This is a genomic window from Campylobacter concisus (assembly GCF_902460675.1).
GTDB classification, from domain to species: domain Bacteria; phylum Campylobacterota; class Campylobacteria; order Campylobacterales; family Campylobacteraceae; genus Campylobacter_A; species Campylobacter_A concisus_AJ.
Genome location: NZ_CABPUQ010000001.1, coordinates 1,551,082 through 1,608,752 on the forward strand (window position 1 = coordinate 1,551,082; position 57,671 = coordinate 1,608,752).

47 protein-coding genes, 2 tRNA genes and 1 pseudogene (1 of these 50 running past the window's edge) are annotated in these 57,671 nt (G+C 39.4%); 22 read left to right on the forward strand and 28 right to left on the reverse strand.

Annotated elements, in window-relative coordinates; all coding sequences use genetic code 11:
- Both F3G88_RS07615 and F3G88_RS07620 read right to left on the reverse strand, forming a co-directional pair.
- A protein-coding gene (locus F3G88_RS07615) for a PepSY-associated TM helix domain-containing protein (RefSeq protein WP_149715799.1) crosses the window boundary here: on the reverse strand, window positions 1-822 show its 5' portion. Its footprint begins 270 nt before the window's first position; only the first 822 of its 1,092 coding nucleotides appear in the window; it begins with the start codon at window positions 820-822; the stop codon falls past the left edge of the window.
- Window position 823: 1 nt separating this feature from the next.
- Window positions 824-2,780, reverse strand: a pseudogene (locus tag F3G88_RS07620) (TonB-dependent receptor domain-containing protein).
- Between the two features lie 107 nt (window positions 2,781-2,887).
- Between F3G88_RS07620 and F3G88_RS07625 the strand changes: the two are divergent.
- From F3G88_RS07625 to F3G88_RS07655, 6 genes are all read left to right on the forward strand, one after another.
- Window positions 2,888-3,772, forward strand: a complete 885-nt coding sequence (locus tag F3G88_RS07625) for a helix-turn-helix domain-containing protein (protein ID WP_149715800.1) — start codon at window positions 2,888-2,890, stop codon at window positions 3,770-3,772.
- A gap of 55 nt (window positions 3,773-3,827) precedes the next feature.
- The gene (hemW, locus tag F3G88_RS07630; RefSeq protein WP_149715801.1) at window positions 3,828-4,874 is read left to right on the forward strand and encodes a radical SAM family heme chaperone HemW; all 1,047 of its coding nucleotides are present in this window, start codon (window positions 3,828-3,830) and stop codon (window positions 4,872-4,874) included.
- A 67-nt stretch (window positions 4,875-4,941) separates the two neighbouring features.
- A complete protein-coding gene (tatB, locus tag F3G88_RS07640; protein ID WP_012140063.1) occupies window positions 4,942-5,340 on the forward strand; it encodes a Sec-independent protein translocase protein TatB in 399 nt (132 codons plus the stop codon).
- Entirely contained in the window at window positions 5,340-6,095 is a 756-nt protein-coding gene (gene tatC, locus F3G88_RS07645; protein ID WP_021092305.1) for a twin-arginine translocase subunit TatC, read from the forward strand. The genes tatB and tatC overlap by 1 nt, the downstream gene beginning before the upstream one ends.
- Entirely contained in the window at window positions 6,088-7,110 is a 1,023-nt protein-coding gene (queA, locus tag F3G88_RS07650) for a tRNA preQ1(34) S-adenosylmethionine ribosyltransferase-isomerase QueA (protein ID WP_103647737.1), read from the forward strand. The genes tatC and queA overlap by 8 nt, the downstream gene beginning before the upstream one ends.
- Window positions 7,107-7,901 (forward strand): hypothetical protein, encoded by a 795-nt coding sequence (locus F3G88_RS07655; protein WP_149715803.1) that lies wholly within the window; start codon window positions 7,107-7,109, stop codon window positions 7,899-7,901. The genes queA and F3G88_RS07655 overlap by 4 nt, the downstream gene beginning before the upstream one ends.
- Here F3G88_RS07655 and ruvX read toward each other — a convergent pair.
- From ruvX to ilvC, 4 genes are read right to left on the reverse strand one after another with little or no spacing between them, the layout of a single operon-like run.
- Entirely contained in the window at window positions 7,896-8,279 is a 384-nt protein-coding gene (gene ruvX, locus F3G88_RS07660; protein WP_149715804.1) for a Holliday junction resolvase RuvX, read from the reverse strand. The two genes, F3G88_RS07655 and ruvX, sit on opposite strands and share 6 nt — an antisense overlap.
- The gene (dprA, locus tag F3G88_RS07665; protein ID WP_149715805.1) at window positions 8,276-9,046 is read right to left on the reverse strand and encodes a DNA-processing protein DprA; all 771 of its coding nucleotides are present in this window, start codon (window positions 9,044-9,046) and stop codon (window positions 8,276-8,278) included. The genes ruvX and dprA overlap by 4 nt, the downstream gene beginning before the upstream one ends.
- Window positions 9,043-10,491: a divergent polysaccharide deacetylase family protein gene (locus F3G88_RS07670; protein ID WP_149715806.1), complete on the reverse strand. Its 1,449-nt coding sequence runs from the start codon at window positions 10,489-10,491 to the stop codon at window positions 9,043-9,045. Before F3G88_RS07670 ends, dprA begins: the two co-directional genes overlap by 4 nt.
- A gap of 3 nt (window positions 10,492-10,494) precedes the next feature.
- Window positions 10,495-11,517: a ketol-acid reductoisomerase gene (gene ilvC / locus F3G88_RS07675; RefSeq protein ID WP_012140067.1), complete on the reverse strand. Its 1,023-nt coding sequence runs from the start codon at window positions 11,515-11,517 to the stop codon at window positions 10,495-10,497.
- A 147-nt stretch (window positions 11,518-11,664) separates the two neighbouring features.
- Between ilvC and F3G88_RS07680 the strand changes: the two genes are divergently transcribed.
- The 6 genes from F3G88_RS07680 (at window position 11,665) to rpsR (ending at window position 16,705) form a co-directional block, all read left to right on the forward strand.
- On the forward strand, window positions 11,665-12,483 hold the full coding sequence (locus tag F3G88_RS07680) for an HDOD domain-containing protein (protein WP_012140069.1): 819 nt from the start codon (window positions 11,665-11,667) through the stop codon (window positions 12,481-12,483).
- A complete protein-coding gene (locus tag F3G88_RS07685; RefSeq protein ID WP_149715807.1) occupies window positions 12,480-14,399 on the forward strand; it encodes an RNB domain-containing ribonuclease in 1,920 nt (639 codons plus the stop codon). Before F3G88_RS07680 ends, F3G88_RS07685 begins: the two co-directional genes overlap by 4 nt.
- Window positions 14,392-15,390, forward strand: coding sequence for a DNA polymerase III subunit delta (holA, locus tag F3G88_RS07690; protein WP_149715808.1), 999 nt, complete (start codon window positions 14,392-14,394; stop codon window positions 15,388-15,390). The genes F3G88_RS07685 and holA overlap by 8 nt, the downstream gene beginning before the upstream one ends.
- Window positions 15,391-15,467: 77 nt before the next feature.
- Complete coding sequence (gene rpsF, locus F3G88_RS07695) at window positions 15,468-15,887, forward strand: 30S ribosomal protein S6 (protein ID WP_103573239.1); 420 nt, start codon at window positions 15,468-15,470, stop codon at window positions 15,885-15,887.
- A 13-nt stretch (window positions 15,888-15,900) separates the two neighbouring features.
- Complete coding sequence (locus F3G88_RS07700; protein ID WP_021087759.1) at window positions 15,901-16,428, forward strand: single-stranded DNA-binding protein; 528 nt, start codon at window positions 15,901-15,903, stop codon at window positions 16,426-16,428.
- A 16-nt stretch (window positions 16,429-16,444) separates the two neighbouring features.
- Window positions 16,445-16,705, forward strand: a complete 261-nt coding sequence (rpsR, locus tag F3G88_RS07705; RefSeq protein ID WP_021089765.1) for a 30S ribosomal protein S18 — start codon at window positions 16,445-16,447, stop codon at window positions 16,703-16,705.
- Between the two features lie 439 nt (window positions 16,706-17,144).
- Here the strand turns inward: rpsR and hpf are convergent, their stop codons facing one another.
- From hpf to fliW, 6 genes are all read right to left on the reverse strand, one after another.
- Window positions 17,145-17,672: a ribosome hibernation-promoting factor, HPF/YfiA family gene (gene hpf, locus F3G88_RS07710; protein ID WP_012140099.1), complete on the reverse strand. Its 528-nt coding sequence runs from the start codon at window positions 17,670-17,672 to the stop codon at window positions 17,145-17,147.
- An 80-nt stretch (window positions 17,673-17,752) separates the two neighbouring features.
- A complete protein-coding gene (locus F3G88_RS07715) occupies window positions 17,753-18,187 on the reverse strand; it encodes a hypothetical protein (protein WP_103573547.1) in 435 nt (144 codons plus the stop codon).
- Window positions 18,187-19,164 carry a prepilin-type N-terminal cleavage/methylation domain-containing protein gene (locus tag F3G88_RS07720; RefSeq protein WP_149715809.1) on the reverse strand — a complete coding sequence of 326 codons (978 nt, stop codon included), beginning with the start codon at window positions 19,162-19,164 and terminating at the stop codon, window positions 18,187-18,189. Before F3G88_RS07720 ends, F3G88_RS07715 begins: the two co-directional genes overlap by 1 nt.
- Window positions 19,161-19,805: a type II secretion system protein gene (locus F3G88_RS07725; RefSeq protein ID WP_149715810.1), complete on the reverse strand. Its 645-nt coding sequence runs from the start codon at window positions 19,803-19,805 to the stop codon at window positions 19,161-19,163. Before F3G88_RS07725 ends, F3G88_RS07720 begins: the two co-directional genes overlap by 4 nt.
- The gene (locus tag F3G88_RS07730) at window positions 19,799-24,043 is read right to left on the reverse strand and encodes a hypothetical protein (protein ID WP_149715811.1); all 4,245 of its coding nucleotides are present in this window, start codon (window positions 24,041-24,043) and stop codon (window positions 19,799-19,801) included. The genes F3G88_RS07725 and F3G88_RS07730 overlap by 7 nt, the downstream gene beginning before the upstream one ends.
- A 53-nt stretch (window positions 24,044-24,096) precedes the next feature.
- Complete coding sequence (gene fliW, locus F3G88_RS07735; RefSeq protein ID WP_012140104.1) at window positions 24,097-24,480, reverse strand: flagellar assembly protein FliW; 384 nt, start codon at window positions 24,478-24,480, stop codon at window positions 24,097-24,099.
- A gap of 112 nt (window positions 24,481-24,592) precedes the next feature.
- Here fliW and F3G88_RS07740 point away from each other — a divergent pair, with 112 nt between their 5' ends.
- Both F3G88_RS07740 and lon read left to right on the forward strand, forming a co-directional pair.
- The gene (locus tag F3G88_RS07740) at window positions 24,593-25,240 is read left to right on the forward strand and encodes an outer membrane protein assembly factor BamD (protein ID WP_009294177.1); all 648 of its coding nucleotides are present in this window, start codon (window positions 24,593-24,595) and stop codon (window positions 25,238-25,240) included.
- 8 nt (window positions 25,241-25,248) lie between these two features.
- Complete coding sequence (lon, locus tag F3G88_RS07745; protein ID WP_103573543.1) at window positions 25,249-27,666, forward strand: endopeptidase La; 2,418 nt, start codon at window positions 25,249-25,251, stop codon at window positions 27,664-27,666.
- A 949-nt stretch (window positions 27,667-28,615) separates the two neighbouring features.
- Here the strand turns inward: lon and mrdA are convergent.
- The 13 genes from mrdA to F3G88_RS07810 all read right to left on the reverse strand — a co-directional run bounded on the left by mrdA (window position 28,616) and on the right by F3G88_RS07810 (window position 40,216).
- Window positions 28,616-30,436, reverse strand: a complete 1,821-nt coding sequence (mrdA, locus tag F3G88_RS07750; protein ID WP_148803411.1) for a penicillin-binding protein 2 — start codon at window positions 30,434-30,436, stop codon at window positions 28,616-28,618.
- The gene (locus F3G88_RS07755) at window positions 30,433-30,924 is read right to left on the reverse strand and encodes a hypothetical protein (protein WP_103621256.1); all 492 of its coding nucleotides are present in this window, start codon (window positions 30,922-30,924) and stop codon (window positions 30,433-30,435) included. The genes mrdA and F3G88_RS07755 overlap by 4 nt, the downstream gene beginning before the upstream one ends.
- A gap of 1 nt (window position 30,925) precedes the next feature.
- The gene (gene yihA, locus F3G88_RS07760; protein WP_021089754.1) at window positions 30,926-31,537 is read right to left on the reverse strand and encodes a ribosome biogenesis GTP-binding protein YihA/YsxC; all 612 of its coding nucleotides are present in this window, start codon (window positions 31,535-31,537) and stop codon (window positions 30,926-30,928) included.
- The gene (lptA, locus tag F3G88_RS07765) at window positions 31,534-32,010 is read right to left on the reverse strand and encodes a lipopolysaccharide transport periplasmic protein LptA (RefSeq protein ID WP_004317502.1); all 477 of its coding nucleotides are present in this window, start codon (window positions 32,008-32,010) and stop codon (window positions 31,534-31,536) included. Before lptA ends, yihA begins: the two co-directional genes overlap by 4 nt.
- Complete coding sequence (lptC, locus tag F3G88_RS07770) at window positions 31,983-32,510, reverse strand: LPS export ABC transporter periplasmic protein LptC (protein ID WP_021086384.1); 528 nt, start codon at window positions 32,508-32,510, stop codon at window positions 31,983-31,985. The genes lptA and lptC overlap by 28 nt, the downstream gene beginning before the upstream one ends.
- Window positions 32,501-32,989 carry a KdsC family phosphatase gene (locus tag F3G88_RS07775; RefSeq protein ID WP_149715812.1) on the reverse strand — a complete coding sequence of 163 codons (489 nt, stop codon included), beginning with the start codon at window positions 32,987-32,989 and terminating at the stop codon, window positions 32,501-32,503. The genes lptC and F3G88_RS07775 overlap by 10 nt, the downstream gene beginning before the upstream one ends.
- On the reverse strand, window positions 32,986-33,519 hold the full coding sequence (gene hisB, locus F3G88_RS07780) for an imidazoleglycerol-phosphate dehydratase HisB (protein WP_411160874.1): 534 nt from the start codon (window positions 33,517-33,519) through the stop codon (window positions 32,986-32,988). The genes F3G88_RS07775 and hisB overlap by 4 nt, the downstream gene beginning before the upstream one ends.
- Before the next feature lie 57 nt (window positions 33,520-33,576).
- Window positions 33,577-34,437, reverse strand: a complete 861-nt coding sequence (locus F3G88_RS07785; RefSeq protein ID WP_009294185.1) for a septal ring lytic transglycosylase RlpA family protein — start codon at window positions 34,435-34,437, stop codon at window positions 33,577-33,579.
- Window positions 34,424-35,635, reverse strand: coding sequence for a lytic transglycosylase domain-containing protein (locus F3G88_RS07790; RefSeq protein ID WP_012140081.1), 1,212 nt, complete (start codon window positions 35,633-35,635; stop codon window positions 34,424-34,426). The genes F3G88_RS07785 and F3G88_RS07790 overlap by 14 nt, the downstream gene beginning before the upstream one ends.
- 65 nt (window positions 35,636-35,700) lie before the next feature.
- On the reverse strand, window positions 35,701-36,486 hold the full coding sequence (locus F3G88_RS07795; protein ID WP_149715814.1) for a TatD family hydrolase: 786 nt from the start codon (window positions 36,484-36,486) through the stop codon (window positions 35,701-35,703).
- A complete protein-coding gene (locus F3G88_RS07800; RefSeq protein ID WP_149715815.1) occupies window positions 36,483-37,739 on the reverse strand; it encodes a GGDEF domain-containing response regulator in 1,257 nt (418 codons plus the stop codon). Before F3G88_RS07800 ends, F3G88_RS07795 begins: the two co-directional genes overlap by 4 nt.
- An 88-nt stretch (window positions 37,740-37,827) precedes the next feature.
- Window positions 37,828-39,348 carry an AAA family ATPase gene (locus F3G88_RS07805; RefSeq protein ID WP_188117467.1) on the reverse strand — a complete coding sequence of 507 codons (1,521 nt, stop codon included), beginning with the start codon at window positions 39,346-39,348 and terminating at the stop codon, window positions 37,828-37,830.
- Window positions 39,341-40,216, reverse strand: coding sequence for an NAD(+) kinase (locus F3G88_RS07810; RefSeq protein ID WP_149715816.1), 876 nt, complete (start codon window positions 40,214-40,216; stop codon window positions 39,341-39,343). The genes F3G88_RS07805 and F3G88_RS07810 overlap by 8 nt, the downstream gene beginning before the upstream one ends.
- A 92-nt stretch (window positions 40,217-40,308) precedes the next feature.
- Between F3G88_RS07810 and aspS the strand changes: the two genes are divergently transcribed.
- From aspS to F3G88_RS07835, 5 genes are all read left to right on the forward strand, one after another.
- Window positions 40,309-42,066, forward strand: a complete 1,758-nt coding sequence (gene aspS / locus F3G88_RS07815; RefSeq protein WP_149715817.1) for an aspartate--tRNA ligase — start codon at window positions 40,309-40,311, stop codon at window positions 42,064-42,066.
- A 254-nt stretch (window positions 42,067-42,320) separates the two neighbouring features.
- On the forward strand, window positions 42,321-42,890 hold the full coding sequence (locus F3G88_RS07820) for an adenylate kinase (protein ID WP_004317610.1): 570 nt from the start codon (window positions 42,321-42,323) through the stop codon (window positions 42,888-42,890).
- Window positions 42,891-42,996: 106 nt separating this feature from the next.
- Window positions 42,997-43,332, forward strand: coding sequence for a NirD/YgiW/YdeI family stress tolerance protein (locus F3G88_RS07825; RefSeq protein ID WP_149715818.1), 336 nt, complete (start codon window positions 42,997-42,999; stop codon window positions 43,330-43,332).
- 69 nt (window positions 43,333-43,401) lie between these two features.
- Window positions 43,402-43,920 (forward strand): inorganic diphosphatase, encoded by a 519-nt coding sequence (gene ppa, locus F3G88_RS07830; protein WP_103639594.1) that lies wholly within the window; start codon window positions 43,402-43,404, stop codon window positions 43,918-43,920.
- A gap of 124 nt (window positions 43,921-44,044) precedes the next feature.
- Window positions 44,045-44,121: transfer RNA gene (locus F3G88_RS07835), tRNA-Ile, on the forward strand.
- A gap of 109 nt (window positions 44,122-44,230) precedes the next feature.
- Here F3G88_RS07835 and F3G88_RS07840 read toward each other — a convergent pair.
- The gene (locus tag F3G88_RS07840; RefSeq protein ID WP_149715819.1) at window positions 44,231-47,872 is read right to left on the reverse strand and encodes a S6 family peptidase; all 3,642 of its coding nucleotides are present in this window, start codon (window positions 47,870-47,872) and stop codon (window positions 44,231-44,233) included.
- Between the two features lie 296 nt (window positions 47,873-48,168).
- Between F3G88_RS07840 and F3G88_RS07845 the strand changes: the two genes are divergently transcribed.
- The 3 genes from F3G88_RS07845 to F3G88_RS07855 all read left to right on the forward strand — a co-directional run bounded on the left by F3G88_RS07845 (window position 48,169) and on the right by F3G88_RS07855 (window position 55,607).
- A complete protein-coding gene (locus F3G88_RS07845; protein ID WP_149715820.1) occupies window positions 48,169-50,037 on the forward strand; it encodes a hypothetical protein in 1,869 nt (622 codons plus the stop codon).
- Between the two features lie 67 nt (window positions 50,038-50,104).
- Complete coding sequence (locus F3G88_RS07850) at window positions 50,105-55,405, forward strand: hypothetical protein (RefSeq protein ID WP_149715821.1); 5,301 nt, start codon at window positions 50,105-50,107, stop codon at window positions 55,403-55,405.
- Window positions 55,406-55,531: 126 nt separating this feature from the next.
- Window positions 55,532-55,607: transfer RNA gene (locus F3G88_RS07855), tRNA-Phe, on the forward strand.
- 73 nt (window positions 55,608-55,680) lie between these two features.
- Here the strand turns inward: F3G88_RS07855 and F3G88_RS07860 are convergent.
- Together F3G88_RS07860 and F3G88_RS07865 are read right to left on the reverse strand one after the other, a co-directional pair.
- Complete coding sequence (locus F3G88_RS07860) at window positions 55,681-57,024, reverse strand: HAMP domain-containing sensor histidine kinase (RefSeq protein WP_149715822.1); 1,344 nt, start codon at window positions 57,022-57,024, stop codon at window positions 55,681-55,683.
- Window positions 57,008-57,667 carry a response regulator transcription factor gene (locus F3G88_RS07865; RefSeq protein WP_149715823.1) on the reverse strand — a complete coding sequence of 220 codons (660 nt, stop codon included), beginning with the start codon at window positions 57,665-57,667 and terminating at the stop codon, window positions 57,008-57,010. The genes F3G88_RS07860 and F3G88_RS07865 overlap by 17 nt, the downstream gene beginning before the upstream one ends.
- Window positions 57,668-57,671: the final 4 nt, after the last annotated feature.

The following is a 57,671-nucleotide window of genomic DNA, read 5'->3' on the forward strand; positions in this document are numbered from 1 at the left end:
TGCTATAAAATTTAAAGCCTCAAACTCATCTCCAAATTTAGAGATGAAAATTTCATAAGCTTTTTTAAGGTTTGCCACCTTTTGCTCGTCGCTTAAGCTAAAGCCATTTTTGTTTGTAAAATTTGGCTTTTTAAAGACCTTTTCTTCGCCACAAATTTGATTTATAACCTTAGCAAAGCTCTCGTAAGAAAAGTAAAGCCCACTAATGCAAATCACGCTTAAAACGGCGCCAAGATAGATACCCAAAAAGCCGTGTAATGAATACAAAAACGCAAATTTTCTTGCTTTTAAATTTAGCTTAAAAGCATCCCCCACCCTGCTTCTAAATCTCCAAAAATATATCACCGCCCCGCTTATCAAGATAAAAAGCAACGCAAGCGTAGAGAGTGCTACTAGCTCGCTTGCAAATTTACTCAAATTTTCATTTTTAAAAAGCGAAAGGGCTAAGTTTTTATGCAAATTTAAAACCAGCCCTATAAATTTCTCTGCGCTATTTTTGCCAGAAATTTCTCCAGTATAAGGATCTACAAAAAACGACTCAAACTCGCCGTTTTCACTAGTTCCGCTTATGACGTAAGCCTTGTTTGCCTCTGATTTTATCTTTAGGTAGCTAAGATTAAAATTTGGCTCGCTCTTGCTAAAAATTTTTAAAATTTCATCTATGTCTAAAGGCTTTTTACCAGCCACAACCTCATCTTTGCTAAAGATATCAATTATCTCATCGTGATACGAGATGATCGCCCCGCTAATGCCAAGCACAAGAAGCGGCAAGGCAAAGATAAAAGCCAAGATAAGATGAAATTTTTTCAAAATTTTTATCATTTTAAAACTTTAGATTAAAACCAAGCTCGATCTTTTGTCCGTCAGCTATCAAGATGTCGTATCTGCCAGATCTTGTCGTAAAGTACTCATTAAAGAGGTTATAAACGCTCAAATTTAGGCTGAAATTCTTTGTTACGTTGTAGTTTATGCCAAGATCGGCGATCACGTAAGGTCTGATGTCATCAGCATAGCTAAATGAGTTTTTAGTCCTACCATAATAATTTATCTGAGACCAGAAATTTAGCCATCTGTTTAGCTCGTAGTTCGCTCCAAATTTAAATGTATGAAGCGGATAGTTGTTTAAACTTTTGCCTATCTCCGCTCCATCTTTTTGTTTTGATTTTGTATAAACATAGCTTTGATTTAGCCTAAGAGCGTTTGTGACTTGCCATTCATTTGTTAGCTCAACTCCGTAAATTTCAGCCTTACCGACATTTACACTCTCCCAAATCCCACGGCGATAAATTTTGCCTTTATGCGCGCAAGGGTTGCCAGGTCTTGGAGTGCAGATACGCTCTGTGCCTAGCATATCTTTAAAGCTTGTGTAAAAGCCAGTTAGCGATGCTTCAAAGCCTTCATTGTCATTATAAACACCGCCAAATTCATAGCTCACGCTTGTCTCTGGCTTAAGATCACTTCTGCCAAGCTGTGCTCCAAGCCCTCCAGCAAATGGCATAGCAAGATCTTGCGTGCGTTGTTTGATGTCAGGTGTCGCATATCCTGTGCTAACTCCGCCTTTTAGGGCAAAAAAGTCGTTAAAGCTGTAGATACCATAAATTCTTGGCGAAACGTGCGAGCCATAGTTCTCGTCGTAGTTATAGCGAATGCCAGTGCTTAAGATAAACTCTTTTGTAAGGTGGTAGTCATCCTCGCCGTAAAGCGAAATGTCATATCTTTTTACATTTGCAGCGTCTGCTGTGGTAGCCTTTTCGTCAAGTTTTTCTTTTTTGGCGTTTAACCCTAAAGTAAAGGCGTTGTTATCAGTAAAATATGAACCTTTTGTATCAAAATTTAGTGTTTTTAGCGTCAAATTTTGTTGAGCGATCTCTTTTATCTTGCCGTAATAGAGGTAGCTTTGAAGCAAGATATCATCAAGCCTTGCTTCGTGGCTTAAATTTATCATATCGCCTTTTATGCGCTCAAGATCGACTGAGCTATTATTTGTGCCAGATGCTAAAGTTTTGCCTTTGCTTCTTTTATATTTCACGTCGCTTCTTGCAAGCTCGAGCGTGATGTCATTGTTTTCATTTGGCCTAAAAAAGAGCTTCGTGCCAAAATTTCTATCTTTTTGCTCTCTGTTTGCGTATGAGATTTTATCCTCTGACTTGTTCAAATTTTTGCCATAAACAGAAACACTTAAAACATCGTCTATTAGCCCAGAGTGTAGATAGAGACTGTTGTAAAACTCGCCGCTTATATTTTTATTTCTAGCAAATTTATAGCTTGAGCCAAGATTTGCACTAAATTCATTACTAAACTCATCTGTTATGATGTTTATCACACCGCCCAGTGCGTCACTGCCATAAAGCGAGCATAGGACCGCGTATCACTTCGATACGGCTTATCGCACTTGCTGGCGGGATGAAACTATATGAGCCTCCAACACTTCTTAGCCCCTTATAAGCGTTATCTCCTGGCACTGGCATGCCATTTACTAAAATTTTAGTAAATCTTGGAGAGAATCCGCGTATAGAAATTCCTCGTCTATTTGCCGCTTCGGGAGTCGTTCCAAAAAGGCTTGGCACGTCTTTTACCATGCTCTCAACGTCCTTGTGATTTCTCTTTTCTAGCGCATCTTGAGTGATGACGCTAAGCGTTGCAGGGGCGTCTTTTATGTTTTGCTCAAAGCCAGTTGCACTCACTACTTTAACCTCTGGCAGAACTTTATCTTCATTTGCAAAAAGCGGTAAATTTATAAAAACTGCCGTACAAATAGAAATTTTTAATATACTTCTCACAAAAAACTCCTTATTAAAATTTAAATCACATTTTACTAAAATAAAATAATCGTTATCAATATCAGACATAACGCTAGAGGGATTAAATTTAACGCTCAAGGGATAAAATGATAAATTTAGATAAAAGATATGGCATAAGTAAAATCTCACAAAGCAACAAGCGGATAAATGTAGAATTTTTTAAACAAAATAATGGCATCAGCTACCTAAAAAGCGAGATTTTATGCAACGATATCATAAAAAGAGAGAGCGAGGGAGATAGAAAATATCTATTTTTGATGTTTAATGAAGCAAAAGATAATCTTTGCTTCAAGCTTGATAAAAAAGAGTATCTTTTAAGCAGGGATGAGTTTTGCATAGGACTGGTAAATGACAGTTTAAAAGGCGTTTTTGAATATCAAAATAAATTTTATAAAACCAAAACCTTGCTTTTTGAAGAAAACTATGCAAATAAGCTTGAAATTTTTAGTGAGCTTAGACTTGAAGAGAAATTTGATCTTATAAAATACAAAAAAGATAAGGCTCAAATTTGCGTTTTAAATGAGCTTGAGACGACAAATTTATATGATGGCATGATGAGAGAAATTTTTATAGAGTCAAAAATTTTAGAGCTTATCTACAAGAGCAAAGCTTTAAAAGATGAGAAAATTTATTTTAGCAGTGACGAAGAAAAAGTGCTTTTAAAGGCTAAGAAAATCTTACTTACTCGCATGCAAAATCCCCCAAGCATCAAGGAGCTAGCGCATCTTTGCGGCACTAATGACTTTTGGCTTAAGAAAAATTTTAAACTCTTTTTCAAAGATACGATCTATCAGCTTTTAGCAAAAGAGCGGCTAAAGCTGGCATTTGCCCTTTTAAAGCAAAATGATATCAGCATAAAAGAGGCTGCCAGCATCGTTGGCTACACAAATGCAGCGCATTTTGCAAAAATTTTTAAAGGCACTTTTGGCTTTTTACCAAGCGAGCTAATAAGGCAAAAAAGCTACTTTTAAACTGCGCTAAATGCCAAATTTCTTATAATCGCCAAAATTTAAAAAAGAGAGAAATTTGCAAGTTTATATCCACGTGCCATTTTGCGAGAGCAAGTGTCCTTACTGCGCCTTTGGCTCAAGCGATGACGAATTTAGCAAGACTAGCGCCTACTTTAAAGCGCTTTGCCTTGATCTAAATTTCCAGCTAAAAAGCCAAAATGTAAAAGAAATTTCAACCATTTTTTTTGGAGGCGGCACACCAAGTGCGGTAAGTGCTAGGCTTTATGATGAAATTTTTAGCATTTTAGCTCCACTTTGCACGCCCAAAACTGAGATCACACTTGAAGCAAATCCAAATTCAGCAAATTTAGCCTGGCTAAAGCATGTAAAAAATTTAGGCGCAAACCGCATAAGCTTTGGCGCTCAAAGCTTTTTTGAAGATAAGCTTAAATTTCTAGGGCGCATACACAGCAGGGAGCAAATTTTTAAAGCAGTTGAAAATGCCCATGCAGCTGGCTTTAAGAGCATAAATTTAGACCTCATCTATGACACTAAATTTGATACCAAAAAGCGCCTTTTAGCTGAGACTGAAAATCTAAAAAGCCTTGCTATCACGCATCTAAGTGCCTACTCGCTCACACTTGAAGAAAATACCCCATTTGCTGGCAAAAAAAGCTATAAAAAGGGTAGCGACACTTTGTCTAAATTTATGATAGAGCAAATAGAGCAAGCTGGCTTTGGGCAATATGAAATTTCAAATTTTGGAGAAATTTGCAGGCACAATCTTGGCTACTGGCAAGGCAAAAACTACCTTGGCGTGGGGGCTTTTAGCGTGGGCTTTGTTGATGGCACCAGATACTACGCCAAAAACAGCATAGACGCCTATATCACGCAGCCAACACATAGAGAAAGAGAAATTTTAAGCCCAAGCGAGCTAGTAAGAGAGCATATATTTTTAGGGCTTAGAAGCATCGTAGGTGTAGAGGCTGGACGCTTAAATGAGGCACAGAAAAAAAGAGCAAATTTGCTTGTAGAAAATAAAAAACTACTCTTTAAAAATGGCAAATTTTACAACCCAAATTTCTTACTAAGCGATGAGATCGCACTCTTTATCGAGAGCTAAATTTATAAAAATTTGAGCAAAGTCAAGATAAAATACAAAGCTTAAATAAAATTTAACAGAGGCAAAAATGTTTGGAATGAGTTTTTCTGAGATCTTGGTCATCGCCGTGATCGCAGTGCTAGTTTTGGGCCCTGACAAGCTGCCAAGCGCTATGGTGCAGATCGCCAAATTTCTAAAGATGTTTAAAAAAGGCATAAACGACGCAAAATCAACATTTGATCAAGAGATGAAGATAGCCGAGCTAAAAGAGGACGCTCAAAAATATAAAGAGAGCATAACCCAAAGCGCTCAAAGCGTACGTAAAAAACTCACTTTTGAAGAGCTTGACGAGATCAAGAAAAGCGCAAGCGACGTCACTGAGAGCATACAAAACGTCGTGAGCGACACGAAAAAAACGGTAGAAAATATACAAAATCCAACAAATTTAGTTAAAGATGCGATCTTAAACGATAAAAAAGAGGCGTGATGTTTGAAGAGCTAAGACCCCATTTGATCGAACTTAGAAAGAGGCTTTTTATAAGCATAGTAAGCGTTTTTGTCTGTTTTGGCATCTGTTTTACATTTTGGAATCCACTGCTTGCATGGATGAGCGAGCCGCTAAAGCAGGTCTTGCCAGCTGGCTCAAACATCATCTTTACACAGATCCAAGAGCCATTTTTCACTGCGATGAAGGTCGCATTTTTTGCTGGCCTGGTGCTTGCTTTGCCTATCATTTTTTGGCAGTTTTGGCTATTTGTCGCACCTGGACTTTATGATAATGAAAAAAAATATGTGATCCCATTTGTCCTCTCTGCTTCATTTATGTTTGCGTGCGGGGCGGCGTTTTGCTACTATGTGGTCATCCCGCTTGGTTTTACATTTTTGGTAAATTTTGGCGGTCAGCTCTTTACGGCACTGCCAAGCATCGGCGAATACGTTGGCTTTTTTACAAAACTACTGATCGGCTTTGGAATTTCATTTGAGCTGCCAGTCATTACATTTTTCTTAGCAAAGATAGGACTTGTCGATGACAAGATGCTAAAAGATTATTTCAGATACGCAGTAGTCGTCATCTTTATCTTTGCAGCCATCGTCACACCGCCAGATGTTATAAGTCAAATTTTAATGGCACTGCCACTCATCGGACTTTATGGAATTTCAATAATAGTCGCCAAAAGAGCCGGCAAAAGCGACGACGATGAGCAAGATAGCGACACAAATAGCGACGCAGACGATGAGTGATATAAACGACATCTCAAGTTATGATTATTTTTTGCCTAGTGAGCTCATAGCAAAAGAGCCAGTTTTACCCAAAGAAGAGGCAAGATTGCTTGTTTATTTTAAAAAAACAAAAGAGATAAAACACTATAAATTTAAAGATCTAGCCAGCCTCATCCCAGAGGACGCGGCGGTCATTTTTAACAATACAAAGGTAGTTAAGGCCCGCATTTTAGGACATAAACAAAGTGGCGGAGCCTGCGAAGTGATGCTAAATCAACCGCTTAATTATAATAAATTTAGCGTCTATATAAGGGGCAGAGTAAGCGTTGGTAGCGTTTTAAATTTTGCTGATGATATAAAGGTAAATGTGCTTGAGCTAAACGATGATGGCTCAAGAGTGGTAAATTTCACCAAAAATGACGTTATTTTAGATACGGCGCAACTTTTTAGCGAGCTTGAAAAGATCGGTCATGTCCCGCTTCCGCCATATATCAAAAGGGCTGATACAAAGGACGATGAGAGCTGGTATCAAAGCATATTTGCCAAAAATAGCGGCGCAGTGGCAGCCCCAACAGCTAGTCTGCACTTTAGCGAGCAGATGCTAGAGAGAATAAAGGTAAAACACGAGGTCGCCTATATCACGCTTCACGTGGGCGCTGGGACATTTAAGGGCGTGGAGTGCCAAAATATAAATGACCACAAGATGCACTCAGAATTCTACGAGTTAAGCGAAAAAGCTCAAGAGATCATAAGCTCAAATAAGCCCATCCTTGGCGTTGGCACGACTGTGACTAGATGCGTTGAAGAGTTTGCTAGAAGCAAGCAGCCAAGCGGCTTTTGCAAGCTATTTTTAAATCTGAACAATAAACCTATCAGACAAAACTACCTTTTAACAAATTTTCACCTACCAAAATCAACACTGATAATGCTAGTTACTAGCTTCATAGGGCTTGAAGAGACGATGAGGGTTTATGAAACGGCGGTTAGCGAAAAGTATAGATTTTACTCATATGGCGATGGGATGCTTGTGATATGAAAAATGTCGATTTTGTCGCGCAAATGGAGCTTTTTTTAGAGGCACTTTTTAAGGACGCAACCACTAGAGATAACGCCATCGTCTTTAACTACAATCCAAACTACCCACGCTATCTAAGCTTTGAAGCACACAAGCTAATAGGCGCGATCAAAAATTTAAGCAAATTTTACCTAAATAGCGTTAGCAGCTCAAAATTGCTCATATCCTTTACTCTAGTAAGCTACAGCCTAAGTTTGGTGCATTTTGACATACATATAAGATGCACTTCATGCCCGCAAAAGCCAAATGAGAGGCTAGTAAAAGAAGCTGGCGAGCTACTAAAAGAGCTAAATGCCAAGATGAGCAAAGCAGAGGACGGCTTTAATATAAGCATAAGCGTGCCACTACCAAAAAGCGGGACATTTAAAAGGCAAAGCGTCGAGATAGCAAGCCTCTTAGGCAAAAATGCGATAATAGCTTGCGATGATGAAAATTTATTTTTAACGCTAAGTCATGAGCTAAGCTTTACAGGGCTAAAGCTCAGCAAGCAAAAGAGCTTTGAGAGTTTAAATTTACACATAAAAGATGCCATTTTTAAGCCAGACATCATCTTCGTGCAAAAGGAGTATCTAAGCGACAAAACAAGGCTTGATGAGATGCTAACTTATCAAAAGCTTAAGAATTTCTACATCGTCATCATCAGCAAGGATGAAGCCAAAAGCATCAAAAGCGAGAAGATGACTACGCTTAGACAGCCATTTACTAGCGATAGTTTGCACGAGACTTTAGGGGTAGTGGCTAGAAATTTATAAAATTTTTAGGTATCTCTTTAAGATAATGGCGGCTGAGACGCTATCAAGCCTGCCATCTCGCTTTGTGTTTGTGTAAATTTCACTTGCCTCGCTGCTGCTAAAGGCCTCATCTTGATAGACGATATTAGCCTGCACGTCAAGAAGCGAAACAAAATGCTCTATGCGCCTTCTCATCTCGTCTTCGCTACTACCACCGATTGGCACGCCTACCACTAACGTGTTTGGAGCGTATTCATTTACTTTTTGGCTCACATCTCTTGCGGCTTGGTTTCTGTTTTTTCTAAGAACTGGCTCAAGGGGCGTCACGACCTCGCCAAAGCCAAAAGCAAGCCCTATGCGCTTTAGTCCAACATCGATCGCCATAAATTTCTCTCTCATAGCGCGCTTTTTACTCTTAAATTTGAAATTTCAACTAGCCCATCAAGCTCGTACTCGTAGATGATCTCACCAAATTTAGACAATGCTTCATCAAGGCTAACTCCGTTTTTGCAAAATTTCAAGATCTCATCGCTTGTTTTTTCTTGCTCTTTTACCTCACCAAAAAGCGAGGCAAATTTAACGTAATCATCGATAAGCTCGGCCTTTTTGCTAGCTAGCAAGGCATTTGTCCCATTGCTCTCATTTATGCGCTGAGGCAGGACAAAGAGAGGGATTTTAAGCTCATTTGCAAGCCTTGCACTTTGCATAGAGCCACTTCTTAGATCAGCTTGTGCGACCACAAGAGCTTGCGCAAGCCCCACAACTATGCGGTTTCGCTCTAAAAATCTATAAGCGATCGGCGGCTCGCCCTCGTCATACTCGCTTAGAGCCAAGCCTTTTTCATAAATTTCTTTTATCGCTGCTTTATTTTGCGCTGGATAGATGATGTCAAGTCCATTTGCAAAAACACCGATAGTTCGTGGCATGGCAGCCTTGTGCGCCGTGATATCCACGCCGATAGCTCCACCACTTACCACGCAGACATTTGCACTTTTTAGCGCTGCACAAAGTGCCGTGACACACTCTTTTGTATAAACGCTTGCCTTTCTTGAGCCAACGACTGCTACTTTTGGCATGCTAAGAAGCGAGGTGTCACCTATGAAATTTAGCTCTTTTGGGGGATTTTTTAGCCTATTTAGCGCCTCTGGGATGATTTCAAGCTTCATAAAATATCTTTTAGATAAACAACTTCTACATCTTTTAAGATATTGTTTTTGCTAGCTTTTATCACTGCGATCGTGTTTTTCTTTGGATGCCCAATGGCGATCGCGTAGCCCCTCTTTTTGGCTAAATTTACAGCAGCCACAAGCTCACGCCTAACCGCATTAGCCGATGGATCATCATCTAAAAATATATCTCTTGAAATGTAAGGCTGATTATACTTTTTAGCAGCCCTTGCCACCGCAGTTTGAGCGATCGTCTTACTATCAACAAAGATGAATCCCTGCTCTATCAGCGCTCTATACGCCTTATCCATCGCGTCATAATCACTAGTAAATCGTGATCCCGTGTGGTTGTTTGTATATTTTGCGCGCGGGAAGTCTCTTCGTATCTTTTTTATCTTTTCATGCATACTCTCAAAGCTCTCATTTACCGTGAGCGTGCCTATCTCTGGACTATCAAAGTGCTTTGCTTGCATTGGCAGATGTATCATATAAAACTCAAACGTTCTAGCGATGTTTGGCGTATCTGGATGAGTTTTTGTCGCTGGGAAAATGGACGGTGTTATCTTTAGACCGATTGACTTCACCATGCTAGCGTGCTCAAATGTCGCCACATCATCGATTATTAGCACCAGCTTTGCACGCCCTTTTACGCTGCTATTTGGAGTAAATGGCACCACAGCGAAGTCATCTTTTTTCGCACTCTCTTTTTGCGGTTTTTCGCTGTAAATTTGCTTTTTATCTTTTTTACCAGGCTCGGTCTCGCTTTTTTTAACAGGTTCTGGTTTTAAATTTTCACTATGCTTTAAATTTTCTTTTATGCTTAAATTTGCTTCAGCGCTTTTGTTTTGTTCTGTCTTTGTCTCTGTTTTTGCCTCATTTTTGCCTGCATAAAATGGCTCGATTACTTGTTCGACCTTTTGCTCAGGCTTTTCTTCACTCTTTGCTTCAGAGCTTGCATCTACACTACTTTGCATATTTTTATATAAATTTGCAAGCAAATTTTTAGTATCGTTTTGCTCTTTTTTTGGCTCTTCTTTTTTAGTTTCTACTTTTACTTCAGTTTTTATCTCAGGAGTTATCTTTTTTTGCTCTTTTGGCTCAGTTTTTGGCTTTAGAGCAAGCTCACTTTTATGTTTAGGGTCGGTAAAAATTTTACTTAAATTTTCATCTTCATCAAATTTTAGAGGATATTTTCTCTTCTCATACTCTTGTTTTTTGTCTTTGCTAGCAACTTTTTGCTCAGCTTTTTTTGAAATTTGCTTCTCACTTTTTGGCTCATTTACCTTGCTTATCTGCTCAATATCTTTGTTTTTGATGCTAAGAGCTGCGATGAGTGCCACTATCAAAATAGCAGCGATGACGCCGATACCAAGTAAAATTTTATTATGAGAGCGACCTGCACTCTTTTTCGCAGGACGCTTCTTTGTAGTCTTTTTTTCGCTCAAGGCTTAGTTTTTGCTTTGATCTATAAGTTTGCCGTTAGTTATCCAAGGCATCATTGCGCGAAGTTTTTTACCAGTTTTATTTAACAAGCTTCTCTCGGCTATACCGCGCTCAGCATTCATTCTAACATATCCTGCTTTTCTCTCTAGGATGAAGTCTTTTGCAAATTTGCCATTTTGAATTTCTTTTAAAACTTCTTTCATGGCTTTTCTGCTCTCTTCGCCAACTACTCTTACGCCGCTTACGTAGTCGCCGTATTCAGCTGTGTTTGAGATAGAGTAGCGCATATCAGCCATGCCACCTTGATACATTAGATCAACGATTAGTTTTAGCTCGTGTAAGCACTCAAAATACGCCATCTCAGGCTCATATCCAGCCTCTACAAGTGTATCAAAGCCAGCATTTACAAGTGCGCAAAGACCACCGCAAAGCACAGCTTGCTCACCAAATAAATCTGTTTCAGTTTCATCTTTAAATGTTGTCTCAATGATGCCAGTTCTACCGCCACCTATGCCGCAAGCATAGCTTAGAGCGATCTCTTTAGCCTTTCCACTTGCATTTTGCTCAACAGCGATAAGATCAGGTATGCCGCCACCTCTTAAAAATTCGCTTCTAACTGTGTGTCCTGGAGCTTTTGGAGCGATCATGATGACATCTATGTTTGCTGGAGCTTTGATCTGTCCAAAATGAACGTTAAAACCATGTCCAAATGCGATAGCAGCGTGATCTTTTAAATTTGGCTCGATCTCATTTTTATAAATTTCAGCTTGAAGCTCGTCCGGTGTTAGGATCATAATCACGTCAGCACCTTTTGTAGCTTCACTTACAGTTTTTACTTCAAAGCCCTTTGCCTCAGCTTTTGCCCAGCTTTTGCCGCCTTTTACAAGACCGATTACGACACTTACACCATTGTCTCTTAAATTTTCAGCGTGTGCGTGACCTTGTGAGCCAAAGCCGATGATTGCTACTTTTCTACTCTGAATGAGGCTTAAATCGCAGTCTTTATCATAATAAACATTTATAGCCATTGTTTCTCCTATTGTTAAAATTTGGCGAAATTATACATTTTAGCAACAAAAACGTTGCTGAAAAAGAGCAAAAAAGTATCTTTAAGTTTTATGCTGCAGCTTTTTGCTATAATGTGACAAAATTTTTAACCAAAAGAGTCACTTTACATGAATGAATCAATTTTTAAAAAAATCAAAGCGCTTCCGCCACTAGACGACACTGTCATACAGATCCAGCGCCTACATGCTGACGAAAATAGCTCGATAAATGACCTCACAAAAGTGGTCGAAAAAGACCCTATGCTAACAGCAAATATTTTGCGTTCAGCAAACTCACCACTTTACGGATTTTCTCAAGAGATCACAACTATCGCAAGAGCCATTTCACTTTTTGGTATGGCTACTATCCGCGGTTTTGCGCTATCAAGTGCCATTAAAAAGACCTTTTCTATAAATTTAGAGCCATATGACATTACCGCACAAGATTTTTTAAATATCTCAATCATGCAAAATGCTTTGATGTACCACTGGTACTCTAAGATAAAACCTAAAAATTTAGAAATTCTCTCTCCTGCTTCATTTATGCTTGAAGTCGGCAAGATCGTTTTAGCTCATGAACTCACAGAAAATAACCAAGTTGCCGAGTTTAAAACAAAGCTAAAACAAATTTCATCTACCTATGATCTTGCGCTTTTAGAGTCTGAAATTTTAGACATCACAAACGAAGAGGTCACGGCTAAAATTTTTGAGCAGTGGAATTTAGAGATCGAGCTTGGAAATTCTATCCTCTACTCAAACACTCCAGAAGAGGCACCTGACCATATAAAAGAGTACGCAAGAGCGTTAAAAGTAGTAAAAACAGCGGTTAATATCTTTAACCAGCTTGATGATGTGAGCGTAAATAACGCAACACTTCTTATAAACGAATATGGCTTTGAGAGAGATACATTTTTAATGGCTGTTAGCAAAGTCAAAGATAATTTGTGAAAGAATTTTTAACATCACTTCTCGTTGGCATCAAAGAAAAAGAGATATCAAACGAAGACAAAGAGGTCTTACGTAATCTCCTAAACCTTGGTGCCGTAAGCTTACATAAAGATAAATTTTACCTAAACAACGGCTACGTCTGTGGCAAGCTAGACATCAGCCAAAACGCAACTGGCTTTATCATGCCATTTGACAAGCGCTACAAGCAAGATATCATCGTCGAAAATAAAAATTTAAACAACTCTCACCTTGGCGATATCGTGCTAGCAAAGCTTTTGCCACTTAAGAAAAAACGTCAAAGCGCTAAGATAGTGATGAGCCTAAAGCTTGCAAATGAGACAAGCGTGGTCTATACAAAACGCTTTGGGGCGGCCATTTTAGGGGTAAATTTAAAAACTGGGCTAAGCACAACCCTAAAAGCAACTCAAAAAAGTCTAAAGATGCTCCCGCTTGGGACGCTACTAAAGATAAACAATCTAAACAACGAAATAGTCGAGGTTTTAGGAAATTTAGAAGATCCGCTAAGCGATGAGAAAATTTCGCTTGCTATTTATAATAAAAATGATAAATTTAGCGAGGCTTGCGAGCTTGAAGCAAAGGCATTTGGCGATGAAGTCGATGCTAGCATGTATCCAAACAGGGTTGATCTAAGAAATTTAGAGTTTTGCACGATCGATCCAGTCGATGCTAAAGACTTTGACGATGCCATATATTTTGATGAGAAAAAGCGCGAAATTTACGTTGCAATCGCTGATGTAAGCGAGTATGTGACCGCATATAGCGCCATTGATAGCGAGGCTAAAAAAAGAGGCTTTTCTATCTACTTTCCGCACATCTCAGTGCCGATGTTGCCAAGAGCGCTAAGTGAAAATATCTGCTCACTAAAGCCAGACGTGCCGCGCCTTGCATTTTGTTTTAAAATTTCACTCGATGCAAACAACGAGGTAAAAAAAGAGGAGCTTTTTGAGGCGATAATCCTTTCAAAAAGGCGCTTTAACTACGATGAGATCGATGAAATTTTAGAGGGCAAAAGAGAGTGTGAAATTTCATGGGTCAAGCCACTTTTTAAACTCACCACAAAGCTTCGCAAAAAAAGACTTTTGCACGCATTTGACTTCAGGACAAAAGAGCTTAGAATGAGCCTTGATGACGAGGGTCAAATTTCGCAAACTAGGTTTGAAAGCGACTCTGACTCACATAGACTAGTCGAGGACTGCATGCTTTTAGCAAACAAAGCTGCTGCAAAGCTCATCACAAAGGGCGTTTTTAGAAACCACGCTTCGCCTGATTTTAAAAAGATAGATACCTTGCTTGAAGACTTGCAGCTTTTGGGACTTGACTTTACATACGAGAGTGACCTTGCAAATTTGATAAGAAAGATCCAAGCAAAGGCCGATGAGCTAGGCAACCGCGAAGAGATAGATAAGCTCATCATCAAGTCTCAAAAAAAGGCTGAATACTCAAGTGAAAATTTAGGCCACTTTGGGCTTGGATTTGATAGATACACGCACTTTACAAGCCCTATTAGACGCTATTCTGACCTTATTTTGCACAGACTTTTAAAGGCTAAAATTTCAAAAGATGAAAAGCTTTACAACTTCTTACTTTTAAACATCCAAAGCACCTGCGCAAACTTAAGCGAGCTTGAAAGAGAGGCGGACAAGGTGGCCTACGACTTTATGGATAGGAAATTTGCGCGCTGGGCAGCTGCAAACATCGGCAAAGAGGTGCGCTGCTACGTGAGCGAAAACCAAAATGTTTTGGTTGCCAAGCTTGATGATCATTTTGTTGGCGCTAGGATTTTCATCACTGGATACAGTGCAAATTTACTTCAAAAGCTTGTCGTAAAGATCACAGAGGCTGACATCGCAAGCGCTAAAATTTTTGCAAAAGTAGTAAGAAAGATCGATGTATAGAAAAGATCTGGAGCTAAATTTAGCAAATGCAAATTTAAGCAACTACTTCTTGCTTTTTGGTGCAGACGAGTTTCAGATCGAGCTTTTTGGCAAGGAAATTTTGAGCTTTTATACAAGCGAAGATGCAAATTTATTAAGCCTTTATTTTGACGAGTACAACTACGTGCAAGCAAGCTCTCACCTAAGCGAACAGTCGCTTTTTGGCGGCAAAAATATCCTCTATGTAAAAAGCGACAAAAAGATCCCAGCAAAAGAGCTAAAAGAGCTCATCTCGCTTTGCGCAAAAAGCCAGGACAATTACTTTTTGTTTGAGCTTTATGAAGCCGATATGAAGCTAGTTTTTGATACGCAAAAGGCTTTTGGGGCAAATTTTGCTAGATTTTTCAAGCCCTCAAACCCAGATGAAGCGATAAATTTACTAGCTAAAAGCTCGGCTAAGATAGGCCTAAACATAACCAAAAATGCACTTTATGAACTTTATTTTACGCATAATGAAAATTTATACCTTGCAGCAAGCGAACTTACAAAACTAAAGAGCCTAAACACTCACATCGAGCAAGACGATGTAAAAAGGCTGGTTTTTGGACTTGGCGGGATAAATTTTGATGATTTTTTCAATAAATTTATGGCTCTAAAAGATATAAAAAACGACTTTTTTACCTACTTAGAAGATCCAAATTTTAATGAAATTTTACTTCTAAACTCACTTTACAAAGCATTTTTTAGGCTATTTAAAATTTACTCTTACATCAAGATAAATGGCCGCTTAAATTTAGATGAAGCGATCGGTTATCAGCCACCAGTAAATGTGGCAAATTTACTAAAAGCAAATAGCTTAAAGCTAAGTTTAAATGCCTATTTGGAGATATTTAAAACGCTAAATTTAGCCGAGCTAGAGTTAAAAACAAATACGAAAATGGATAAAGAAATTTTCGTCTTATCGATCATTTTAAATCTGCAACACCTCATATCAACAGCAAATATTAAGTAAATTTAAGCTAAAATCCACCCTTGCTTAATGCAAAATCCTTGCTCACAAAGTGAGCTAAATATCCATAAGGAGAAAAAATGAAACATTACGAGCTTTTATTTATTCTTAAGCCGACATTGACGGAAGAGGAAGTTAAAGCTAAGGTTGATTTCGTAAAAGAAGTCATAACAAAAAACGGCGGCGAGATCGCTACTGTCGTTGAGATGGGCACTAGAAAACTAGCTTATGCCATCAAAAAATATGAGCGTGGAACATATTTTGTTATCTACTACAAAGCTCCACCAGCACTTCTTGCAGAGCTTACAAGAAACGTAAGGATCACTGAAGATATCATAAGATTTTTAAGCGTTAAATATGAAAACAAACGCGAAATCGCAGCTTGGGAAAGACTTTGCAAAGGTATCAAGCAAACTATAAAAAAAGAGACTCGCGAGCCAAGAGCACCACGTGAGCCAAGAGCTGAAAAAGTAGACGAGCAAACATTTACAGAAGAATAATCAAGGATAAAAAATGTTCAATAAAGTAGTATTAGTTGGAAATTTAACCAGAGATATAGAGCTTAGATATACTACTAGCGGCGTTGCCATAGGAAATTCTAGTATAGCTGTGACACGCAAAATCACCTCAAATGGGGAAAGAAGAGATGAGACTTGCTTTATTGATATATCATTTTTTGGCAAGAGTGCAGAGATAGCAAACCAATATCTCAACAAGGGATCGAAGCTGCTTATCGAAGGAAGACTTAAATTTGACCAATGGACCGACAATAACGGACAAAACCGCTCAAAACACTCTATCGCCGTTGAGAGCATGGAAATGCTTGGCTCAAATAACCAAACGCAACAAGGCGGATACTCTATGAATAGCCAAAATAGCGGTGGCTACGGACAGCAAGGCGGATATCAAAATAACCAATATAACCGCCAACAAGAAGCTAGACCGCAAGCTGCTCCGCAAAGAAAGCAAGAGAGTTATTCAGAAGTTCCTGATATAGACGTTGATGCTGATAGCTTCAACAATGAAGAAATACCGTTTTAATTTTAAAGGATAAAAAATGGCAGAAAAAAGAAAATATTCACGCAAATATTGCAAATTTACAGAAGCAAAAATTGATTTTATAGACTACAAAGACACTTCACTTTTGAAGTATTGCTTGTCAGAGAGATTTAAAATCATGCCAAGACGCCTAACTGGCACATCAAAAAGATACCAAGAGATGGTAGAAAAAGCGATCAAGAGAGCTCGCCACGCAGCTATCATACCTTACATAGTTGATCGCAAAGACGTAGCTACAAACCCTTTTGAAGGTCTATAATCCATAAATTTTAGCCCTATTTTGGGCTAAAATCTTTTAAATTTAACTCTTATTTTTACTATTTCTAAGTTTTTATAAAATTTGCTCATCAAAATCTTAAATTTATAAATATTTTAAAATCACCAAGCTAGCCAAATTTGTTTAGAAGTTGCCTAGTCTTTTAAATTTACATCTTAAATTTCATCAAGTTTTTGAAAGTTTTTTATAAATTTCACTTGCTAAATTCTTAAATTTATACACCACTTTTAAACAATAAAATATTCCACGAAGGCTTTAAATTTGGCTACGCGGTCTTATATTATTTAGCAAGTTAAATTTAGAGCTTGCCATGAAATTTCAGCTGCAGAACACAAAACGCTAGACAACACAAAATAAAATTTGAAATTTAAAACAAGAGTTAAAAGTGGGTAATAAATTTAGGGGCAAAGCGCCCCTAGTTTTAGTAAAGACCGAAAGTTCCGTCTGTTCTTTTGTAAATGACGCGCATTTTGGCATCGACATCGTTAAATACATAAAATTGTTTATCGCTTGATTTTAGTTTATCAAGTGCCTCTTCGATCTCAAGAGGTTTGTAAATTTCAAGCTCCATAGGCACGATCTCCTCGACACCTTCTATCTTTTCTTCACCTATTCTTGAGCGAAATTCTTTATCATCGGCCTTACCTTTTACGGTAAATTTCTTGTCGTGCTCTCTTCTTAAAACTTTTGAAGCCTTTTCGATAGCAAGATCTATCGCCGCATAGAGATCTTTATCCTTTTGGCGGACGACTATCGTGTCTTTATGTGCCATATTTAGAGAAAATTCTGCATTAAAGCCCTTTTTGCCTTGCTTTTCATCTGCTCCTACTACGCATCTTGCTGAGATGATGTCAAGGTTGTACTTGCCAAGGGTGTCAAAAGCGTCTTGGATGTAGTTTTTGATAGGCTCTGTTAGCTCAAATTGTTTTCCTACAATGCTTATGTTCATCGCAATCTCCTTTATAGAAAGTAAGATGATTATAACACGACGAAACTAAAAGCAAATTAAAGTAAAATCTTTATAAAATTTTAAAGTTTTTGAAGAGTTCGTTTGTGAAAATTTATAGGATTTGAGGCTTTTCCCGGTTTTGAGCTGACAAAAACATCGAGCATTATCGTGCCTTGATTTACTCCGGTAGCAGCCACTGCGTCACCAGAGCAAATGCCCATATCGCCAAAATATTTTACAAATACTTTAAATGTAAAAAGGTCGCCAAATTCACCACTTATCGGATTGTGCTCGTCGCCAAGGCAAACTGCTCCAGTTTTATAAAAGTCATTACTTATGATAGCTAGCATGGCGTACTCAGTCGCAGCGCGGGCTACTAGCTCACTTTGCTCTCTTAGATAAATTTCACTATTTTGCTTCACTGACGTTGTAGCGATCGAAAGAGCCAGCATACAAATAGAGCTTGCGATCACTACAAAAAATATCGCCGCAATGAGTGTAAATCCTCGCCTCATTAATAAACTGCCTTTGACTTACAGATGGTTATCTCTGAGTTTTTTGCTCTCATGCAAAGTTTTAGCACGATGACGCCATTTTTTTCAGTAAAGACAAACCTCGTAACGTTTTTGGCAAGGGTTGCCTTTTCGCCGTTTTTATAGCCCTGCCCCATCCATGGACAATAGTTATAGTATAAATTAAGATCAAAAACGCCATTTTCTGTATCTTTTAGATCAGTACTTTGCTCTGGTACTATGGCATTTGCAGTGTAGGCTAGATGATACTGCTCTGAAATTTGCTTGCCACCAAAACCTGAAATTTCTAGCGTATTGCCGTTTAAACCACTTTGACCGCCATTTACACCAACTTTTGCTATGTCTAGACTGACAGGCACAGTTCCATTGCTATAGCCAAAAGAGCTTTGCACATTGTAATAAACATCAGAAAATATCGCTACAACGCCACCATCCTTTTTTGTAAAATCCACACAAGTGGCATTTCTTATGTCATCTTTGCAAGTTAGATCTTTTATGGTCTCTACAACTCCAGTTGTAAAATTACTTCCAGGACTTATCAGACCAGTTGCTGGTGAGCTCTTAGCAAGATCCGCATAGCCACTATATCTGCCTGCTTTTCCGCCCTGCTCTATGACATGGTCATTAGCATCAAGAGATATAACGTCATTAAAAATTTCATACGCATAGGGGATAAATTCTAAAATTTCATACTTAGCATCTAAATTTACTCTATTATCGTTTAGCGCCAAAAAAGCTCCATCAGTTTTTCTAGCAATCACGCTTGGCTTTATGCGGTGCTCTAGCCTCTTTGAAATTTGCTCCAGTGCGATTTCTGTTTGCGTTTCGAGCTCATTTACTGTCTTTGTTTGAAAGTAGTTTGAGTAGATGTTCATTATCGCATTAAAGCTCATCATAGCGATGATACCAAGTACGACGATGACGACTACAAGCTCAAGAAGCGTAAAGGCTCTTTTCATTTCCACGCTTTCGTATTTAGCGAGCCGCCCTCACCTAGGTTAAAAGCATAAGCTCTTAGCACTGACGTTGTCTCTTGTTTTGTGTTGTTTTTATATGAAGTAGCAGTTACTATTATCTCTTTTACATCGCTGTTATCTAGCGCTAAATTTGGCTTAAACCAGCCCTTATCCTCGCTAACACTTACCTCGTAGTCTGAGCCAACTATATAGTCTCTGCTTTGATTTGCTGTATTTAAATTTTTATTTTTTGTTTTGTAATAATCCACAGACCTCACTGCCGTATCGCGCGCTAGATCTGATGTGTTTTCATAGGCAAAAACTCTATGCCCGTCGCCTGTTATTTTATTTATCTTATAAAATTCGTTTCTTTGATCACCTGGCTTTAAGATGATAGGAAAAAAGTAAGCCGTCTCAGCGCTACTGCCGCCGATGTTTGTTGAGACCTTGATGACCTTGTCACTAAAGGGAGCTTTTAAGATAAGCCCCATGTAGGTCTTAGCATTCATCAAGCTCTCTTGCGTAACCGCCTTTTGATTTAGCTCAGATGTGGTCTTTAGTACAAGCGGTATCGACGTGCTGATGATCGCCACAACGACTATCGAGAGGATAAGCTCTATAAGAGAAAAGCCTCTTTTTACCAAGAAATTCTCCTATTTGTCTTATCGCTTAGATCGTTAAAGTTGTTTTCGCCGCCTATGACATTTCCTACGTCACCTTTGCCAGAGCCACTTTTTAGGGTCTTGCCAGCCCAGTCGCCATTTGGCACGAGAAATCTCACTGTGAAATCATTTGTCGCCGCATCTTTATCAAATTCATTATATATGAGCCAGTTTTTCGTATGCATCTTGGCTATATCCGTAACTGCTCGGTTATTTTTTACATAAATGTAGCTGACGCCGTCACTAAGTGCTGTCTCTTTGGCTGTATCTCGCGTAGTGTGATTTGAAAAGCTGTAACTATCGACATTGCCATAACTAGCATCGTGAAGAGGATTTACATACCATGAGTGCGTACCTGCAAACTCCTCCCAGCGAGCGCTTGATCCTGGTTTTTGCAACATAAATTTACTCTCGTCGCAACCATTGCAATACACTCCGTAGTAAATTTTTGCCTTAAAGCCAGTGTTTGGTCCCTCATAGTAAGGCGCGTATGTCCTAGCGTAGTAAAATTTCGCCGACGTTTTTGTGGTTGGCTTTTTGTAGTTATCTCCCTTTGTTTTATTTCTACTACTTTGATCCTCAGCCAAGCTTTCAAAAGTGAATACATCACTTGTCACCTCAAAAGGATTTTTTGCCACATTTTTTTCACGTTTGAAGTTAAATTTTAGACTTACATCAGCATAGCCGTCACTTCCAAATGCTTCTTTCTTAACACTATAAGCTCCATCATGTGGAGATAAATTTACCTTTTTTACAAGTGCGGCAGGATTGCTATCATCAAAAAATATTATTTCACTATTTAGCCTATCTACCCCAGCAGCATCACTACTTAGCTTTGAGCCACTATTATCAGTATATTCGGCTATGATCTCTCCAGCTTTTATTTTAAATGTTGTATTGTTTGCATAGCAACCATTTTGATACAAAAGTGCTGGATTGTCGTTAAAAAGCCTTGCTCTTACTTTAAAATTTAAGGTTGGAGATGGAGCTTCTTTTTCATTAGCAATATAACTAATACCACCTCCTAATATCTTAAAGTCACTTACTTCAAGGTCTTTTGGTGCAAAATTAAATTTATGCTGATTAAAATTTATATCACAACCAAATTTACCATCCCCATCCTCTTCATTATAGCTCTTGCCAAGCGCACAGTCACTATCTTGCTGTGTTGTTTTTTGATCTACTTTTGTATAGCTAGCATCTCTTACGTCAAAGTAGGCTTCACCTATATCAGAAAAAGAAAATCCATTATCATCATCACCTATAGATCCAAGCTTACTTATAATCCCTATGGCTTTATCAGGATCATTAAAGCTTACTTGAAGCTGATCGCTACTTCCATCACTTATAGCCGTTGGTAAGACGCAATCACTTGTGCCTTTTTTTACTGAAGCAAGTAGTACTTTATCAGTTGTACTATCAGCTTTTAGAGTGTTTGTATAGCCGTTTGCCAAGCCTCCATTTGCGTCATAAGCTCCAAGAGTGATCTCACTGTAGCTTTTGCCACCTATTAAAGTTTTGTCCGTATAGGCCGAATTTGTAATCGCATCATAAAGACCAAATGTTGCTGGCCTTACTGCAAAACTATCAAAAGCAGCACATTTTTCATCGGTTAAATTTGTGATTTTATTTTGATAGCTAAGCTTTACATGTAAGTCAGGATATGGTCTTGGCACGGTCACTCTTCTTGTGATAGTGTGAGTTGAAGTAGTAAAGTGCAAAGTCTCAGCTGGTATGACTGATTTATCAGAACTACAATCAGTCACTAGCTTTAATGTCACATCAGTATTTGAGTCAGGCGCCTTTAGAGTACCATCAGTCTTTTTGTAGTTTGAGATAGTGATATCAAAAGGCTTATTTGCTATCTTTGTATAAAGCTTGTTTTTAAAATTCCCACTTGGATCATTTGCTTGACTTCTTGGATAAAAGTCATTTTCCTCTTCATTAACGATCTTTAAGTCGTAATTCGTTGGTACACACTCTTTAATCCTGCCATTATATTTTAACCCTATAGAAGCATTTTCAAATTCAGCCTCATATTTTGTCTTTTTATATTCTGAATTTAGTATCCCAACAAATTTTAATCTTGCAAAGTTTCCTGAATCATGCACAAGCGTTCCACCAACTCCGGTACTTGCATTTTTGCCTATTACGTATTTTAATGTATTACCTATGATTTGAACACGATCCCCACTATCTTGTAATACTTGACAATTATTATATTGAGAATCGCTTGGTCCAGATGTATTTATCTGAAGGCAACTTGAGCTAGGTTTATAACTTATAAATTTAGGATCAAAATTTATCTTTAAAAAAGCATTATTTGCATCTTCGTGACCTTTATTTTGTATGGTTACAAGCGTTTTAAGTTCAGTTCCAGTTTTTACTTTTCTTGCTTTATTTGTGTCATTATCTCCTTTAACAGCAACATCCACCCATTTTTTTGCAACACTATCCCATATCTGAAGTTGCTCTGTATAACAAACCTCAGGATCGTATAGTGTAGTAGAGAAAGCAACCATACCGATATTTAACCTATCGCCTTGAGTATTTCCAGATACATTTGAAGCAGTTGCTTCAAACTGCATATCAACTCTGCTTTGTTTATTTGACATAAAATTTGATATATCAAAGAGATCTAGATCCATTTGGCTATTAAATTTTTTATCAACATTAGCCAGATAGCCAAACCTTGTTATAGAAGAGTTAAATTGATTATGGCTTGGGTTACCTACTGAATTTGGATCAGATGGATTAGCCCCTGAAGTGAGGCTTTGAAAAGTTCCATCGTTCTTCTTTATCATCACATCTTCGCCTGTTATCTCCTTACGTCCACCAAAGCCCATAAAAGCAAGACTTGAATTTACAGTGCCTGCAGTCGGAGTATAAAAGTCATCAAATATTAAATTTAGTTTTGTATTTTGTATAGTTTGAGTTGATGTCGTCCTCGTTCTTTTAACAAAAGGTGAGATATTTGACATGCCGCTATAGATATTTACAGCTTTTGGCTTAATCCTGCCTTCATCCTCTTCACCAAAGTCATAAACTATAACCAAACTCCAGCCGCCATACTGTGAGACAACGTAGCTAATACTCCAGTCACCATCAGCGTACAAAGCTGTACCATGAGCCACCTTTGCGTCTTGCTCTTGTGCATCTATCGTTACTTTATAGCTTCTTGGAGTAGTTTTTTTGATAGTTGATGCTATACCGCCAACTGCAAATGTCCTACCAGCATCACTCTTGCCAAGACTAGCCTTAACTAGATCAGTCACATCAGCGCTCGCCTGATAGGTAAAGTACATACCACTTCTTATGCCAACAGTTGATTTTGCAGCATTGCCATCTTTGTCAGGATGAAGTGGTATAGTATATTTAGCATCGCAACCACCAGTATCATCAGGGTTGTTTGGATCTTTGCAGTATTTATAATATGTATCGCGTGTTACGGCATTTGGATTATAAGGAGTAAAAGAGCTATCCCATTTTACATCTTCCTCATTAGCCTTTACAAGATGCACTAAGCCATCAGGGGTTTTAAATTTAACACTAGTATAGCCAAAGATATTTTCATACATAACATTTAGCAGTCCTTTATCTTTTTGCCACTCATCATAAACAGCTCCACCCCAGTAAAGCCTGGCGTATTTGATCTTTGTCTTATCTATATTTTTTCGCTCATATTCACTTTTATCTTCAAATTTAAAAGTAGCGCGAGATGAATTTGGAAATTTGCTAGTGCCAAGACCAGGCTCTTCATTAACATATCTTTTTTCTATTACTTGAGAAGTATTTGCACTAGGATCATCTGTTGTACCACTTAGCGATGGTTCAAACTTAAAGCCATTTACTCTTGGCACGATGACGCTAGCACCGATAACATCCATGTCGCCGATAACCCTTATAAATTTATCTCTTTTTTTCATTTGGTTGCTATCGTTTAAATTTTTATAATAGCTCACGTCCCTATATCCACTTAAGATTAATACTCTACCATTTACTACATTTGGAGTTTCTGGATAAACAGCTCCAGTATCCTGACTAGCGCCTACACAGTGTCTAATGTTGTCATAGTCGATCCTGCAAACAATGCCTGCACCGCAAGCTGCCTGTTCAGCAGTAGTACATGCTCTAACAGTGCTTGGTAACTCAAGCTCCTCAGGATCAGCATCACTAAAAACATAGATAAAAGATAAAAGAATAAAAAAAAGAATTTTCAAATTACAATCTCCTTAATGTAATTAGAGCTAAGAGCTCTAAACGTCCTTGTTTGTTATTTTTGTATGAAATTTTCTATCATTTCAGCTTGTCCGTATTGTGGATACTTTGTAACGTCAAGCACTACTTGAGATAAAGTCATATTGTCCATATTGCAAACAATAGGAGCCACGAAATTCACGGTTGATTTCTCAAGAGGGAGGGCAACTACGATGATGTTGTAAATTCTAAGTTGCGAACTCTCTTTAATGTCCATAAGCTCTTCATAGTAGCTTGGGATGTCAAATTCATAACTTCTTAACGCAAAAGGATTTATCATTGTAAAAGATGTTTCGTCATCTTTGCTTGCTAGCTTAACAAAAAATTTATCGAGCTCAATAAGTTCCATCGTCTTGATATGCTCGAAGCCTAAAATAGGGCTTTTAACACTAAAAATCATACTAACTCCTGTTTTGTAAAATTGCCTTATTTTAGCATAGTTTTAAAAAATTTATACAAAAATAATGCCAAAAAATGTAAAATAAGCGAATTTAAAATTTTTAAGGAAAAGCATGAAAAGATTTTCTAAATTTCTAGCAGTCGTAGCTCTTTTAGGGCTTTTTAGTGGTTGTGCTGAAAAATACACTGAACTTTACAATCTAACTCCAGACGAGTGGTACGCTCAAGTCATCGCTGACATAAAAGATGGCGATCTGGAGTCAGCTGATAAACACTACGTTTCAATGGCTAGCGAGCACGTTGCAAGCCCACTTTTGGAGCAAATTTTACTCATCCTTGCCCAAGCTCACGCAAATGACGAAGAGTATCTCATGGCAAATCACTATCTTGATGAATACATCAAAAGATACGGCGATAACGGCCCAAAAACAGAATTTGCCCAGTATCTAAAGATAAAAGCAAATTTTGACTCATTTACCCAGCCAAACCGCAACCAAAAGCTAATGGAGGATAGCGTAACTGAGATCGAGAAATTTCTTTATATGTATCCAAATACCGAGTATAAGCCGCTTATCGAGACTATGCTTATCAAATTTAAGCTCGCACTTTACTTCTTAGATATGCAAATAGCAGATCTTTACAAGAGAACTGGCCGTGACGTTTCGGCTAAAATTTACGAGCAAAAGCTAGAAGAGTCGCCGTTTAAAAACTCAGACCTTATCAAACCTGACGTGGCATGGTATAGAAAACTGTTTGAATAGGAGAAATTTTGCAAATAAACGAAAACAAAGGCTTCCCTACTGAGATACCTATCATAGTTGAGGACGAGCTATTTTTATATCCATTTATGATAACGCCGCTTTTTTTAAGCGACGAAGAAAATTTAAAAGCGCTTGAGCTTGCCATACAAGGAGAGACGCCGATCCTTGTCGTGCCTACAAAGCCCCAGCAAGACGGTGCTAGAGACTTTGACGGCATCTATGACGCAGGCGTTATCGGCACGATAATGCGCCGTGTGCCGCTACCTGACGGACGCGTAAAAGTGCTATTTCAGGGCATCGACAAAGGTAAAATTTTAAAACAATCAGGCATAAATCCACTCCGTGGCATCGTCGATATGCTCCACGTCAAGCGCCCATCACAGGTCAAAACTGACGCTCTCATCGTAGTTTTAAGAGAAAAAGTAAGAGAGCTTTCGCAGTTTAGCCACTTTTTCCCGCCCGATCTTTTAAAAACGATCGAAGAGAGTGCTGAGGCGATCAGAGTTTGCGACCTAGTCTCAAGCGCGCTTCGCCTAAAAAAACAGATCGCTTATAGCTTTTTTGTCGAAGAAAATTTAGAGCAGCGCCTACTAAAGCTCATCGACTACGTCATTGAAGAGATCGAGGCAAACAAACTTCAAAAAGAGATCAAAAATAAGGTTCATTCAAAGATCGACAAGACAAACAAAGAGTACTTTTTAAAAGAGCAGCTAAAGCAAATTCAAGCTGAGCTTGGAGCGGACACTAGCCGTGAAGAGGAGCTTGAAGAGTACCGCAAAAAGCTTGATGCGAAGAAGAAATTTATGGCTGAGGACGCCTACAAAGAGATCAAAAAACAAATAGACAAGCTCTCTCGCATGCACCCAGACTCGGCTGATGCAAACACCTTGCAAAGTTACCTTGACTGGGTTTTGGAAATTCCATTTGAAAATGTAGCTAAGAAAAAGTCATCTATCACCGAGGTGAGCAAGCACCTAAATGCTGACCACTACAGCTTAGAGAAGCCAAAAGAGCGCATAGAGGAGTATTTTGCATTGCGTGAGCTTTTAGAGCTTAGAGGAGTTGGTGAGAAGGTAAATAATGGCGCTATTTTATGCTTTGCAGGCCCTCCAGGTGTGGGTAAAACCAGCCTTGCAAATTCGATCGCAAAGGCGCTAAAGCGTGAGCTAGTTAGGATCGCACTTGGCGGACTTGAGGACGTGAACGAACTAAGAGGCCACCGCCGCACCTATATAGGCGCTATGCCAGGCCGCATCGTGCAAGGGCTCATAGAAGCCAAGCAGATGAATCCAGTGGTTGTCTTAGATGAGATCGACAAGGTTGGCAGAAGCTACAGAGGCGATCCGACCGCTGTTTTACTTGAAATTTTAGACCCAGAGCAAAATAACAAATTTAGAGACTACTACCTAAATTTCAACATCGATCTTAGCAAGATCATCTTCATCGCCACAGCAAATGACGTGAGTATGATACCAGCTGCACTTCGCGACAGGATGGAGTTTATCGAGCTTAGCTCATACACCCCACAAGAGAAATTTGAGATCGCTAAAAAATATCTCTTACCTCAAGAGCTTAAAAAACACGGCCTAAAACCAAGTGATGTGAGCATCAGCAAAGAGGCACTTGAGCTAATAATTAGCGATTATACAAGAGAGAGTGGCGTGCGAAATTTACGCCGCAGGATCGCTGACATACTAAGAAAAGTCGCCAAAAATATCCTCACCAAAAAGAATGAGGGCAAGATCAGCGTCACGGCTAAAAATTTAAAAGAGTTTTTAGAGAAAAAGGTCTATGAGATCGAGCCAGCCGATAAAAAAGATCAGATCGGCTTGGTAAATGGCCTTGCGTGGACCAGTGTCGGAGGCGACGTGCTAAGGATCGAGGCTATCAGGATCCAAGGCAAAGGCAATATGCAAATCACCGGCCAACTAGGCGACGTGATGAAGGAGAGCGCTCAGATCGCATTTAGCGTTGTAAAAGTGCTGATCGATAACAAAAAGCTAAAAGTGCCGATGGCTATCGTGCCAAAATTTGACGATGACAAGCATAAGCTCGAAGCCAGTGACGTTTATAGACGCTACGATCTTCACTTGCACGTGCCAGAGGGTGCGGTGCCAAAAGACGGCCCAAGCGCTGGTATTACGATGGCAACTGCGATCGCATCGATACTGACTGACACAAAGGTCAAACACGACATCGCAATGACTGGCGAGATCACGCTAACGGGTAGAGTGCTACCGATCGGAGGACTAAAAGAGAAGCTCATCGCCGCTCACAAAGCTGGCATCAAAATAGCTCTGATACCTCGCAAAAACTATGACCGCGACCTTGTCGATATCCCAGCTGAAGTAAAAGCCGATATGAAGATCATCGCAGTTGATACGATCGATGATGTACTAAAAAACGCTCTTGTAGCCAAAAAATAATCCATACTCTAGCCCTAATCTCACTTTAGGGCTAGAGAAATTTATAAATTTTGACTATCCTAAAATATAAACAAAAGCCATATAACGCATATAAGCAGTTAATAATTTAAACAATATGTTGCGAAAATTTCTAGCAAATTTTAAAATTTGAAAAAATATAAAATTCCATTTGTGATACTTTTACCCAAAAGGGAGAAAAGGGGACTTGAATTACGTTCTGCTTGCAGTTACAAGCTTGCGAAGTAAAGCCGTCCCCTTATCCCCCTTTTTAAATCCTCCAATCCCCCTCGCACGTTAGAAGTGCATGCTTCAGTGCTTTGCCCTGCATGCGTTTTTGTGTTAGACGAGTATATGTCAAATTTTAAAATTTCATGAACGAGTAATTTTAGTAGCCAATTCTTACGAGCGAATGGAATTTTAAAATTTACAAGAAGGTTTTATTGAATTTGTAAATTTATTTTATTCAAAGGGAGACAATGGAACTTAAATTTTGCTTCGTATGCTCGCAACAACGTATCAGACACGAAGCCTGTCACTTATCCATCTTTCTTAAATCCCTCGTCTGATTACAGTTATAATACGAAGTTTAAATAAAAGTCTTCGAACATTAGAGGTGCTGCACTAGTATTTTGCACGGCATGCGCGTATTGTTTTAAGAAATTTTAAAATTTCATGAACGAGTAGGCTCTGATTTTAGTGGTGAATGACTATGTGCCATAAATTTAGTAAGTTGCTAAGGCGAGTGAGTAAGAGTTTAAAATTTTTAAGCTTTATATTTTTTGTTAAAAAAGTATAAAAAAATTGAACTACATTCTGTTTGTGGCTCGCAAAGCAAAATCTAAAAAAGAATATACACAGAAACTTACTCATAAATTTAAAGTTTATTTGGCTCTAAAATTTTACATATATTCTTAAAAATTTTAGAGCTCACCTCTACTTGCTAAAATGTCTATTTTTTATCTTTCTCAGTCTGGACTTTATCTAGCTTTATATATCCCATTTCAACTAGCTTGTTATAAATTTGAGAGATTTTTGGTCCAGCAGCGCTACCACCGTGACCGCCGTGTTCGACAACCATTGTGATGACGTATTGTGGATCCTCATAAGGCGCATAGGTCGTCATCCATGCGTGAGATCTTTGTAGATACGCCATGTCCTCCTCTTTCATACGTTTCTTTTCAGTTTGCGAGATGCCAACGACCTGAGCTGTTCCAGTCTTTGCCGCAACCTTTACAAGACTTCCCACAAAGTGCCTATTTGCCGTACCTCTTGGGTGATTTGCCACCTCATACATCGCATGCCTAATGGCAGGTAGCTGCGACTTCTCAAACGGCGTAAAAGCATCATCTGTTGGCGTAAAATCAACATCCTTGCCATCGATGCTCTTTAAAAAATGCGGCGTCACATTTAGCCCAGTTGCAAGGCCTGCTGTGTATTTAGCCACCTGCATAGGTGTGACTAGAAAATTTCCCTGTCCTATAGAGGTGATGAGCGTCTCGCCTTGAAACCACGCCTTGCCATACTTCCTCATCTTCCACTCCCTACTTGGCAAAGTCCCCACAAATTCATTTGGCAAATCAACCTCCGTTTTCCTACCAAAGCCCATGCGCTCAAGTATCGGCACAATGGCGTCTATGCCTATCTTTTGGCTACCCTTGTAAAAATAGTCATCGCAGCTCTCTCTAATGGCCGTGTTCATATTGACCGTGCCGTGACCATGCGAGTTCCAGCAGCGAAATTTACGCCCTCCAAGCTCATACGATCCACTACAAAAAAAGCTATCATATTTGCTCATGCCATTGTCCAAAAAGGCAAGAGCCATACCCATTTTTACGACAGATCCTGGCGGGTAAAGGCCGTTTATCAGCTTATTTGTAAATGGGTGATCGACGTTTTTTACAAGCTCTTCCCACTCAGCCTGAGAAATTCCAAGCACAAAAGGATTTAGATCATACTCAGGAAAGCTTCCTGCTGCGATGATGGCGCCATCTTTTAAGCTCATAACTATGACGCTTCCTGCGTCCTTACCAAAGACGTCAGCAACGAACTGCTGAAGCTCAAGATCAACGGCGAGCTTTATGTTTTGACTTTGTGGCGCTTGATAGCTCACCTGCTCGATCTCTTCATTTAGCGCATTTACCTTGATCTTTTTAAAGCCTTGAATTCCTTGCAAGATCGGGTTATAAAAGCGCTCTACGCCGCTTCTACCGATATAGTTTGTAAGCTTTGTCAAGGGGTCGTTTTCCATATCTTTTTGATTTGCCCTGCCGACATAGCCGATGATGTGAGAAGCTAGGTCATTGTATGGATAGTGGCGTTTTGATGCGGGTCTTATCTCTAAATTTTCACGCAGAGAAAGGGGCGCAAAAAATGGCAAAAATTTATCATAATCAACAAATTCGACCACGTTTATGAAGTCTTGGTTATAGGCTGAATCGTTTTTGATATATTCATTTTTAAGCTTGGTGACGTTTAGATCACCAAAAAGTGAGCCGATGTAGGCTAGCTCATCGTCTAAAATTTTTACCTTTTTATTTGCGCTAAGGTGTGGCTTTACATAGATAGAAAAGCCAAGGCGATTGACCGCCATAGGCTTGTCGTGTGCATCAAAGATGATGCCTCTAACTGGCGGGATGTAGATAGTTTTTATCGCATTTTGCTCGGCGATCTCGTTGTAGTAAGTGTTTGAATTGACACTTAGGTGGTAAATCCGCCCCAAAAGCATGATCCAAAAAAGAGCGATCACGCCAAAAACGATACGCATCCTCATAGCACTTTGTCTCGAAAAAGCACGATAGCAAGCACACTTTCAAGCGCTATAAAAAATAGATACTCTGCGCTAAAAGTCAAATTTGGCTCGTTTAAGACGTAGGCAAAAAGGTTATTTACAAGAAAAGTGAGCACATAACCAGAGGCGACAAAGATTACAAGCAGGCAGTTTCGCCACTTCATAGTCGTGTAGAGCCAGTCTAGCACGAAGTTGTAAAATAGCAAAAATGCAATGATCGTTGAAAAGAGATAAAAGCCATGAATTTGCTCAGCAAAGACCAAGAAAACGAGCGAAAAATACCATGATGGCTTAAACTCATCATACTGCTTTTGCTTTCTTGAATATTCCAAAATCATATATGTAAAAAAGATGCCAATAAGTGGTGGCAAGAAGCCAAACTGCGTAGTTGCGATCTCGTAAGAGAGCAAAAAAATGGCCCACCAAAAGCCTTTAAAAATTTTAATATCTAAGCTGCTTATGGTTTGCATTTTACCTACCAAGAGCGTGGTTTATGATAGCTTCCCGCGCCTTGTCTATGCCACTTTTGCTGAGTGTCGAGACCAAAATGCCACTTGGGTCAAATTTCATTATTGCACTCTTTTGGCTTTGATTTAGCTTGTCGCTTTTTGTGTATAAATTTAAGATTTTTTGATCAGCTCTTAAAAAGCTTTTTAGGTAAGAATCCACGTTTACGTCGATGTCTAAGTCAAAATGCCTAGCGTCGATTAGATGTATAAAAAGTCTGATGTCGCTTCTAAATTTCAAAAACTCATCTAAATTTTTGCGCCACTCGTCATGTTTTGACTTTGCTACTTTTGCGTAGCCAAAGCCTGGTAGATCGACTAAGATGAGTTTAAATTTCTCTTTTTCGCCCTCTTCTTTTTCCTCACAAAACTCAGCCTCAAAGAAATTTATAAGCTGTGTTTTGCCAGGAGTTGATGAACTTTTGGCTAAATTTTTCTGATTTACAAGTGCGTTTATGAGGCTGCTTTTACCTACATTTGACCTACCCAAAAAGACCACCTCGCTTGTCACAAAGCTTGGAGCCTCTTTTATGCTTGGGCTTGAAGTGATAAATTTAGCGCTCAAGGCTCTTATCACTTGGTTTTATCCTCGATCTGAAAGATAAATTTAACCGGCTTTTTCTCGTCACTATTTACGCTATATGTGCCATCTTTTTGATTAACCACGATCTTATCGCCGTAGACATTTTTATCAGTCTCTACCTCGTGCAAGTAGCCGTTGCCAGTTACTGTGTATGTCTGCTTTGCTGGCTCGTATGTGAGCGTATCGCCCTTGCCATCATAGTGCTTATCTTTCATGAAAATTTTAGCTCTGGCGTTGCCTGTGGCTACATATTTTACTGGCTGGCGCTTTTTATCAAAATGCACAACGACTTTGTTTGCCTTTAGTTCATCGTATGAGCCTTTTTTAATATTTACATTGCCTACAAATTCGCTGATCTGCTTGTTTTCATCTGCGAAAAAATCGTTTGAAGTGATCTCAACCTGCTCTGCATTTAAAAATGTAAAGCCCAAAATCATCGCTAAAATCGCTGCTTTTCTTCTACCCATGCCCTTAACCCTTTTATCTGCGTTTGTTTTTTACCAAGATCGTAGCTGCCACTATCACCTAGTGCTTTGTCGCCGTTTCTAGTGATGGTGAAATTTGCTTCTGATCTTACTATTTTTGTCTTTGTGTTATATATAACTTCATCGCTTTTAAATTTCAAACTATCATTGTTTTCATAGTTCGCATTTTTTTGAAAGATTATCTCATCGTTTTGCGAGATAGCCTTGTCTGAGCTTAGAAAATGTCTTAAATTTCCCCTTAAAATTCTCGCTTTAAAGTCTAAAAATTCATCCCTGTCACTATATCTGTTTAACTCATCACTCTCATAAACTCCGCTTATCTTGGTCGAGTTTATCTCATAATCAACCACGTCATTTACCTGCATATTTGATATCTTGGTATCAACCTTTAGCACGTTTGCTAGGTATGGGTCTTGAGCCGCTAAAAATATCATCACAGCACTAAAAATGGCCACGACGAAGTAGAAAATTTTTACAACCAACGCTTAGACCACTCGTCATATAAATTTTCTGATTTTATGATCATCTCGATCATCTCTCTAACAGCGCCATTGCCGCCTTTGTGCTTTAGCTTTGTCTTTACATCAAGCTCTTTAATGGCATCTTTTGGCTTAAAGCTCCATGCAACTGCGTCTAAAATTTTATAGTCATTATAGTCATCGCCGATAGCCGCTGCGTTTTTAAAGCTAAGCCCTTCAAATTTTAGTATCTCGCTTGCTACTTCAAATTTATTGCCAACGCCTTGATAGACGTGGTTTATCTTTAGATCCTCAGCCCTTCGCTCAACGATAGCCGACTTTCTGCCAGTGATGATAGCTACTTTCTTGCCAAGCTTTAGCCAGCTCTCTATCGCGTAGCCATCTTTTACGTCGAAAAATTTAAGCTCTTCGCCGCTTGCATTGTAGATGATCTTGCCATCAGTGAGGCACCCATCAACGTCTAAAAATATAATTTCTATCATAAAACGCCCTTAGTGCTTGGAGTGCCGATCCTTGCGTTTTTAGCAAGCGCTCTGCGGAGTGCTACGGCAAATGATTTAAACGTTGCTTCAATGATGTGATGAGTATTTTTGCCACGAATTTGATTTAGATGAAGAGTGATAGCTGAATTTATAGCAACTGCTCTAAAAAACTCCTCTACAAGCTCAGTATCAAACTCACCAACCTTGGCATTTTCATTAAAATTTTCATATACAAGGTAGGCTCTGTTGCTAAGATCTAGCGCACAAAAAACAGCCGCCTCATCCATAACAACGCTCGCCTCGCCAAATCTCTCAACACCGCTTAATGGATATAAAGCCTCTTTTAAAAGCTGTCCCAAAACTATGCCAATATCCTCGACACTGTGGTGAAAATCCACATGCGTGTCGCCCTTACATGAAATTTCAAGATCAAGCAAGGAGTGCTTGGTAAAAGCTTCAAGCATATGGTCAAAAAAGCCTATGCCTGTGTTAATCTTTGCAACTCCAGAGCCATAAATTTTAAGTTTCATCGAGATTTGCGTCTCTTTTGTGTTTCTAATTAGTTCTAAAATTTCCTCTCTCACGCCCTAACCTCTCACTATAAATGCGCCTTGGAATTTACCGCTTCTTGCGTAATCCCTAGCCTCGTCCTCGCTTCTAAAGCCATTTAAAAATACCCTATAAATAGTTGAGCCATCTATCGTAAATGTCTTAACGACTGATCTATAGCCATCTATGCTTTTGTGTTCTCTTTGGTATCTATTTGCGCCTTCAAGGTTTTTAAATGAGCCAATTTGTACCATAAAATCTCCGCCCACAACGCGTTGCTCTGATGAGATCACGATGCCGCCAACCGGAGCTGTTGGAGAGACTGGATTTGGCACTTTTATGCCAGTGCTTGTTGGTTTTGTTGGTTGCGCGCTAGCAGTTGTAACAGCGTTAATGTCTTCATTAAAGCCGATAACCTCCATACTAACTGGAGCTGTACCAGTGCCGATGACATCAAGCTTCATCGCGGCTGCTTTTGAAAGGTCAAGCACCCTGTCAGCTACAAAAGGTCCTCTGTCATTTACACGCACGATAACACTTTTTTGATTTCTTAAATTTGTTACTTTAAGTATTGTATTCATCGGCAAAGTCTTATGCGCCGCAGTCATATTGTACATATTATAAACTTCGCCATTTGAGGTCGTTTTGCCGTGAAAATTTGGACCATACCAGCTTGCCGTTCCGCTGGCTTTATCGCCGACACTTACGACGGTCGGATAGTATGTTTTGCCATTTATCGTGTATGGTCTCATTGTTGCTTTTTGAACTGAGGCGGAGTTGTTGCCTCTTACATTAGTTGGGCCACTTGGAGTAAATGGAGCCCCGCTCCAAGAACAACCAGTGATTAGAAGTGTAAAACTTAGTCCTAAGTAGAAATTTAGGCTCTTACGGTATGACAATATTTGCTCCGACATTTAAATTTGAACTAGCCAAAGAATTTGCATCTTTTATATCTTTTTCACTTACATTAAATTTCTTTGATAAAGATGCGATTGTATCGCCTGTTTGAACTACGTAGTTGTGAGATTTGTTTTGAGTAGAAAAAGGGATTATTAGTTTTTGATTATAGCTTACTGCGTTCGTGCTAAGCTCGTTGTAGTCTTTGATCGCTCTGTGGCTAACGCCTGTTTTTTTAGAGATAGAAAGCAAGGTCTCGCCTTTTTTTACAGTGTATGCGTAGAAGTTATTTTTGCCATTAAATGGTTTGAAATTATCTGAGAAAAGCTGTTTTTTATTTTCAGGGATATAAACGTAATAATCTTTTAAAGTTGGAGGAGTAAATACAAATTTTAAATGCGGGTTGTTGCTTTTCATCTTTTTTGTGCTAAGACCGATGCTATCGCCTATCTGAGCTAAATTTGTACCGCCTGGCACTTTTACTTTCGTAAGCCTTAATCCGCCATTTATGTTTAGTAAAGATGACTCTTTAGATATCAAAAAGTCCGCATCTTTTGCTATATATGCCGCTCTTAAAATTTTAATGATGAAATTTCTAGTCTCAGCTGGGAGGTATTTTTTCTCAGCATCAAGAAGTGTTACAAGATCGTCTGTACCAGCTTTTTGTATAGCTTTTTTTAACGCACCATCACCGCAGTTATATGCCATTGCTGCCAAGTACCACTTGCCAAATTGATTTTTAAGTGATCTTAGATAGTTTGTAGCTGCGACAGTTGATTCGACCGGATCTTTTCTCTCGTCAGTGTATTGCCCTACTTTTAGGCCATGAATTTTTGCTGTTTGCTCCATAAACTGCCACATACCAGTAGCTTTAGCGTTTGAGACAGTGTGATTTGAAAAGCCTGACTCTATCATCGCTAGATAGAAAAACGACTCAGGCACGCCTGATTTTTTGATCTGCTCTTTTATCATTGGTATATACATATAGCCGTTTTTCAAGGCATCTGTAAATGTTCTTACCTGTGAGTTTTGTATGCCTTGTCTCATCTTTGCATAGTGAGAAGTTTTCATAAAGCTAGCATCGATGTCTAGCTCTTTTAAAATTTTAACCTGAGTGTCGTAAGAGCTCTTCTCAGGGGCGTTTGCTAGTAGCAATGTGCTACATGCAAATAATAAAAATATCTTAAGCATTGCTTTCATTTCTATCCTTTTTCGTGTCAAAGCTTAATGATGCTAGCATCTTAAGCAAGCACAATGCCCAAAATTTAGGCAAAGCACTTAAATAACCTTTTGGCATTATTTGAAGTCGTTTTACAAACTACTTCAAATTCAAGGTTTAAAATTTCAGCTATCTTTTTAGCAACAAATGTCGTAAACGCCGGCTCATTTCTCTTGCCACGATTCGGTTCTGGCGTGAGATAAGGGGCGTCAGTCTCTATCAATACCCTATCAAAAGGAATTTTTGGCAGAATTTCAACTAAATTCTTAGCGTTTTTAAATGTCAAAACGCCACCTATGCCAAAGTAAAAATTCCCAAATTTACAAAGCTCCAAAAGAAGTGGCGAAGCATTATAACAATGCAAAACCGCTCCAGCTTCAAGCTTTGGCGCATACTCTTTTAAGATGTTAAAAGAGTCCTCATTAGCCTCTCTGATGTGGAGGATAACGGGTTTTTTTAACTCAACTGCCAAATCAAGTTGAGCTAGAAAAACACGTTTTTGATCTTGCTTTTCTCTTATCTTTTCTTCTTCATATTTTGGCAAGCGGTAGTAGTCAAGCCCACATTCACCGATAGCCACGCACTTTTTATCTTTGGCAAATTCTCTTAAAGTTTCAATATCAAAATTCTCTTTATCATATGGATGAACCCCAACGGCAAAGAAAATGTCATTTTTTTCGTGCGCTATTTTAGCCGCTTTTGGTAAATCATTAATATCAGCTCCAGGGATAATAAAGCCTTTTAGCCCTAAATTTCTAGCTTCAGATAAAATTTGCTCTAGGTCAAAATCATAAACTTTACTATCCAAATGGCAATGCGTATCTATGATCATAAAGCTATTTCTACCCTATTTCTACCATTTTCTTTAGCGACATAAAGCGCTGAATCGCAAGCTTCGAGCATATCATCTATCTCGCAGTGACCTTTTCCAAAAGATATGCCGATAGAAACAGTGACTCTTACGATTTTATCTTTTATCACTACCCCATTTTCAGCCACTTTTGCTCTTAAATTTACAAAAAATTTAATCGCCTCCTCTTTTGCTATCTTTTTAAGAACGACACAAAACTCCTCGCCACCAAACCTAGCGACCACGTCTCTTCCTTTTGTGTTGTCAGTTAGTATCTTTGCGAGTGATTTTAGTATCTTGTCGCCACCATCATGTCCGTATGTGTCATTTATCTTTTTAAAGTGATCTATATCAAGCATAGCAAATGCATAAGGCTCATCAAGCTCTTCAGCTGCTTGGACATACTCTTCTATATCTTGGTAAAAAAATCTTCTATTGTAAGCGCCAGTTAAAAAGTCGCGGTTAGCAAAATTTGCTATCTTATTTATATTCTCCATCGCCTCAATGGTGTTATTTATACGACAAATAAGCTCTTCTTTAGAAAATGGCTTTGCTATAAAGTCACTAGCTCCATTTTTTAAAAATATCGCAGCATCTGTTTTTTCGCTAGGCGAGGTCATCACGATCACGCCAAGGTGGTTTTTATCTTTCTCTTTTCTCACCTCTTTTAAGACTTCTAAACCATCTTTGACAGGCATTCTATAGTCAGTTATGATTAAATTTATATCAGGATTATCAGCAAAATAGCTCATCGCCTCTTCGCCGTGAGCTGCTGCTAGGACCTTAAACTGAAGACTAGTTAAGATTTTTTTTATCATATTTCTAAAAGGCAGTGAGTCCTCAACGACAAGGACTTTGTATTGTCTATTTTTGCTTAGTCTATTTATCATTTGAAAGATGTAGTTGATATCATCCATGTTGCCCTTATAGACGTAATCAACTATGTCTTTGTTTATAAAAAATTCTTTCGTTTTATCATCGATGCTACCAGTTAAAACGATAGCACAGAGCCCTTGAGCAAGGACATAATCAACGATCTCGCCATTTGGTGCGTCAGGTAAATTTAGATCCAAGATAGTCATAAAATAATCTTTGCCGTGCTCGCTAATTAGCATCTTGGCTTCGGCAAAATCATACGCAACGTCGATCGCCATATCCTCAATGCTCTTTTCCATCTGCATGACGATTAGCTTCGCAAGTGCCTTATTATCATCAACTACTAGAATTCTTTCCATATTATTCCTGCGATTTTTTATTAAACTAGCTCGGATTTTAACAAATAAACCTAATCACAAAGCTTAAATTTAAAACTTAAATTTCAAGCTATTTTAAAAGTCCTTTTGCGAAATTTATCGCCTCTTCGCTGATATGCTCGCCACTTATCATACGCGCAAGCTCATTTACACGCTCCTCTTTGTCAAGCTCTCTTACGACTGAGCTCTCGCCGTGACGCTCTACTAAAAAGTGCGAATTTGCCTTTGAGCTAAGCTGCGGCTGGTGCGAAATGGCAAAAATTTGATAGAAATTTGCAAGCTTGAGCAAGACATTTGCGATACTCATCGCCTCTTTTCCGCTTAAATTTGCATCTATTTCGTCTAAAATGATGACATCACCGCCAGTTTTTGTGATCTCACTAGAGGCAGCTATAAAAGCCAGTCTTAAGCGATTTAGCTCGCCTGAGCTTAAATTTTTAAGCGAGGTCTCATTTAAATTTAGACAAATTTCATCAACTCCCAAGATATCAAGCTTTTTAGCCTCGATCCTTAGCGTAATATCTGGCATATAAAGCTCTTTTAGGTATAAATTTATCATCGCCTCAAGCTCTTTTAAATTTACGCTCCTTGCCTTGCTTAAAGTGCCAGCTAGCTCATTTGCCTTTTTGCTTAAAATTTCAAATTTCTTCTCTAGCTCGCTCTTTTCAAAGCTTAAATTTTCATATCTAGCAAGCTCTTTTTCTTTTTTAGAAAGCGCTTCTAGCGCCTCCTCCTCACTGCCATAGCGCCTGATGATGGCATTAAGAGCTTCTATCCTATCAAGCACGCTCTCCACGTCGATATCATCAAGCTCCTCCATATTTAGGCTATCTCTTGCGACCCTTAGCTCGTTCATCGCATCTTCAAAAAAGCCGTTGTCAAGGTCGCTGATGCTTAGCGCCTCATTTACGCTGTGCTCTAGCTCAAATATCCGCTCAGCTCTAGCCCACGCCTCATTTATCTTATCTTTTTTACTAAGCCTTTTTTTAGTCTCCATAAGCTCTTCAAACTCGCCTTTTTTAGGCCCGACACTTCTTATCTTCTCGATCTCAAAGCTGGCAAGCTCCTTTAGCTCCTCGACCTTTTTCTCTTCCTCTTTTATAGTGGCTAGCTCTTTTGAAATTTTAGAAAATTCCAAAAATGCCTCTTCAAATTCCTGCTTTATCTCTTTAAATTTCTCATTTTTTGAAATTTCAAGCCTGTCAAGCAAATTTAGAAATTTCTCATTTTCAAATTCATTTGCCTCTTTTGCCGAGAGATATTTGATGTGCTCGCGCGCCACTTGGGCTAAATTTTTCTTTGAGATGGCTTGTTGGTTTATAAAATATCTCGTGCTCTTATCTTTTAAAAGCTTGAAAATATTGACCTCTTCGTTTTCTATGCCAAACTCATCAAGCTCAAATTTATGCTCCACGTCAGCCTCAATTAGCCTTGCCTCGCTGTCTTTTAGCCCAAAAACAGCCATTATCGCGCTCATCAGTACCGACTTACCAGCACCACTGACGCCCGTAAATACGCTAAGACCCTCTTTGAAATTTAGCTCAACATTTTTAAAATTTAGATAATCCTTAATCAAAATTCGATCAATCATTATAACCCCAGTGAAGTTTCTCTTTTAAAATTTGAAAATAATCCCTACCGATATGGCGTATCAGCCTCGCTTTTTTGTCACTTAGACTCATGCTGACGGCTGAAATTTTACTCATATCAAAGCGGTCTTGACCGTCTATGACTAAAATGGCGTCGCTATTTGTTCTAAATTTGACCGTGTGATTTTTAGTAAGCACGACTGGACGCTGCGTGAGCGAGTGTGAGCAGATGGGAGTTAGCGCAAAGACCTCGCTTAGCGGATATATGATAGGGCCATTTGCGCTCATATTATATGCCGTGGTACCAGCTGGAGTTGCGACTATGACGCCGTCCCCAAAATATGAGTTAAAATACTTTTCATTTAAAAGTGCCTCGATATGCGTCATCGAACCGCCATTTTTACTAACGATGACTGCGTCGTTAAATGCTATCTTTTTCTCAGTTTTGCCATCATTTTTATGAAGCGCCACATCAAGCATAAAAGGCGTTTCTACCTCAAATTTATCATCAAAAAAGTCTTTAAAAAACTTCTCGCTCTCATTTATCGTGATATCTGTCAAAAAGCCGAGCCTGCCAGCGTGTATGCCTAGGACTAGTGGCGAGATGTGAGCTAGCTTTCTACAAGTTGAGATGATCGTGCCATCACCGCCAAGCGTGATAAGAAATTCGCACTCTTTGGCTAGTTTTATCAGCTCAAAGCCACTTTTTTCCACCTGTTTTGCACAGCTTTTTTCAAGCAAAATTTCTGCGTTATACTTTTTTAAAATTTTTTCTAGCTTTGCTAAATCCTGCTTAAATAATGGATAATCTTTCGCGATAAGTCCCACTTTTTTGGCGTTCGTGGTATTAAATTTTTGTTCATTTTTCATAGAAATGATTGTAACATATTTTATTTTAACAAAGCTTTTCAAAAGAAAAAAGCGACTATAATTGCCTAAAAAACATTGCAAAGGAGCATTTTATGCGAAGTCATTATTGCACCGATCTTAGCAAAGCTGATATCGGCAAAGAAGTAATACTTTGTGGCTGGGCAAACACATATAGAGACCACGGTGGCGTTGTTTTCATCGACTTAAGAGACGTTAGCGGGCTTATACAATTAGTTTGTGACCCTGCTGACAGCAAAGAAGCACACGACGTGGCTGCAAAAGTAAGAGATGAATATGTCTTAAAAGCAAAAGGTAAAGTAAGAGCTAGAGGCGAAGGACTGACCAATCCAAAGCTAAAAACTGGCGAGATAGAGGTGATAGTAAGCGAGCTCATCATCGAAAATCCAAGCGAGCCACTACCATTTATGATAGGCGATGAGAGCGTAAATGAGGATATCAGGCTAAAATACCGCTTTTTAGACCTTAGAAGCGAGCGCTTGCAAAATATCTTTAAAATGCGCTCTCGCGCGGCGATAGCAGCTAGAAACAGCCTAGACAAAATGGGCTTTATCGAGTTTGAAACTCCAGTTTTAACACGCGCAACTCCAGAAGGCGCAAGAGACTATCTAGTGCCAAGCCGTGTATATCCGGGCCAATTTTACGCGCTCCCACAAAGCCCGCAGCTATTTAAACAGCTTTTGATGTGTTCTGGCTTTGATAAGTATTTCCAGATAGCAAAATGCTTCCGTGACGAGGACTTAAGGGCTGATCGCCAACCAGAATTTACTCAAATAGATATCGAAATGAGCTTTGTTGAGCAAGAAGATATCATAAATATGGCAGAGACTATGCTAAAAGATATCTTTAAAGCCTGCGGACACGACATCAAAACGCCGTTTAGACGCATGAGCTACAAAGAGGCGACCGAGACTTACGGCTCAGACAAGCCTGACCTTAGATACGATCTAAAAATGATCGATGTGATCGATATTTTCGAACGCTCATGCAATGAAATTTTTAGCGGAATCGCAAAAGATAAGAAGAAAAACCGCATCAAAGCGCTAAAAGTGCCAAATGGCGACAATATCTTTAGTAAGCGCGAGATGAATAGATTTGAGGAATTTGTCCGTAAATTTGGCGCGCAAGGTCTTGGCTACTTCCAGATGAAAGAAGATGGCTTAAAAGGCCCACTTTGCAAATTTTTCGAGCAAAGCGATCTTGACGAGATCGTCTCAAGATGTGAGCTAAAAGTTGGCGACGTAGTATTCTTTGGTGCTGGCAAGAAAAAGATCGTGCTTGATTATATGGGAAGATTTAGAATTTTCCTAGCAGAACAAATGGGTATCATCGATCAAGATAGACTTGAGTTCTTATGGGTGCTTGACTTCCCAATGTTTGAGCAAAATGACGATGGTAGCTACTCTGCGATGCACCATCCATTTACTATGCCAAAAAATATTGACGAGCCTGATCTTGAAGATATCCTCTCTATCGCTCACGACGTCGTACTAAACGGCTTTGAGCTCGGAGGCGGAAGTATAAGAATTCACAAAAACGACATTCAACAAAAGGTCTTTAAGCTTCTTGGCATAGATGAAGCCGAGCAGCGTGAGAAATTTGGCTTCTTACTTGATGCCTTGACATTTGGTGCGCCTCCACATGGCGGTATCGCGATCGGCTTTGACAGGCTAAATATGCTTGTAAATAAAGCAAGCTCTATCCGTGATGTCATAGCCTTCCCTAAAACACAGCGCGCTCAGTGCCCACTCACAAAGGCGCCAAGCTACGCTAGCAACGAACAGCTTAGGGAGCTAGGACTAAGGATAAGAGAAAAAGAGCAAAAGGCTTAAAATTTGCCTTTAAAAAGAGATGGAATTTTGTCTTTAAATATTTTTCTTAGAAAAAATTCCATCCTAAATTTAAATTTATAAAAAGATGCCTCCAACTTGGCGGCTAATTAAATCAAAACTTGCCTAAGTAGTTTGAGATGATTTTTGTGGTTGCGACGTAAAATTTTGCGCAGATAGAACACTTAGTTCATCAAGCTAAATTTTACTAGCTCCGCAAAAAGCGCTCAAAAGACAAAGGCAATAAAAGGGAAAAAATGAAGAATTTATTTTTAATCATAGGCGCTCCAGGCAGCGGCAAAACAACAGATGCATCTATCATCGCACAGCATGATGAGAAATTTGCACACTTTTCAACTGGCGATCTTTTAAGAGCTGAAGTCGCAAGTGGTAGCGAGCTTGGCAAACTGATAGACGGCTTTATCTCAAAAGGAAATTTGGTCCCACTTGACGTCGTCGTAAATGCGATCGTATCAGCCATCAAAAGCTCAAATAAATCAAATATCATAATCGACGGCTACCCAAGAAGCGTTGAGCAAATGACTGAGCTTGACAAGGTATTAAGCGAACAAGATGAAATTTCTCTAAAAGGCGTCATCGAAGTTGATGTTAGCGAAGATGTCGCAAGAGCTAGAGTGCTTGGCCGTGCAAGAGGCGCTGATGATAACAACGAAGTCTTTAACAACCGTATGAAAGTATATCTTGATCCGATCAAGCCTATCCGCAAGTTTTACAGCGAAAAAGAGCTACTTCACGTAGTAAATGGCGAACGCGGCATCGACGAGATCGTAGCTGACATCAAAAATTTACTAGCTAAACTTATATAACTCACAGACCTTGCATCAAAAGGTGCAAGGTTTTAAAACTTACCATTTATTAACACCAAAAATGTAATATCCTTTGAAATTTCAAAACCAACCCAAAAGGATAAAAATGAAAAAAATCATCATCGCTTCACTAGCTGCTAGTATCACAATGGCTGGGGGCTTCATGTCGAAACACCAAAGTGAGACGATAAGCGTAAAAGAGGCTCTAAAGCTAAATGACGACGCCAAAGTCGTGCTTGAGGGCAAGATAAAATCACATATCAAATCAGATAAGTATGAATTTGTTGATAAAAATGGCGATGTTATCGTTGTTGAGATCGACAACAAAAAATGGGGCAATGTAACAGCCAACGAAGATACGCCTTTAAGAATAAGAGGCGAGGTGGATAAAGACTTCACAAAAACGAAGATCGACGTAGGTAGCATAGAGGTTGTAAAGTAGTTAAATTTACGAGTATTTAATGCAAAAAATACTAAAATCACGAAAATTTCTAACACAAAGGACGAATATATGGACATTTCAAAGATCAAATTTGGCTCAAACCCAGACAAAATCAATGCCGTAATCGAAATACCTTATGGCTCAAATATCAAATACGAGATCGACAAAGATAGCGGTGCAGTCGTAGTTGATCGCGTGCTTTACTCAGCGATGTTCTACCCAGCAAACTACGGCTTTGTGCCAAACACACTAGCAGCTGACGGCGATCCAGCTGATATTTTGGTGCTAAACGAGTATCCGCTCCAAGCTGGCAGCGTCATCCCTTGCCGTTTGATAGGCGTTTTGGTTATGGAAGATGAGGCGGGTATGGATGAGAAGCTTTTGGCTGTGCCGGTTACAAAGATCGATCCAAGATATGAAGCGATAAAAAGCTACGAAGACTTGCCAACTGCGACACTAAATAAGATCAAAAATTTCTTTGAAACTTATAAAATTCTTGAGCCAAACAAATGGGTTAAAGTGAAAGAATTTAAAGATGCAAACGCTGCAAAAGAGATTTTAGACGCTGCAATAAAAAATTATAAATAACTTATAAGCCCTATTTTAGGGCTTTTTCTTTTTAAATTTGTGCGTTTTTATACGCCATATTAAAAAGGCTATTTTTATATTTAGATAAGCTTTTTCTTGTATAATACGATTTTCTTTCAACTGCGGGTTCATAGCTCAGTTGGTTAGAGCATCCGGCTCATAACCGGATGGTCCCAGGTTCGAGTCCTGGTGAACCCACCACCTACTTTCAAGTTTAAATTTCACCATTTTTTATTAGATCTCAAGTTTAGTTAAATTTAACTGTTTTTACCAACGCCAAAGTGAAATTTAAATCCACTTTGACATAAATTTAAAATTTATACTCGATCTTTAAACCACCACTTATGCCGTAGTTTTTATCATTATCAAGCACGCCACTTAGCTGAGAAGAGAGAACCAAGTTTTCGCTAATTTTGGTTTCTGAGTTTAAAGTAAGCTTATAGCTTAACTTGTTGTTATCAAGCTTATAATCAACATACTCATTTGAATTATTAAGTGAAACATAAGACTTATCTTCTGAGTTATATACACTTTGTTTTACTAAAAATTGCACGCTAAATGCGTTTTTATCGCTGTTTAAAGCATATTCTACTCCCGCTGCTACAGCCACATTAAAGTCATTTATACTCTTTTGATCATATCGGTCATTTTTAAATCCATCAATGCCGTTAGTGCCAAGCTCTAGTGCGAGTAGAGGCTTTATGCTTTGCTCATACTCGCCACTTTTAGAGAGTGAAATTTTATATTTATAGTAGTTGCTTGAGAGGATGCCTCTGCCTTTTGCGCTAGCTTTTTGCGCCTCATCTAGGCTGCGTTTTGAGTTTATAAAGGCAAAATTTAGATTACTTTGTATCTCGTGAGGGCCTCTTTCAAAAAGCCCATACGCACCAAAACTATAAATTTTAGCATCATCTTTTAATACATTTGAGATAAATTTAGCCTTGCTTACTCCAGCGCTTACACCTAAGATAAACTCGTCATAACCTCTGTCATAGCCGATATTTGTACCATAAAATTTAAGGTCGCCATCGTTTATTTTATCTTTAAAATAAGCACCATTTACATTTGCCCAGAAGTTATTTCTCTCTCTGCTAGCTTCTGCTGCTTCGTAAGCCATCTTCGCGCTTGGCATGATGTCACTTTCAAGTCCAGCTAGCTTAAACTGCGAGATATCAGCCTTTGCCCTTAGCTGTGTGACATGAAATAGCCTAGAGTTCATCAGCTCGTTGTTGTTTTGCAAGGTTTTTATGCTCACTTTAAGCGCTGAAGTAGAAATTTCTTTCATCTCTTTATCTGCTTTTTGCACTAGTTTTCTTAGCGCCTCATCGTCACCACTTGAGATTGCTTGCACAAATTCAGGCGTGCCTTTTAGCATGCTTAGGATTTTATTTTCTCTTTGACTAAATTTAGAAACCCTCTCTTGTACTATATTTGGCGAAACGGCTGGATTTTCTCCCTTTTTGTCACTTAGCTTCATCTCGATCTTGCCACCATTTATGGCATAGGTCATAAACAAATCCCCAAGTTTTTGCTCGTTGTTAAAGATAGCGCCCTCATTTATGATGCTTTGTGCGTTTACTAAAGTATATGTTTTATCAAGCGCCATGCCGCCTTTAAGTGCTGCAGTAAAATCAACATCAAATTTCATCCCAGCGCCAAGGGTTAAGACCTTTTTAAAGTCAAGTACCGGCTCATTTTCACTGCCAAAGTTCTTTATCTTTAGGCTCTTTTTTACGACGCTATCAGGCTCAAAGCCAAGCTTTTGTGCACCGCTAACCTCTAAATTTTCTACCTCAAATTTACCATCGCCTAAGAGCACATCTTTAGCTAAAGGCGTATCTTTGCCATTTATAACTAGCTCTTTTAGCCTAGTTGTGCCGCCTCCCACTCTTAGTAAGCTATCACTATCCATGACGATTTTATTGTCAAATTTAACGTCTTTAACGAGTAATTTTCTGCTCTCAATATCCTGGCGATACTTTAAGCCGTCATCATAGGTGTTTGAGCCATCAAATTTATCTATATAGTGAGTTAGCTCGCCACTTAAATTTATGACCGAGTTTTTAGCTGTGATGTCGCCATTTAGCTTAGCATCTTTACCTATAGTAAGCTCTGATGATTTAAGCTTTATGCCATCTTTTGCGCTAAATTTCCTCTCGTCCCAGTCAGGCTGAGAGAGTGTGGATGGGCGAGTTAGATCCATATAGTCTGGCTCGTTTAGACCAGCTGCGGCTATCTTGCTCTTTGCTAGGGGAGTTAAAACGCTAGCATCGCCAATGGCGTGCGTCTTTGGATGTCCTTGGAGCGTAACCTTGGCATTTTCTAGGCTCAAAGCACCATCAATGTCAAATCCTCCGTCAAAAACAAGCTCCTTGCCCTGCCCACTATGTCTTAGCTCTATATTTTTATCGATGCTTGCATGAAATATCGTATCTTTGCCACTCTCGCCGTTTATTTTAAGCGTCGCCCTTTGCGAGTTTGCATTTGTTATCTTCGCATCGCTTGAGTTGGCTGATATGTTGTTAAAAGTCTGATCAAAGCCATTTATATCAAGCGCTCCGCCGCCATTGCCAAAGAAAATTTTATCATTTAAATTTTCATTCACGCCAAGCCTTAAGAGCCCTCTGCCACTTGTTAGATAAATTTTATCAAAGGCATTTAAAGCTCTTAACTCAACCACGCCATCGCCTAGCCTTAGTGGCTTGTTGCCACTTGAGCTTACTATCAAGCTGCCTTTGCCAACTTTATGCACGCTTGTGTCTGAAGTGACGTTTAAATTTAAACTAGCTCCCCGAGCTATGTCAAAACCTGCAAATTTCGCTATCTTGCTACCATTTGTGCTATTTAGAGTAAAGTCGCCACTATTTACGACGATACCGCCATGTCCTAAGTCTAGGTTAGTGCTTAGCGTGATATTTGAGCCATTTGCGCTGCTAAATATATTATCTTTATTTTGCACTAGCGCGCTGCCTAGGACATTTACGCCACTTACTAAATTTTCATACCCTTTTTTATAGTCGTTAAAATCTCTTGCAGTAACGATAGATGCGTAGTTTTTATTGTCCTCAACTCCGGTTAAAACACCTACTAAGACCCATTTTTGAGCTACCGTGTCATAGACAAAAAACCCAGAGCCACTATCTCCTGGCAACAGCCTATTTCTAAAGCCCCTGTTTGAAGTCATAAATAGATAAACCCCGGGCTTACTAACACTTGAGTAATGGCTCTTATAAACTGCCGAATACGCTACACCTATCTCACTTGCACTTGCGCCAAGTGCATTATTTACTATATTTTGATTCTCAAACTCAGTAGCACTCATCACCTCAGCAAAACCATCTGTATCGCTTTTAGGCTTTTCAAGGGCAAGCGAGCCTGTGCCAGCCTCGTATGCAAGGATATTCTCACCGCTAGCTCCGCCGCTATTTTTTATATCCCTAAAATGATCTTCTATCTTTTTTGCATTAGCCTCATCTTTTGTTTGATCTTGGCTAGATATCTCCAAATTTGGCACATCCAAAGGATCGATCTGCCCTTCGACTATGTATTTTGAGGTTCGCAAATACGTTGTGTCTGCGCCATAAAGCTTTTGCGTAGAATTTGTCGCGTACTCATAGAGCGTGTTGCCAAACCAACCTCTGTTTTCATTAAAATTTGTAGCAGCTGAGGCAAGAAGTGTGTGATTTGCCGTCACCACAAAATTTCGTCCAAGGGAGGTGAAGTTGCCTTTATTATTTCTTGCGTTGTTGTTTGGGATCTTATTAAACGTAAATTTAGCGCCGTTTCTTTGCGTAAATTCTAGTGGAGCATCTGTGGCTTTAAAGATGCCTTTGTTTTGTGCAAGATCAAGGTAATCTCTATAAAAATTTGTCCCTATATCCATGACCTGAGCGTCTAAGCAGCTACATAAAATGCTAGATAAAACAAGAGAAATGCTAAGATTATTTTTCAAGATAAACCTCCATTTTTAAGATAAATTCCATTTAAACCGCAAGAGGCATTATATACCTTTTTAAGTCTTTTGATGATTAAAATCTTAATTATTTTTTAAACGATAAATTTACTTTAGCAAATTTATCCCTGCGCTTTTTAAACATGTTTATGCTTTCATAAATTTATAGATATTACTTTGACGTAAAACAACGATAATATCTGGCGCATCTTGCTACAATCTCCACAAAATAAGACCTTAGCTATATATGTTTTTTAAATTTATCCGATATGGCTTAGACTAAAACAAGGAAAGATATGAAAGAAAAAAAGCTGATCATAAAAGACATTCAGGGTGAAATTTACATCATAAGCCAAGACGGAAGCATAAAAATGCTAAAAGATGGCGATGAAATTTACGCTGGTGAGAAAATTTTTACTAAAAATTTAGATGCCAAGATCACTTTAGAAGATGGCGAGCAGATAAATTTAAACGCTCATCAAAGCGTAAATTTAGATGAAATTTTAAAAATTTCAGCAAAACCAGCAGAAGAAAAGGGCGAGAGCGAGCACGGATACGGATCATCGGCAAGCGAGGGCATATCTCTAAGCGCGGCGAGCTTTGTCACAAGCGGACATAGCGCAAATATCCATCAAATTTACAACCAACACAGATATTTAGAGCCAAACGTGAGTAGCGCCCAGTTAACCCAGCTAAAAAGTGCCTCAGGTGCCTCTAGCACGCTAGTAGAAAAAAGTAGCGCCGCTGCAGAACCAAAAGAAGAGCCATTTATAGATACCATAAATGTACTAAACGTCACAAACAGAGGACTAGACGCAGATATCTGGCTTTATGACTCAGCTAGAAACCATGGACGAGGGCTTGATTATTACAATACAGAACCAACAATCAAAACCATGCTAAAAGAGTGGAGTGCAAACCATCACGTAAGTGCGACAAGTACATTAGATGACTTACGATACGGTACAAAAAGCGACTACGCTATTTCTCATAAACCAGCAGATAAACAAGCAATACTAATGAACCGCACACCACTGGCAAATGAGCTCGCCATCATAGGACGATCCCCAGATAGTAATACAACCACAGATAGAATAGGAGATGCCATTGAAGGCTATAAAAATCCAGATAGAAAAAATGGTAATTATAATCTATATGAGTCAAAAATAGTAGCCGATGGTATAATCGCTAGCTTCGACGGCTGGATATATATTAGAAATAGCTCACTTGTTAATGCCTTTAGTTTTTTCGACATAAAAGAAAGGCAAAACTATAAAATTGAATTTGATGGTAGAGAAATTTTTTGGAAAGCTTTTACAGATTTAACAGGCACTTATGAAACTTCGTATTTAGATCGTCTAGACAGTAATGTTCATTTAACACAAGATGGAGGTTTTTATAAATTTCATGTCGAAACATCTGATGAGTTGTTTGAATACTCACTTAAGCTCAGTATAAATTATAGTAGAGGTGGTTTTCTTTATACAAACGATGGTTCTATAAAACTAGTCAGCAACGCTTATATGGAGGCTCTTGCTCAAAATAACCTTGTGACAAAAGAGAGCGATACCTTCTATAAGGCAAAAGAAATAAATGGTGTGAAATTTGGCGATAATGCAAGCGATTTTGATAAGCCATTTGATCTAGAATTTAAAGGTACAAAAGACGTTGGTAGTAACCTTGATGACAAATTTATCTTTAACTCACACGATATCGACGCAAAAGGTGGCATAGACACGCTAGTTTTTACCCAAAACGTGGATCTAACAAAGATAAGTGAGCTAGATAAGCGCCTTGAGAGCTTTGAGCGCATCGAGCTTGATCACACAAAGGCTGTGAAGCTAAAGCTAAATGGGCAAAACATAATCGACATGATAGACTCCAACCCTACCAAAGGGCCTGATGGCTTAGAAAGCCTAAATACCATCCTTAAAATTTCAGGTGACAGCGACGACGTGGTGCAGCTCGTTGGAAATTTCATAAAAGCTACAAGCGCCGAGGTAGCTGCGCTAAATGCAAAAAATAGCGTCATCGGAGCTGATTATAACGAGCTCACAGTAGAGCCAAGTGGCGAAGCGGTCAATCAAATCTATAGAGGCGAAAACAACGCTGGGCAGACATTTTTTGTCGAGATAGATAAAAACGTGCATGTCGAGGTGATGTAGTACAAACTATATAAAATTTAAGAGATTTTCCGATACTACAATACACACATTTTACAGGGATGAAAAAATGCCAAATTTTGACGCCATAAGGATCGGCGTTATCAAAAAGATCAAGGGTGAAGCCATCGCCATAAGCAGGGACGGCACTATGAGGGTGCTGCACAAAGGCGATGAAATTTACCTTGGTGATGATATAAAAACGAGCGAAAACTCGAACCTTACCATTGTTTTTGATGACGGCGAAAAGGCTTATGTCGGCTTTAGCTCGGTATTTCACACTATAAATGTCTTTGCCGAGCATAAGGGCGAGCTAGTCATCCCAAAAAATGCAAACATCCTTGAAAATCACAAAGAACACGCAAATGGCGATGATCAAATCTCCCATCAAGAGCCATATTCTCATGGCTCATCACCGCACTATTTCGCCTCAGTGGGTAGTAGTGGCATCAAATTTGAACTAGGGGGCCACTACTCAAATATCTACGACTTCTACACTGGTTTGCGCACTCTTGAAGCTAGGCATGACGAGGTCAAATGGCCAGTTGGCGAGGCTAAAATCGGCGGGGTCTCCTACGCTGGGTTTGGCGGTCAAAACCTAAATTTTACACCTCCAGAGCCAAACATCGTGCTAAATTTTAACCTCACAAGCGATACTGGCGAGAAAAAGGGCTTTCTAGGAGGAGCACAGCTAAACTCACTACCAAAAACTCCTGATGGCAAGAAAATCATCACAAGCATAGGCGTTGATATCCCAGACGTTGCTAAAAATGGCGACATCATCACGATAAAAACAAATATGAAAGGTGGTGGCAAAACTAGCAACTACAAAGTAAATACGATAACAAACGAGCTAATCCCAGTTGATAGCACCGGCACGCCTACTGGAGCGCCTCCTATACCTATCGTAAATGGCAAGGCAGAGATCACTGGGGTTGAAATTTTAAACCATGGCAAAACGACCGTGACAAGCTCATACACCACTGGAGGCAGGACATTTACCGCGCCGCCAACTGCTTATGAGCTAAACGACACGCCAGCCATCTCAAAAGTGACAGCCACGCTTGATCTTGACAAAAATGGCGACGGCGTGATAGATGCGACCGAGCTAGGATATGGCAGTGGCACGCAAACTAGCGGTATGAAATTTATAGTGCCTGACGAGCTTAGCACTGGAGATAAGATCACATTTAAGCTAAATGAACCGGGCAAACCACCAATTGAGAAGAAATTTACACTAGATAAAGAAAATGGCACAGCAACTGACGAGGACGGCAACACCTATACATTTACGACCGATGAAAATGGCGCGGTTAGCTTTAGCGTGCCAAATATCGCAAACATCACGGCAGGAAGCAGCATAGAAACTGGCGTAGTTGATAAATTTGGCAACGTCTCAGCCACAAGTACTACACCAAGCAGCAATGTAAGTGACACCGTCAAAGTGACGCTAACAGCTGATAAAAACGGCGATGGGTTAATAAGTAGCGACGAGATAGGTGACGGCACTTCAAAGGTTGAGATAAATTTACCTCGCACTATAAAGCCAAAAGAGAGCGTCACTATAAACATAGGTGGCTCGCCAAAAGAATTTGTAGTAAGCGACGATGGCACAAGCGTCTATGATAAAAATAACCCAAGCGTAGTAGTGCCAATAGTTAATGGTAAATTTGAAGTGCCAGGCGTAAGCGTGCCAGTGACACCTGGCTCAAGTGTATCTATAAGCACAACGGTTAATGACGAGCATGGCACGCCAAAACCAAATGGCACAAGCAACCAAACCACCCCAAGCGTCGTAGTAGCTCCTCCTGTAAAATCAGCCAAGATAAGCTTTGATAGCGACCTAGGGCATAACAATAGAACTCCAGATGGCAAGATAGATACCTCAGAAAACAGATACAATGATGGCGACCCAACAAAAACTGAGGCGTCTATAAAAATCCCAAGCGTGATAAAAGAAGGCGATAAGATAGCCATCGATGTCACCAACCCAGACGGCAGCAAAACGCACAAGGTCTATACATACACTAATAGCAAGATAATCGCCCCTGATCACAATGAAGTGCCGCTAAATGATGGTAAATTTAAGATCACAGTGCCAATAGAACATGGCAAAACTACAAGCATAACGACGACCATGATGGACAAGGCTGGCAACAAAGGCGAGAGCGACACAAATGAGATAAAATTTAGTGACAGCCCAGTGGCTAAATTTGTCAAAGACGCTGACGGAGATGGGCTCATAGATGACACCACTGGAGCTATAACGACCTCTGATGTAAAGGTCTATCTCCCAAGTAGCGCAGTGCCAAAAGATGAGCTAAAGATAAGCATCCTAAACCCGCTTACCAACAAACAATCAACCGTGAGCTACATCCTAGACGATGATGGCGTGCATATGATAAACAAAAAAGACCCAAGCGATATAAAAGTGATAAGTGACGGCGCTATCACCATACTAGATGTGATAGTAAGTAGCAAGCGTCCGACCTTAGTCGATGCGACCCTTATAAAAGACGACGGGAGTGCGATCTCTGGCACTTCAAGTGGCAGGCTATTTGCCTTTGGCGTGCTTGACTACATAGACGATGTAAAGCTTGTTACAAAGATAGATAATGCTGATATCCACTCTGCAAAATACCTAAACGAAGAGGACTACGAGCATATCATCTCGACAAGCCAGTATGAGTCAAATTCGACACAAAAGATAAACTATAGCATCGCTCTTACAAATGACGAACAGCCATACATTAAATTTGGCATAAATAAGCCTGACACCACAAGTGACGGCAAAGGCTACGTGCTAATCGAGATAAAAGACGAAAATACAAATATAAGTGATAGCTTTATAGCCAAGATCGAAAACAACACCGTCATAGCAGACTTTGAAAAGGTTGGCAAAAAGCTAGATAGAACTCACCACATCATAGACGCCACCTACGTGGGAACTGACGGCGTGCCTCAAAGAGATGATAACCTAACTATCACAGTCGATCTTGACTCAAAGCCTGACAAGCTAATAGAATCTGACTTTGATAATATAAAAAACGGCTCTGGCAACTACGCTATAAATTTTAGCGGTAAAGGCGAAGCTGCAAACAATCCACACGATGAAAAATCAAAAGATGTAGAGGTCATAGACGCTGAGACATCTGAGAAGACGACACTTACACTTGATAGAAATTTAAGCTACTCTGGAAGCTTTAACGTAGCGCAAAACACTGGCAGCAAAAACTACATAGTAGAAAGACTAGATGACGCTGGAAATTTAGCCGTTCAAACCGTGACTATGGTGGCAAACAAAGGCCTTGATGTTGATATGTGGTTTTTTGACTGCACAAATACAGAATTTTGGTCATACGACCCAGCAGTTACAACTGGTCCAAGAGCGGATAATATCTCTCCTGGAGGATATGGATACCACGTAGCAAATCACTACGAGGCATGGACCAAATGGGCAGGAACTGGCGTAAGTGCTACTACTACTTATAATGAGCTTTCTTTTCAAGGAGGCAAAGACTGGAAGCTAAAATCAACAAGACCACACGCAGGCGAGCTAAACACAAACGATATAGCAAAAGTAGGACACTCTCCAGAAGCAAGCGATACCGATCACACTGGGGCGCATTACAACCTAAACAAGACAGGAAACTACGTCCTTGAAGAGGCGGAGCCTATAGGAACTGATCTGATCATGAAAATGAAAGGTTGGATATATATAAAAGAAGATGGCCAATACAACATAGCAGCAAAACACTTTCAAGATATGGTAGATGTAAAAATAGCAGATGAAAGTTTTGGGAAGTGGGCGTATTGGTTTGGCTCAGGAGACAATGGTCCTCACGGAGGCAATCATATTTATAATCTTAAAAAAGGATTTTATAGGATAGAGGTTGATTATGTTGATAGGACGCAAGATACATTTTTAGACATAATGATAAAGAAAAGCTCACAAAACCCTAGCGACTATAAAATAATAGGCTCAGAGGGTAGCGGCACGCACCTTTTTAGTGATAGCTACGTAAAAGCCCTACATGATAAAGGATATGTTAGCGATGAAAAAGATGGTCTTATAGCTGGTAAAAAGGGATATAGAAGTTTAGTAAATCAAGAAAAAGATAGTAGCAAGCCAGCAAAATATTTTGGTGATGATACTGATGATTTTAACAGAGTGATACATCTCAAACACAATAACGATAGCCTTGAAGGTAGCAACCTAAACGATGTATTTATCTACAATGGCAAGAATATAGACGCAAAAGGTGGCGTTGATAAGCTGATATTTGTTGAAGATACAAAACTAGAAAAGGTGAGTAATTTAAATGATAATCTAAAAAGCTTCGAACGCCTGCAGCTAGGCACAGAAAATCAAGCTGTTTCAATATCATTTAACACAAAAAATGTTCTTGACATAATAGACTCTAGAACAACAAAGATAACAGAAGGCGAATACTCAACCCTAACAACCGTATCTGGCACTGAAAGCATAAACACAGTTTTAAAAATACTAGGAGATAGCAACGATATCGTAAAACTAATAAACGATGGCACAAATAAATTTGAATTAGCAACGAACGAAGAGGTGACTTTGCTAAACTGGAAGCACAGCAAAGCCATAGGTGGTAGCTATAATAAAGTAGAAACTGACGGTAACGGACATGTAAGAGAATTCCAACCAGATCCAGCGCATAACCCAGACGTGTGGAAAACATATAAAGATGCAAGTGGCAAGCCGATCATCGACTCCTACGACACTCCAGTAAATCACGTCTACAAAGGCACGTACACTGATGGAACTAGCACAAAAACATTTTTCGTTGAGATAGATAAAAATATCAAGATCACTCACGAGGGAGATGATCAAAACAATACCTTTACCTACGAAGGCAACAAGATAGACGCAAAAGGCGGTGTTGATACGCTCATCTTTACTGAAAATGTCGATCTTAGCAGAGTAGATGATCTAAATGATAAACTAAAAAGCTTTGAAACTTTACAGCTTGGTAGCAAGAGCACTCAGGCAGTCTCGATAGGACTGGATGCCAAAAGCGTGCTTGATATCATAGACTCACAAGTAACAGATGGTGGCTTAAAAAGCGTAAATACCGTGCTAAAGATCAAAGGCGACAATAACGACAAAGTAGCACTAGATGGCAAAGGCACTATCTTCGCGCAAGCTACAGACAGCGAAGTAGCGGCACTAAATTTAAAGCATAGCGCTTTAGGCGATACACACAACCAAGTAGCAGTTGATGGTAGCGGCCACGCTGTAAATCAAGTCTATAAAGGCGTATATGGCAGTGGAGCTAGCGCACAAACATTTTTTATCGAGATAGATAAAGATGTAAGTGTAATAAATTTGGTGCATTAAATTTAACTTTGTCGGGCTAAAATTTATAGTTTTAGATTTAAATTTCTTAAAAACAAAAGCTTCTTGTATATTTTTAAACTTAGTTTAAATATTTAAAATGTATAATCCAATTTCTTTTATCAAGGTGGTTGGATAGCTCAGTCGGTAGAGCAGCAGACTGAAAATCTGCGTGTCGGCAGTTCGATTCTGCCTCTAACCACCATTTAAACTTTCTTTCAAAATCAATCATTTTATTTCTATCAAATATAGTTTTATTAAAAAGCCTAATTTTACACTTATTTTAAATTTACAAGCTCAAATTCAGCCCAAAATTCGCTTCCAGCTCCTGCTTCGCTTTTTACACCTAGCTTTGCGCCGTGAATTTTAGCGATATTTGCAGCGATAGCCAGCCCTAGCCCACTGCCTGTGTTTAGGCTCTTGTTTCTTGAGCTATCGGCTTGATAAAATTTATTCCAGATTAGATCGCTATCTTTTTGCGAGATGCCAGCTCCGTCATCTTTTACAGACAAAAGTGCATGCGTTTTTGTGAGGGCTAAATTTAGCTCAACTTTGGTTGTGGCAAATTTTAGTGCGTTACTTAAAAAGTTATCCACCAGCCTTGATATCATCAGCTCATTGCCTAAAATTTGGATATCTGGCGCTACAACGCAGCTAAATTTTAGCCCTTTTGTGCTTGCTAGCTTTTCATAGTCGCTGGCTAAATTTTGCAAGATAGAGCTTAAATTTATGCGCTTTAGCTCCAAATTTCTGCCAGCTTCTAGCCTTGAGAGCTCCAAAATTTGATCTATCAGCGAGGTTATCTTTCTTGACTGCCTAGAGATGACCTCCAGCGACTCCTTGGCCTCGTCCAAATTTTGCGCATAGCTCGCAGCGTAGTCGCTCTCAGCCATGATGACAGATAGCGGCGTTCGTAGCTCGTGCGAGACGTCTGAAGTGAGCTGTTTTTCGCTTTGATAGACCTTTTCTAGGGAGTCGAGCATCTGGTTAAAAACGCTTGCAAGCGCGTGTAGCTCGTCTTTGCCAGCAGGCAGGTCTATGCGCTTTGAGAAGTCCCGGCTGCTGCCTATCTCAAGCGCAGTTTTTGACATCGTAGCGACTGGTTTCATCGCGTTTTTTATCGTTTTATAGCCGCCGTAAAGCACGAAGAGAAACAAAACCGGCACAAAAACGCCAAGAGCCAGTAAAAATAGCCCCTCTTTTTTAAAAAATTTCTCCGCATTTATCACGCCTCTGACCCAGACCTCTTTGCCTTTAGCTGCGATATCGTAGTAGTAAAAGCGGTTTTCGCCTTCTTCATAAAGACGGACTGCACCGCTGTTCATTTTAAGTGAAATTTGAAAGCGCTTTGGCGCTAGACCACCGATCACATCGCCTTTTGCATTATATTTTATAAAAAATATCCCATCATCGTATGGCTCAAACTCATCCATATCATTGGCGATTTTGGTGACTGATTTGGCTAGCTTTTTTTGGCTAACGTCCTCAAAAACCTCATCCGCCACGACCGCCGAGATGGCAATGAGAGCCGCCACGATAACGATGATAAAAAACGAGTACCAAAGCGTTACGCGCGCCGTTATTGGGATGTTTGCGAGAACTTGCTTAATCCTTAACAACATAGCCAAGCCCTCTTTTAGTCTGGATCGCCTCGCACTCGCCAAGCTTTTTTCTTATGTTTTTTATAAGCACTTCGATGACGTTTGAGCCGCCCGTGTAGTCAAAGTCCCAGACGTGCTCTTTGATCTGGTCGCGAGTTAAAATTCTGCCCTTATTTAGCATCAAAAACTCTAAAATTTCATACTCTTTGCCAGTTAGCTCGATCTGCTCGCCGCTAAATTCGACTGACTTTTTAGAAAGGTCGATCTTTAGCTCGCCTGCGTAAATTTCATTAGCCACGTTACCGCTGTTTCGGCGAATGAGTGTGCGCGCCCTAGCTAGCAGCTCCTTAAAGTCAAATGGCTTGACCAAGTAGTCATCCGCGCCCGCGTCAAGTCCCTTTACAACGTCGTCCACATCGTCTTTTGCCGTTAGTATCAGCACAGGGGTCGCTAGCTTTGCGGCGCGCGATCTTTGCAAAAATGTAAGTCCGTCCATCACTGGCATCATGAGATCAAGCACGATAAGATCGTAGTGCGCGACGGCAGTAAAGTCCATCGCCTCCTCGCCGTTAAACGCGCTATCGACGCTATATCCGTTTTTCTTTAGGTGCCTTGTAATGACGCTATTTAGGTCCATTTCGTCCTCGACGACTAAAATTTTCATCCCT

What these genes read in the sequence shown, in the direction of transcription:
- tatB (WP_012140063.1), top strand. Translation starts at nt 4,942, where the DNA reads ATGTTTGGAATGAGTTTTTCTGAGATCTTGGTCATCGCCGTGATCGCA.
- F3G88_RS07800 (WP_149715815.1), bottom strand. Translation starts at nt 37,739, where the DNA reads ATGGAAAGAATTCTAGTAGTTGATGATAATAAGGCACTTGCGAAGCTA.
- aspS (WP_149715817.1), top strand. Translation starts at nt 40,309, where the DNA reads ATGCGAAGTCATTATTGCACCGATCTTAGCAAAGCTGATATCGGCAAA.
- hisB (WP_411160874.1), bottom strand. Translation starts at nt 33,519, where the DNA reads ATGAAACTTAAAATTTATGGCTCTGGAGTTGCAAAGATTAACACAGGC.
- F3G88_RS07795 (WP_149715814.1), bottom strand. Translation starts at nt 36,486, where the DNA reads ATGATCATAGATACGCATTGCCATTTGGATAGTAAAGTTTATGATTTT.
- F3G88_RS07740 (WP_009294177.1), top strand. Translation starts at nt 24,593, where the DNA reads ATGAAAAGATTTTCTAAATTTCTAGCAGTCGTAGCTCTTTTAGGGCTT.
- F3G88_RS07775 (WP_149715812.1), bottom strand. Translation starts at nt 32,989, where the DNA reads ATGATAGAAATTATATTTTTAGACGTTGATGGGTGCCTCACTGATGGC.
- hpf (WP_012140099.1), bottom strand. Translation starts at nt 17,672, where the DNA reads ATGAACATAAGCATTGTAGGAAAACAATTTGAGCTAACAGAGCCTATC.
- F3G88_RS07715 (WP_103573547.1), bottom strand. Translation starts at nt 18,187, where the DNA reads ATGAGGCGAGGATTTACACTCATTGCGGCGATATTTTTTGTAGTGATC.
- lptA (WP_004317502.1), bottom strand. Translation starts at nt 32,010, where the DNA reads ATGGGTAGAAGAAAAGCAGCGATTTTAGCGATGATTTTGGGCTTTACA.
- F3G88_RS07810 (WP_149715816.1), bottom strand. Translation starts at nt 40,216, where the DNA reads ATGAAAAATGAACAAAAATTTAATACCACGAACGCCAAAAAAGTGGGA.
- rpsF (WP_103573239.1), top strand. Translation starts at nt 15,468, where the DNA reads ATGAAACATTACGAGCTTTTATTTATTCTTAAGCCGACATTGACGGAA.
- F3G88_RS07825 (WP_149715818.1), top strand. Translation starts at nt 42,997, where the DNA reads ATGAAAAAAATCATCATCGCTTCACTAGCTGCTAGTATCACAATGGCT.
- rpsR (WP_021089765.1), top strand. Translation starts at nt 16,445, where the DNA reads ATGGCAGAAAAAAGAAAATATTCACGCAAATATTGCAAATTTACAGAA.
- queA (WP_103647737.1), top strand. Translation starts at nt 6,088, where the DNA reads ATGAGTGATATAAACGACATCTCAAGTTATGATTATTTTTTGCCTAGT.
- F3G88_RS07820 (WP_004317610.1), top strand. Translation starts at nt 42,321, where the DNA reads ATGAAGAATTTATTTTTAATCATAGGCGCTCCAGGCAGCGGCAAAACA.
- holA (WP_149715808.1), top strand. Translation starts at nt 14,392, where the DNA reads ATGTATAGAAAAGATCTGGAGCTAAATTTAGCAAATGCAAATTTAAGC.
- F3G88_RS07755 (WP_103621256.1), bottom strand. Translation starts at nt 30,924, where the DNA reads ATGCAAACCATAAGCAGCTTAGATATTAAAATTTTTAAAGGCTTTTGG.
- F3G88_RS07805 (WP_188117467.1), bottom strand. Translation starts at nt 39,348, where the DNA reads ATGATTGATCGAATTTTGATTAAGGATTATCTAAATTTTAAAAATGTT.
- F3G88_RS07720 (WP_149715809.1), bottom strand. Translation starts at nt 19,164, where the DNA reads ATGAAAAGAGCCTTTACGCTTCTTGAGCTTGTAGTCGTCATCGTCGTA.
- F3G88_RS07790 (WP_012140081.1), bottom strand. Translation starts at nt 35,635, where the DNA reads ATGAAAGCAATGCTTAAGATATTTTTATTATTTGCATGTAGCACATTG.
- dprA (WP_149715805.1), bottom strand. Translation starts at nt 9,046, where the DNA reads ATGAAGCTTGAAATCATCCCAGAGGCGCTAAATAGGCTAAAAAATCCC.
- F3G88_RS07625 (WP_149715800.1), top strand. Translation starts at nt 2,888, where the DNA reads ATGATAAATTTAGATAAAAGATATGGCATAAGTAAAATCTCACAAAGC.
- F3G88_RS07865 (WP_149715823.1), bottom strand. Translation starts at nt 57,667, where the DNA reads ATGAAAATTTTAGTCGTCGAGGACGAAATGGACCTAAATAGCGTCATT.
- F3G88_RS07860 (WP_149715822.1), bottom strand. Translation starts at nt 57,024, where the DNA reads ATGTTGTTAAGGATTAAGCAAGTTCTCGCAAACATCCCAATAACGGCG.
- F3G88_RS07850 (WP_149715821.1), top strand. Translation starts at nt 50,105, where the DNA reads ATGCCAAATTTTGACGCCATAAGGATCGGCGTTATCAAAAAGATCAAG.
- ruvX (WP_149715804.1), bottom strand. Translation starts at nt 8,279, where the DNA reads ATGAGAGAGAAATTTATGGCGATCGATGTTGGACTAAAGCGCATAGGG.
- F3G88_RS07700 (WP_021087759.1), top strand. Translation starts at nt 15,901, where the DNA reads ATGTTCAATAAAGTAGTATTAGTTGGAAATTTAACCAGAGATATAGAG.
- mrdA (WP_148803411.1), bottom strand. Translation starts at nt 30,436, where the DNA reads ATGAGGATGCGTATCGTTTTTGGCGTGATCGCTCTTTTTTGGATCATG.
- F3G88_RS07845 (WP_149715820.1), top strand. Translation starts at nt 48,169, where the DNA reads ATGAAAGAAAAAAAGCTGATCATAAAAGACATTCAGGGTGAAATTTAC.
- tatC (WP_021092305.1), top strand. Translation starts at nt 5,340, where the DNA reads ATGTTTGAAGAGCTAAGACCCCATTTGATCGAACTTAGAAAGAGGCTT.
- F3G88_RS07680 (WP_012140069.1), top strand. Translation starts at nt 11,665, where the DNA reads ATGAATGAATCAATTTTTAAAAAAATCAAAGCGCTTCCGCCACTAGAC.
- ilvC (WP_012140067.1), bottom strand. Translation starts at nt 11,517, where the DNA reads ATGGCTATAAATGTTTATTATGATAAAGACTGCGATTTAAGCCTCATT.
- F3G88_RS07655 (WP_149715803.1), top strand. Translation starts at nt 7,107, where the DNA reads ATGAAAAATGTCGATTTTGTCGCGCAAATGGAGCTTTTTTTAGAGGCA.
- ppa (WP_103639594.1), top strand. Translation starts at nt 43,402, where the DNA reads ATGGACATTTCAAAGATCAAATTTGGCTCAAACCCAGACAAAATCAAT.
- fliW (WP_012140104.1), bottom strand. Translation starts at nt 24,480, where the DNA reads ATGATTTTTAGTGTTAAAAGCCCTATTTTAGGCTTCGAGCATATCAAG.